This is a genomic window from Psychroflexus sediminis (genome assembly GCF_900099815.1).
In the GTDB taxonomy this organism is placed as follows: Bacteria; Bacteroidota; Bacteroidia; order Flavobacteriales; family Flavobacteriaceae; genus Psychroflexus; species Psychroflexus sediminis.
This window is the reverse complement of the sequence record NZ_FNCW01000007.1, coordinates 115,343-170,221: the sequence shown is the minus strand read 5'-3', so window position 1 is coordinate 170,221 and position 54,879 is coordinate 115,343. Positions and strand designations below refer to the sequence as shown.

Sequence of the window (54,879 nt, the reverse complement as noted above, 5' to 3'; positions counted from 1 at the left end):
ACCTCAAAGTTAAACCTAATAAAGCCTGACTATTATTAAGTTAGGCTTTTTTATTTCCAGTTTTTTGCCCACATGGGAAAACCTCTGTTTTCATAAGTTGATAGCGGTTCTGCCAAGGCTTTGAGATACCAGCTGCTTTTAAAACAATACCCATGGAGTCTTATTTCATTTGCTTCTTTTTTATTTCAGATGGATTATCCACAACATGATTTTTTTTCAAAATTTAATTTTACTTATATAACACCGACTGAATAAGATTTCTGTTAATCAATGGATATAAATGGAGTTCAGAAAAACGTATATTTTATGGAATATAAGCTGTATTGATCTATAAAACACGCAAAGGAGTACTTATAAAGTATGAATAATAATTAGAATTAAATAATGGAATTTTTTACGATTTGGACATTATTACAAGAAATAGAAAGCGCTTTCTGATTTTAAAAAAACATCTTTAACCGAGGGGTGGATTTTTAAGGCCTTAAAATGGCTTAACGACTTCCTCAACTACTTTTTTGGCCTTTGAATTCATGGCCGTATTTTCAAAATTATCTTCAATGTCGTTCATTTGTTCAGGCATAACTCCTCTCAAAATCAGTATGATTCCGAAGACAATCAATAAAAAACTAATCCCTTTTTTAAAGAGTGTAATTCGTTTTGGGGTTAGTTTTTTATTCAACCTTTTAGCTAGCAGTATTTTGAAGATATCGACGACTAAGTAAGTTACAATAATGCTTGTAAAAAACACAATAAGTCTGGAGCCTTCCATTTCTAAGGAAGGGCCAAAAATGATCAACAAACCCAGCCAAAATCCTAATACGCCAATATTGATAAAGTTGAGCAAAAAGCCTTTTATTACAATTCCGAAGAAATCTTTTCGTTTGAGCTTTTGAACTTCAAAATCAGCCTGGGTATAGGTTGCTCTTCTAGCTTTGATGTACGCAATGATCCCATAAATCGTAAGTATGCTTCCTCCAAAAATAAAAAGAGCGGGATCGTCCTTAATACTTCTCAGCAATTGATTAGTACTGAAATAAGCTATAAAAATGAAGACGACATCAGCCACAATAACACCTATATCAAAGGCTAGAGCTGCTCTAAACCCACGCATAGCAGCGGTTTCAAGTAACACAAAGAAGGCTGGTCCCACCATAAAGGCCAAGAAAAACCCCAAAGGAATTCCTGAAAGTATGTCTTGTAACATCAAGTCTTGTTCAGTTTATAGATCAAAGTTAAGGAATTGTAACTAAATTGATTTTCTGAGATCTTTTAGATTTAGCTGAAGACTTACCGTGCCGTTCCATTCGTTTTCTTCAAGGGTGAAAATAATATCAAAAGCTTCTTTGGAGTCCATGATTTCTTTTTTATCACCTAAGCCAAAACCGATGGCTGTAATAACCATTCCCTTTTGAACCAAATTAGCTTTCAGGTGAAGTCCATCTTCGCCTAAAGCTTTTACAAAACCAGTGGTTGACACGTTTTTGGAAACGAAGGTAGGTTTCATATTTCTCGGACCAAAAGGGGCGAACTGTTTCAGAATCCTGATGAACTTTGGAGTGATTTCCTCAAATTGGATTTCAGTATCGTAGGGAATTTCCGGAGTGAGTAAATCAGGGTTTATGCTTGATCTGACAACTTGCTCAAACTTAGACTTAAACTTTTCGAAGTTTTTTTCTTCAAGGGTTAAACCAGCAGCATATTTATGACCTCCAAACTGTTCAATAAATTCTGAAGAGCTTTCCAGCGCTTCATAAACATCAAAGCCTTTGACAGATCTTGCTGAAGCAGCCAATTTCTCTCCGCTCTTGGTAAACACCAAAGTAGGCCTATAGTAAGTTTCTGTAAGTCGAGAGGCCACGATGCCTATCACTCCTTTATGCCAGTGGGATTGATATACCACTGTGGTAAATCGTTCTTCTTCCTTGTGATCTTTAATGAGTTGTAGGGCTTCTTCAGTAATGCTGCGGTCTGCATCTTTTCTGCTGGCGTTATAGAGTTCGATGTCTTGCGCCAGAGTTTTAACCTTTTCAAGATCGGTTTCGCAAAGCAGTTCGGTGGCAAGCAGGCCATGTTTCATTCTTCCTGCAGCGTTAATTCTCGGTCCAATCATAAAGACCACATCGGTGATGGTGAGCTCTCTCTTTTTGGTTTGTTCCAAAATGGCTTTAAAGGCAGGCCGTCTTCTTGAGTTGATCAGCTTTAAACCAAAATGAGCAAGAATTCTATTTTCCCCTGTGATAGGAACGATATCCGAGCCGATAGCTGTGGCGACAAGGTCAAGGTATGTATAGATTTCTTTTTGTGGTTTACCCAATTTCATTTGTAAGGCTTGTACGAGTTTAAATCCAACACCACAGCCGCAAAGTTCATCAAAAGGATAACTGCAGTCTTCTTGTTTTGGATCCAAAACAGCTACCGCTTCCGGGACTTCTTCTCCGGGTCTGTGGTGATCGCAAATGATAAAGTCTATTCCTAAGTCTTTGGCATACCTTATTTTCTCAATCGCTTTAATGCCACAGTCAAGAGCAATTATAAGGTCTATTCCATTGACTTTCGCGTGATCTATTCCCTGGTAAGAAACGCCATAACCCTCCTGGTACCGATCGGGGATATAGCTTAATACATTGAAGCCTAAACTTTTTAAGTAGGTACTCATCAAAGCAACACTCGTTGTTCCATCTACATCATAATCTCCAAAAACCATGATGGGCTTCTTTTCATTGCGTTTTTGAAGTATAAAATCACTGGCTTCATCCATGCCTTTCATCAAAAAGGGATCGTGTAGCTTTTCTAAACTTGGCCTGAAAAAGTTTCTCGCATTTTCAAAGCTTTCAATGCCTCGTTTGACAAGAAGTTCTGCAGTGGTTTCATCCACACCTATAGACTCTTGGAGGTGATTTATTTTGGAAGCCTCGGCTCTTTCTATTAAGGTCCAGCGCATATTCTTGTCTTGCTTTAAACAGGTTTTTCTGTGAAGGGAATTTCTGAATTTAATATTTCCAAAATTAAAGCTTCTAATTCAATTTTAAATTCCCCTACTAATTCTTTTAAATTTTTATTCGATTTTGGTACAGCACATGACATCAATCCAGAATTAAGATTTTTGAAGGAAATAATGCCTGCTTCTGCATTTTCACCTAAATCTTTTTCTTTGAGCAGGGCATAAAACAAGACCTGGAAGGCTTTGGAATAGCTATAATCTTCACTAAATCCTTGCCATTCTTTTGGAATTTTCAGTTGTTTTGCCTCCACTTTTCCTGTTTTGTAATCTATTATTCTTAATTGGTCGTTGAGTAAATCCACCCGATCTACCGTTCCTCTCAACTTAACATTGAAGTCTAAACCTCCAACCTTAAAATACGATTCATGTTTAATTTCCAGCTCGATAATTTTTAAGGCATTCGCTTTTACCAATTTTTTCTCTTGAGTCAGAAAACGCTTGACCTGATGCTTAGCGATTTCAAAATCGATTAAATTTCTGCCGTGTCGCAAGCTTTCTTCCTGAAATCTTTCTTCAAAAAGCAAAGTCATGATTTTAGGATAAGAATTGAGCATTTGCTCAATGTCGGTCTCCTTTAAAATTTTCCCTACATACTTTCTGTATAAAAGATCCAGGCAATCATGAATGACAGTGCCAAGTGTTTTATGGGAGATATCTTCTTCTATATCCTCTACTTCATTTAAGCCTAAAACATACCGGTTGTAAAAATCTATGGGGTTCCTGATGTAAGCTGTCAAAGCAGAGGGGGAAATGCCGCTGGCAAATAACGTCCTGAGCTGAGTCATCATCTCCGGGGTTTTGGTGATAACTTCACGTGAGGTTTCGTTAAGATTAGTGTTTGCAGAAACTGCATAACTCTTAATGAAATGTTGAGGCAGTTTGAAGGTCTCCAATTGAGTTATAAATCTGCTTTTTTCGGCTTTTTCTATACCTGAAGTAGAATTGTTGAAAATGAAATGGCAGTTTTTAGCTCTTTGGACCAACCTAAAAAAATGATAGGCATACACAGCATCTTTTTCTTTATAAGTGGGAAGTTTATACGCCTTCTTTAAGTCGAAAGGAATAAAGCTGTTTTGCGATTTTCCTGAGGGTAAAACCCCTTCGTTGACCGAAGTGATGATGATGTTTTCAAAATCTAAAACCCTGGTCTCAAGCATTCCCATAATCTGTAAGCCTTCGTAAGGCGAGCCTTCGAAATCTAAAGTTTCTGAAGATAAGGTGTCCTGATAAATTTGGTGAAAAACCTTAAATTCCTTTATCAACTCTGTTTTAGTCAGTAGGTTTTTTAGCTTGATGAACAGTTTTTTAAATCCAAATAGGTATTCAAGAGAAAGTTTTTCATCCTGAAAATGAGGCTTTAGCAATTCTATAAGCTCCAAACAGGTATTTAGAAATTCATCAACTGTTGAATTGGTGTTGTTTAAACTTAGTTTTAAGATATTCAACAGGGAGTCATCCAATCGATTCCATTTTCGGAAAAAATCCTGTTTAGATTGAAAGACGATATTATTGGTATTCAAATCTTTTCGAATTAGCTGCAATTCTTTGTGATAAGCCTTCTTGAGGCTTGGATGTTCAATCAATTCAAAAAGGATTTTATAGTGCAATTCATTTTGATTTAAAGACCTTATTTTAAAAAGGCTTTCAAACAATGAAGCTAGATTGGTGCTGCTTAGCGGCAATCCCATGGTAACATTGACCTTACTTATATTTTTGGGCAGAGAGTTAAGAAGGGGTTGAAGCAGGCTTTCATCTCCAAGGATCAAGGCTGTTTTATCGAGTTCTTCATGGGTCATTTCAGAAAGAAGGTCGCCTACGAGTTTTGCTTGACCAATCTGTTTTGAAACGCCGTAGAGACCTATGGTTTTTTTATTGGAATAGCTGGTTGTTGATGCTTTTAAAGCCGTATCAGCATATATAGGCCAGGTTTTGGAATAGCTCCTCATAAAGATTCCTGCAGTATGCTCTGTCAAAAGATAGTTGTCTATATCCCAAAAAACATCTCCTCTTTGCTGTTCTAGAATATATTGAAAGATAGTTTCCTCACAGGTATTGAGCGCATTAAAACCGATAAAGTAAAATTTAGCCTCATTGGAATTGATAAAATCTTTAATGTTAGAAGCCGCTTCCTGGTAAGCCATCCCCTGATAAGCTTTTTTGTCTGCTTTTAATTTTGCCTTTAATTCATGATAATATTTAGGCAGGCTTTCCCAAAATTCAATATAGTTTTTGACCAAATCTGTTTTAACATCAGATTTCGACCAGTGCTCCAAATCCTTTATAGCTTTAAGGTTTCCAAAAAACTGATCGGCATCAATTTGATACCGGTCTATTTCATTAAAATCCTGAACAATAGATTGTCCCCAGTTATAAACTTGATCTAGAGGTTCCTGCTTATTAGGGTGTGTAAGATCTTGATATACTTCATAGAAGAGAAAGATAGTTTCCAAATTACTTATGAGTTTAACCTCAGCAACGGTCTCGATAAACTCCTCAATACTCTGTATAGGCGGAGCCAGAAAGCTTTCATGTTGACTTAGAAAAAGTTCTTTTGAAAAAGCCTGTGCTGCTCTTCTGCTGGGGAGGATAAAATGACTCTGATTTAGGTCTTTTGCCTTTAATTTTGAAACAACATCGGTTATAAAACTTTCCATAGGCAAAAATAAAAAAACACCCCTGCTTGGGGTGTTTTTAAACTTAAATTTTAAAATTAATTACTTTTTCAAATTAATTTCAACTCTTCTGTTTTCTGCTCTTCCAGCTCTAGTATCGTTGGTAGCAACTGGTCTTTCTTCGCCGTAACCAGCAGATGATAATCTAAACTCATCTACACCGTTTTCAACTAAATAAGCTTTTACAGACAGAGCTCTAGCTTCAGAAAGTCTCATGTTATTTTGAGCACTTCCAACGCTATCAGTATGTCCCTCAACTGTAAATTTAGCATTAGGATATTCGTCCAAAATTGCTATAATTGCTTCTAAAGCTTCTGCAGAATCTTCAGTAATAGTTGTTTCACCTGTGTTAAAGTTAATGGTTTTAGCATACTCGTTCAATTCTTTTTGAACCTCTTCAGTAACTTCTGGACAACCATTGTTTGATACTGTACCGGCAACATCTGGGCACATGTCATCTTTGTCTAATACACCATCGTTATCTGTATCTGGATAAGGGCATCCATTGTTTGCTTCTGGGCCGGCTTCATTAGGACATTCATCCTCCTTATCTGCTAAACCGTCATCATCAGCATCAGGACATCCGTTCAACATTTTTGAACCAGCTTCGTCAGGACACTCATCTTTTGGATCTGCAATACCGTCACCATCAGTATCTGGGCAACCGTTAAATTCTGCAAGACCTGCTGTGTTAGGGCATTCATCTTCTGAATCAGTGATACCATCACCATCAGAGTCTGGGCAACCATTAAATTCCACTAAACCTGGAGTATCAGGACAGTCATCATTTTTATCATATACGCCATCACCATCAGTATCGGTTCCTCCGAAAGCGATAGTTAGACCAGCTGTATGTTGGAAATAATCGAAATTATCATCTTCAAATGCAGTTTTATAAGATGATTTCACTGTGAACGCAACATAGTCTGAAAACCAAAAATTAATACCTAAGTCACTGTCAAAAGTAGAGGCTCCATTATCATCCAACCAAAAGTAACCTACACCTATTCCTAAGAAAGGATCAATCACATCAGAATTTAATAATTCTTTGAAATTGTAATCAATTCCAGCACCCAAGTTATAGAAACTCAAGTCATCGGCGCTTACATCCCCTAGTTTATCTATTTGATTAATAGAACCAAAAACTCTGGCAGAAAAACCATCTCCTACATATCTTTTTACTTCTAAAAATGATAAAGATGGAACAATATTATAATGATCTGTTACATTAAAATATTCGTCAAATATATCACCACTATTAATTTCTCCCGGAATATTATCATTGGCTGCCGGATAAAAATCTACAGCATTAGTACCTATGACTACAGCCCATGGGTTGTTTTGATCTTGTGCTTGCGTACTTACAACTCCCATAATGAGCGCAAGAAGCAAAAAAAGTGTGTTTAATTTCTTCATGTCTTTTAATTTTTTGATTACTATAAATTAGTTCAATAGTTAACAAATGTAAAATTAATATTGCTAAATAAGTTAACTTTCAATAATTTTTAAGTCTTTTCCCACCTTGATAAAGGCTTCAATAGCTTTATCCAGGTGAATTTTATCGTGTGCTGCAGATAATTGTACCCTTATTCTTGCCTTGCCTTTTGGAACCACTGGATAGAAAAAACCAATGACGTAAATCCCTTCTTTTAGTAGCATTGACGCCATTTCTTGAGATAGTTTGGCGTCATATAACATGACTGGAACTATAGCAGATTCACCATCTATAATATCAAAACCAGCTTCTTTGATATGTTTTTTGAAATAAGCTGTATTTTCTGTTAATTTTTTTCTCAAAGTATCGTCATTTTTGATAATTTCAAAAACTTTCAGAGTTGCACCAACTATAGAAGGCGCTAAAGAATTTGAAAATAAATAAGGTCTGGACCTCTGTCTTAACAGGTCGATGATTTCCTTCTTACCGGTAGTATAGCCTCCCATGGCTCCGCCAAGGGCCTTACCCAGGGTTCCTGTGATAATGTCTATTCTGTCCAAAACGCCTTTTTCTTCTAAAGTGCCAATCCCTTTATCGCCAATAAATCCTGTAGCATGACACTCATCTATCATAACTAAAGCTTCATAGGTATCGGCTAAGTCACAAATTTCATCAAGTGGCGCCACTAAGCCATCCATAGAAAAGACACCGTCTGTGACTATTAAAATATGTCTAGCCCCGTTTTCTTTTGCTTGTTTCAGTTGCGCTTCGAGATCATTCATATCTCCATTCTGATACCTGTATCGAGCCGCTTTACATAATCTCACCCCATCGATAACGGAGGCATGGTTGAGCGAGTCTGAAATGATAGCATCTTCTTTAGTCAGCAACGGCTCAAACACTCCGCCGTTTGCGTCAAAACAGGCGGCATAAAGTATGGTGTCTTCAGTACCGTAAAAACCTGCAATCTCCTCTTCTAATTTTTTGTGAATATCCTGAGTTCCACAGATAAATCTCACACTAGACATGCCAAATCCATGACTGTCTAACGTATCTTTAGCTGCTTTTACAACCTCCGGGTGAGATGATAAGCCCAGGTAATTATTGGAGCAAAAATTCAAAACACTTTCTCCAGAATCCAAAGTGATTTCAGCACCTTGTGGAGAGGTAATGATGCGCTCTTTTTTGTAAAGCCCATCCTCTTTTATGCTTTGAAGTTCTTCTGATAGCTGTTTTTGAAATTTATTTGAATACATATTATTTTGTTTTTTGCAAATTTAAACAATCTTTACTTCAATAGAATTGGTAATGTAAACCAAGAGTTTCTTCTTAACATTATATTGTAAACTACTCAAAGCTTCTGCATATTCATTGATCTGACTTATATGCTGATTTGATGGCTTCCCCGTTTTATAATCGATGATAAAAGCATCTTTTCCCTTCAAATTTACCCGATCTGGTCTTACAAGCTTATCCTGAAAGTAAATATCCCTTTCAGTCCAGACTTGATAAGCCTCCGTAAAAAAATCTGCCAGATCCTTATGTGTTATAATTGAAATTACTTTTTTTCGATAAAATTCCTGTTTTTCCTGTTCTATAAATCCTTTATCAATATGCCTGGATAAGGATGAATCTATAGCGTTGGCAGACTTGATTTGCGATAGCAAAGAGTGGATTAAATTACCCTCTTCCAAAGCTTTTTCAAGTTCTTCGTTCCAAAGCTTTCCCGCTGTTGTAACCAGAGATAAATCCAAATGTGGTGAAGGAGAATGAAACCTCAAATTTTTATGTTCGATTCTTTCATTTGTGTTGATATCCTGTTCCGGAGTAATACTTTCTCCCCAGTGATAATCAACATCCGGCTCTATGTTTATAGATTGAGATTTTTGCAGATAACCCATAAATAATCCGGAAAACGTGTTTGATTTTATGCCCCCGTTCTTATCTCTATCATCTTCAGAAAGGATAAATAGCTCGTCAGCTGCTCGTGTGAGCGCTACATAAAGAATATTTATATTTTCCATCTCCAGGTGATCAATCAAATTGAGATAATTTTCAGAATAAAGCGAATGTTCAATGTCCTTGCTTGGATAAGTGATTAAGGCAACGGGAAGTTTGAATTTTTCTGGGAGACCTACCCAAAGGTGGCTTCTTTTGGTGTCATCTATTTGTTGCTTGGCGTAAGGAAAAATGACAACAGGGAATTGTAAGCCCTTGCTTTTATGAACAGTCATAATTTGAACTGCATTTTCATTATCTGTGCTGATAATGCTTTTCTTTTCGTGTTGCAGGCTCCAGTGACTTAAAAACGCACTTAGATTTCCATCTTGCTTTAAAGTGAATTCGAAAACTTCATCAAGAAAAAATTGAAGATAGGCATTGGCTGTTTTGTCGAGTCCAAAATGACCGATTAGGTACTCCACAGCATCATAAAAAGGGAGGCTGTGAAAATGATTGGGGTCAAAAGAAAAGCCTAAATCGTTCAAAGTTTTCCAAAACAGGTCTTGGTCTTTGTTGAGGGTTTTCTTCAGGAGATTAAATCTTTCTTCTTCGGAATAGGATAATCTTATGCTTAAAGCTTCCAGAATTTTAGCTTTGGAGATTTCGTCTAGCTCATCGTTCAACACACTCATAAGCTCCAGGATAAACCGAACCTGTTCGTCAGAATTAATCAGTAAGGTTTCAGAAGAAATGATCGGAATCTCATGCTGGTTGAGAAATTCTGCGATGTTAATGCCCTCCTTTTTTTTACGAACTAAAATGCAGAGGTCGCCAAGCTTAAAACCCTGTTCTTGTTTTTTCTTTATGATGTCTAAGACCTCTATCGGGTAAATTTGATCCCGTTCTTCAGTGGATTTAGCCTTAATAAATTTTAAGTTCACAAAACCTTTTTCGGGTTTATGAGCAGATTGAATTAAGTTTTTGCCTTTTAAAAGAGTTTTCAGGCTTTCATCCTTGAGGTGTTCTCCTACATATTCAAAAAACTCATTATTGAATTTTATAATGGCCTGACTACTTCTGAAATTAGTACTCAAGGTCTCCAAACCAGGTTGTATAGGAAAAGGGGAGTCTCCCCTGGATAAATTCATAAATTGATGCGCATCGCCACCTCTCCAGGCGTAAATAGATTGCTTGGCATCACCAACAAGGGTTAAGGTTCCCGGGCTTTCTCCTTCAAAAAGCGAGGCCAGCGCATTGCCGGTGAGCGGAATTAAATTCTCCCATTGCATGCGTGAAGTATCTTGAAATTCATCGATAAAATAATGCTGAAATTTCTCACCCAGGCGTTCAAAAATAAAGGGAGCAGGCTGTTTTTTTATTTCATCGCTTATCTTTTTGTTGAAGTCAGAAATCAGCATGATATTCTGCTCTTTCTTAATCAGTTCCATTTCAGAATTCACGGCGCTAAGCAAGGAAAGCTGAGTGATATTTTTATGAATTTTTTCAAAGAATTTACGGTCTAAAAACAACTTTTTACTAAGCGCATATTGCTCAACTATGAAGTCTCGCATGGAAAAGATGAGTCGTTTTTTGTCTTCACTCTGCTTTTTGTTCACATAAGTATCTTCTTCATCAATAGTTTCTTGCCACTTGGCATCAAAACCAATTCCAGGATGATCCTCACTTAATTTTTCAAAAAACTTTGGCAACCAGCCCCCTTTAAAATCTTTAAATTCCAATCCGTTTTTATTCAGTCTCATCAAAAACTCATCTCCAATTGTCTTAAGTTTTTCAGTGATAGAATTCATGTCTTCAGCCAGTCTGGTTTTTAGCTGCTTAAAGTCTTCAAGTCCAAACGCATTCAAAGAGGAGACAAAAATTTCATCTTTCTCATTCAAAAGCAGTTTTGACGCCTCAAAAATGTCCAGGCTTATATTGCCGCTTTTGTCATCGTTTACTTTTTCTAAAGCAAAATCAATCAGAACTTCCGTCAGTTCTTCATCGCTTCCTGCTTTTTCTACCACTCGTTCTACAGCCAGTTCTAAAACCTGCAGGGTGTCCATTTCAATATCAAAATTCATGGATAAGCCCAGGTCTTTGGCGAAGGTTCTTATGATTCTATGGGTAAAAGCATCTATAGTTGAAATTTCAAAAGCTGCATAATTGTCCAGGATTTCTTTTAAAATAAAGTAGGATTTCTTCTGAATCTGGCCTGAGGATAGTTTCGTGTTTTCTCTTATCAGTTTAAACATCGCGTCGCCTTCCAGCTGAGGTTCACCTTTTGAGAAGAGCGTGAGATACTCTAAAATTCTAGATTTCATTTCTCCAACGGCTTTGTTGGTGAAGGTTATGGCCAGGATGTTCTGAAAACTCGTGTTTTTTGGAGATGAAAGCAGTAAAGTTAAATAACGTTCTGCAAGCTTAAAGGTTTTTCCGGAACCTGCTGAAGCATTAAATATGGTGAAATTGGACTGTAGAGGCATTCTTCAATTTTAAGGGTAAGGTAATAAATCTAAGGATAATAGTTTTCAAAAAATCAAAGCTATCCTGAGTATGTCAGATTTTGTTTTAAGTAAAATATAACATCAAATAATCCTAAGTCAAAGTCTTAATAGTTATTTTTGATATCAATAAATTAACAAAAAATACAAATTATGGCTTTTGAATTACCAAAATTAGACTATGCTCATGATGCACTTGAGCCACATATCGATAAAAAAACAATGGAAATTCATCATGGTAAGCACCATGCTGGATATACCTCTAAATTGAATAATGCCATTGAAGGTACAGATTTGGAAGGTAAAACCATTGAAAATATACTAATCAATCTGGATTTATCCAACACTGCTGTAAGAAATAACGGCGGAGGTTTTTATAATCACAGATTGTACTGGAAAATTATGTCGCCAAATGGTGGCGGAAAACCATCAGGTGAGTTAGCCAAAGCAATCGATGAATCTTTCGGTTCATTTGAAGCGTTTAAAGATGCATTTTCAAATGCAGCTGCAGGTCAGTTTGGATCTGGATGGGCCTGGTTAACTGTACATAACGACGGAAAACTAGAAGTTGCTTCTACTCCAAATCAGGACAATCCATTAATGCCCAATGTTGGTGCAGGAGGAACTCCTATTTTAGGAATTGATGTTTGGGAACATGCGTATTATCTCAACTATCAAAATAAAAGACCAGAGTATATTGAACATTTCTTTGAAGTGATCAATTGGGAAGAAGTAGCTAAACGTTATTCTGAAAACAAATAAGTTTAGCATATATAAGAATAGAAACTGCCCGATTTGGGCAGTTTTTTTTGCTCTAAACTAAATTGGATTTCACTTTTTGGAAAACATCTTCTGCAGCGATATCATGCATGACTTTTTTGTATCCTTTCACCTTTTTGTTTCCATAAATAGAAGTGGGTAATAAAGGGTACTTTTCAAGATTTGGGAAGACTTGCTGTTCTCGGGTTTGACCGAAAGGCGCAAAGCCTGCAAAAGGATGGGTTGCTCCCCAAATAGTAACCACTTTTACACCAAACATGGCTGCCAAATGACCGTTTCCGCTATCCATTGACAACATGACATCCAAGTTTGATATCAATTGTAATTCTTCAGAAAAACTAAACCTTCCTGCAACACTTTCGCAGTTGCTAAAATCATGGGCTAAGGCTTTTAGTTTCCTTACTTCCTTTTTACTGCCCCCAAATAACAGAATTTGACTGTTTTTGTCTTCACTTAATTTTGAAATGACTTTTTTCATCAGTTTCAAAGGATATTGCTTAGGGGAATGCGCTGCAAACGGAGCAATACCTATCCATTTTTTTGAGCTATCCCAATTCAAAGAAGATTCAACTTCAGAAGGCAGCGGAAGTTGTATTTTTTTTATTTGTATTTCTTTATCTACTGGTAATTTCAGTTTTTTGAACACCTCTGCATAACGCTGATGTGTGCTTTTTAAAGGCTTAAAAATCTTATCATTTGGCCGGGTTAATGCTTTTTTTTCTGTTCTTCCCTTATCTATTCTGAAGTATTCATGACCGAAGATTTTTAAGAACCCACATAGAATGCGTGATCTTAAGACGTTGTGTAAATCGGCTATAGCATCAATTTCCAACTTATGAAGCTGCTTAGCCATCAGCCACAAACCAGAAATTCCTTTATGCTTGGTTTTAACTTCAGCTTTCACGACATTTATTCGTTCAATATGTTCAAATAAATGAGCAAAAAAAGGCTTGGTGAGGACTGTGATTTTTAGTTTCGGATAGGTTTCCAGCAACTGAGAGAGAACAGGAACCGTCATAGCCACATCCCCCATAGCAGATAAGCGTATCACCAGAATGTGGCTAGGCTGCTTCATTCTATTGCTTACTTCTCAGGACAGGATTCATTTCATCATCGTTGTACATTTTCATTTGCTTGTAAACTTTCATGTACTTGTCACCAACCTTGATGTCTTCCAGAAGTTGATCTATAGCCAGGGATAAGTCTCTTTGTTGTTCCAGCAGTACATCAAGCTTTGCTTTACAGGCAATTTGATGTTTTTCAGAAGCATTGGTTCTGTTGGCTTCTTCGTTCATATGATAAATCTTCAAAGCCAAAATAGAGAGCCTGTCTATTCCCCAGGCAGGACTTTCCGTATTGATTTTAGCTTTAAGCTTTGGCTCTATGGTGTTGAAAAGATCCAAAAAATAACTGTCGATAAATTCCACCGTATCGGTCCTGTCTTGATTGGAAGCATCTATTTTTCTTTTGAGCTTTAGAGCATCTTCAGGAGAAATTTCAGGATCCCTTATGAGATCTTCATAATGCCATTGAACTGTATCTATCCAGCATTTTCTATATAATAAATGCTCAATAAGGGTCTCTTTTTTATCAAATGGATTTTTGAATTCTTGATCGACATCATCTTTTACGTGATAAGTTTCAATGACGCTTTGGAATATTCTATTAGCTTTTTCTGAAAACATAGTTTTGCATTTGTGTGTTTACAAATATACCAAGTGTTTTTAAAACAGACTTTGCAAATGGCAATGGTCTTTCTAATATAAAGCTGAAAATACAATTCCAGCCAGGAAAATCATGTAGAATACCTCTTTAATCCATTTTTTTGTAGACTTCAGCTGAAAATAGTTTCCAATCAATATAGATAATGGCCACACTAAATAAATGGCATCCATAGCTAAAGGAGAATTATTGAAAATCATAACAGCAATTGAAATCAACATAAAAAATAAAACAATACTTAAGCTTTCGCTTTGATGAAGTTTTGCTCTATTGAAGATAACAGGTAGCTGGAAAATAATCCAAACCAAAATCAGCAATAAAAGTCCGAGTAAACTTCCATACTTAAAGCTGTCAAAAAAGAAATCTATACCCGTGAATTCTGGTAAATAATCCTGAAAACCTATCCATTTATTTTCAAAAATTAAAAAATAACAAAGGCGAAGTACGAAACCTACAGCAAGTCCAACAACAGGGATGATGAAGTGTCTATAGTTTTGGGAAGCATACATAATGACGCCAAAATAAATGACTGCTATAAATAGCCAGTGAAAGGGTTCAAACCATATAGAAATAGAAAGTAAAAAACTGGAATCAAAAAGCTTTTGCTTAAAATTTGTATTGGTTTTTAAGCTAAGAATTCTTCTGAAGGATAGAAGCAAAAAGAAGTAACTAAATACGAACTCTGTAGATCTTAGTATTTCCGGAAAGGCGATAATCAGCAGAACAAAACTGGAAGCTGCAAAGGTGTGATGTTGGTGAATTTTATTGCGTTTCACCATAAAATTGAGAAGAAATACAATCAACAGGAAAACAGCTAAAACACCAAGTTTACTAAAAATTATGGATGCACTGAATCCCGTTGTAGTTGAGATAAAATTTTCAACAACAAAAGCTATAGCAAATAAAATACTCAGGATAGCAAAAGCGATAGGTTTAGAATGACTAAAAAGTCTTGTTAGCATGGTCTATTTTGTTACTTTTGCAAAGTAAATATAATATAACAGAGTCATGAAGGATTTTTTTCAGGGTATTGCAAGTTTATTTGAAGATTTTTTATTTATCCCTTTGGACGCTTTAAGAGCTTTGCAAGAGGATTCCTGGTGGGCTGCTAACGGCTTAAATTTTGTTTTTGTACTCATCGCCTTTGCAGCGTTTTTTTACTGGATGAAACAGTTAAAAAAATTCGATGATAGGGGTGAAGAAAATAAGAGCGTCATAGCTCACTCATATTTAGGAAAAAATTCAGACTTAGACTAAGTCTTTGCCTAAGTCTTTCCTGTAGTACATTCCCTTAAAATTTATGTGATCCACGTTTTCGTAAGCTTTTTCCAAGGCCTTTTGAAACGTCTCTCCAAAAGCGGTGACAGCGATTACTCGACCTCCGTTTGTACGAATTTCATCGTTTGCTTTTTGGGTGCCTGCGTGGCAAATAAATACGTCTTTATTTTCCTCAATTTTATCCAAACCTGAAATCACCTTCCCTTTTTCATAAGTTCCTGGGTAACCACCCGAAACCAGCATAACCGTTGCAGCATGCTGAGAACTGATTTCAAGCTGAACATCCTGAATTTGGGCTTCAGCGGTTTTGGACAAAACATCTAATAAGTCATTTTTTATTCTTGGAATGACAACTTCAGTTTCCGGATCGCCCATTCTGACGTTATATTCTACCACGAAGGGTTCATCGCCCACTTTCATCAAGCCGATAAATAAAAAGCCTGTAAAGTCAATACCTTCTTTATAAAGTCCATCAATACTGGGCTTGATGATTCTTTCATCTACTTTTTTCATGAAAGCCTCATCAGCAAAAGGAACCGGAGAGATAGCACCCATTCCGCCGGTGTTAAGCCCTGTATCTGCTTCTCCTATGCGTTTGTAATCTTTAGCATTGGGAAGTGTGAGGTAATTTTTGCCATCGGTAAGTACGAAAACACTAAGCTCAATTCCATTTAAAAACTCTTCTATAACTACTTTTTCTGAGGCTTTCCCAAATTTGCTGTTGGTCAGCATGTTTTCAAGTTCGTCCTGGGCTTCATGCAATTGCTTTAAAATCAAAACGCCTTTACCACCTGCAAGTCCGTCAGCTTTTAATACATAAGGGGGATGCATGGTTTTTAAAAATTCCTTTCCAGCTTCTAAACTATCTTTACTAAAACTTCGGTAGGCTGCGGTTGGGACCATGTGATCTCTCATAAATTGCTTAGCACGCTCCTTGCTTCCTTCCAGCAGGGCTCCACGCTTGGAGGGACCGATGATTTTTAGGTCTGAAAATTCTTCTCTTTCATCAAAATAATCTTTAATGCCTTCTACAAGGGGAGCTTCCGGGCCCACAATAAGCATCTGTATGTCATGGTTTCTGATGCTTTTGGCAACCTTTTCAAAATTGAGAATATCTAATTCCAGATTTGTAGCGCAGAGTGAAGTACCGGCATTACCGGGAGCTACAAACAGCTTGTTGCAGGTTGAACTTTTTGAAATTTGATGTGCTAATGTATGTTCGCGTCCGCCGCTTCCAAGGATCAATACGTTCATGAGATAATGTGCTTAGATTAGGCTTCAAAAGTAAATCTTTGTAAATTGCTTCGCTAATGAAACTGTTTAAAATTCTGTGAATCGATTTAAAAAAATTTTAAGTTTAAAGGGGTTTCCTATAAAAAAAGCTCAAAAGGAATTTGAATCTATTCTGGAAATTTCTGATGCGGATTTTCCAAATTACGATGAAAAACGGCGAGAGCGTATTCTTGATTTTCATCTGAAGAGCAATTCAAACTATTCTAAATTTATTCAGCAGACGCATTATAATTCATGGGATGAAATTCCTGTGATGACTAAAGCGGATTTACAGAAACCACTTGGCGAACGCCTGAGTAAGGGCTTTAAGAAATCGAAAGTATTTGTAAATAAAACATCGGGGTCTAGTGGTCACCCTTTTATTTTTGCGAAAGACAAATATGCCCATGCACTTACATGGGCTCACATCATTTGGCTGTACCAACAACATGGAATCGATGTAAATTCTTCTTTCGAGGCCCGCTTTTACGGTATTCCTAAGGATGTTGTTGGCTATAAAAAGGAACGCCTCAAAGATCTTTTAGCCAATCGGCATCGATTTGATATTTTCGATTTATCTGAAAATAACCTGCATAAGTTTTTGAAGTTATTTCAAGAAAAACCTTTTGACTACATCAATGGTTACACCAGCTCTATCGTTCTTTTTGCTAAGTTTCTGAGAGAACAACAGACCGTTCTAAGCTCGGTTTGCCCAAGCTTAAAAGTTTGTATTACGACGAGTGAAATGCTTTTTGATGAGGACAGGAAGCTTCTTGAAAATCAGCTGGGCATTCCAGTGGTCAATGAATACGGCGCCAGTGAATTGGATGTGATTGCCTTTGAAAACCCGCGAGGGGAATGGCAGATCAATACTAAAACAATTTATGTTGAAATAGTTGATGCCGATGGTTATGCTTTGCCTTATGGCGAAGAAGGGGATGTTGTCATTACGTCATTGTACAATAAAGCCCACCCTTTTATTCGGTATCAAATAGGAGACCGGGGAGTAATCGATGAAAAATCGACCCCTAAAACTCAAATTTTAAAATCTTTAACGGGCAGAACCAACGAGTTTGTTATTCTGCCAAGCGGGAAAAAAGTTCCCGCCCTGAGTTTTTATTATGTGACCAAATCTGTAATCGAAGATTCTGGACAGGTAAAAGAAATTAAAATTGTACAGGAAGACTTAACTAAATTTGTAATTCAATATAAAGCTACTGGTGAACTGGAAGAATCACAAAAGCAAAAAATGACCAAGGCTATTGAAACTTATCTGGAAAAGGGCCTGACGATTGTTTTTGAAAGAAAAGATGAGCTGGAGCGCTCAGAAAGCGGAAAGCTGAAGCAGTTCACTTCCAGACTGGACAGCTGAAGCAAAGGCCTATAAACTTCCTTTGTTTAGTAGTATTAATTTCAGAATTAAAAATTTAAACCATAAAGTTTGCAACTTAATTACGGACAAGAAGAATTCATAATGCACCCAAGCGGATGTCTGTACTGGCCATCCCAAAATACAGTTTTGATCGCCGATGTCCATTTTGGAAAAGTTGACCATTTCAGAAAAAATGGGAGTGCTTTGCCAAGTCGAGTGGGTTTGGAAAATTTCAAAAAACTAAATCAGATCCTGGAAGAATTTCAACCTGAAGAGATCCTGTTTTTAGGAGACTTATTTCATTCGACCCAAAATAAAGACTGGGACAGGTTTACAGCCTGGGTAAATATGCAACGGCTTAGAATGACGCTTGTCATAGGGAACCACGATATTATTCCCTCCTATCATTTTGAAGATCTCGGCATAAAAGTAGTTCCAGAAATCACCCGCGGGGCTTTGTATTTGACGCATCACCCGGAGGAAAAAGGGGGATTCTATAATATCTGCGGACATTTGCATCCCGGGTTTAGATTGAGAGGAGAGGGCCGTCAACAATTGAAATTATCTTGTTTTTACAAGAAAGAACATCAGCTTATCTTACCGGCTTTTGGAGCATTCACCGGTCATTTTTTGATTGAGCCTGAAGAAGATGAAGATGTGTTTGTAGTGTCCGAAGATTTAGTGCTTTCCATCAGATAAACTCAAAGCTGGCCATCCCATTCTTTGTAAAATTGATCTAAGTAATTCAGCATAAATTCATGGCGTTGGGCAGCTATTTCTCTGGCTGTTTTTGTATTCATTTTATCCTTTAGTAACAAAAGCTTTTCATAAAAGTGATTGATGGTTGGTGACCTGGACTTCTTGTACTCCTCTTTGCTTTGGTTAGGATTGGCCGGGATTTCTGGATCGTATAGAGGATTGTTTTTAAAGCCTCCAAAATTGAATGTCCTCGCGATTCCTATAGCGCCTATGGCATCTAACCTGTCGGCATCCTGAACAATATCCAATTCGATAGAATGGAAATCCGAGAGATTATGACCGCCTTTGTAGGACACATTTTTGATGATGTTTACGACATGTTCTATAACTTCAGGGTCTACAGATTGAGTTCTTAAAAAACTTTTTGCTGTGCGGGGTCCAATGTCTTCATCGCCTTTATGAAATTTAGAATCGGCAATGTCATGCAGTAAGCTGGCTAATTCTACAACATAAGCATCAGCATTTTCTTTAGATAAAATGTGTTTGGCATTGTTATAAACTCTTAAAATATGAAACCAATCATGTCCGCCTTCGGCGTTTACAAGCGTTTCCTGAACAAACGATTTTGTATTTGAGATAATCTGGTCTTGCGTCATAAGCTTAGTCTAAATCAATTTTTTCAGTAATATTCTTTTCGATGAGCTGAATCAGGGCCGGAGTTTCAAAGTTTTTTACCTCTAGGGGCTGTAAGACCTCAAGCTTTAAAAAGGTGCCGAGGCCTAACGGGAACATCCCGTGACGCTGAAGTTTCCATGAGTTATTGATACAGACAGGAACGACCACAGCCTCCGGACAGGCTTCAAATAAAGTTTTAAGACCGTTGAATGCAAAGGGTTTAGGGACACCTGTTTTGCTTCGCGTTCCTTCAGGGAAAATGACGGCGGCTCTTTTGGTTTCACAAATGTAGTGTCCTAATTTTTTAATTTGGTCTAGGGCCTGTTCTGAATTTTTCCTGTCGATCAGCACAGAACCGCCGTGTCTTAAATTATAAGAAATACCGGGAATACCTTTAGCGAGTTCTTTTTTACTGATGAATTTGGGGTGAAGCTGTCTCATATGCCAGATGATTGGTGGAATATCGAACATGCTTTGGTGGTTGGAAACTATGATGTGTGGACGCTTTTTGTCAAATTCGAAATCATTTTTATACTGAAATCGAGTTCCGACCAGATTTAAGCAGCGCAGTAAGAAAAAATTGAAAATATCCACACTTTTTTTATGGGCCTGATAGCCGAAAAGGTTGAATGATAACCATTGTAAAGCATGAAAAATCAGAAGAGTTAACCCAAAGAAGAGATAAAAAATTACAGAAAGCGGAAATGAAATAATCTTATTCATGTGATGGATTTATCAAGTGTGAATTTATAAATCAAAATTACAACTTAGTGCTCATTTTTAAGCTCCAACTTAAATTTTCAGTAAAAAAAAGCCGCTTTTTGAATAAAAAGCGGCTTTTTTTATGTTTTTAATTGACTTAGCAATGCTCGTTATAAGCATCCATAAGATTATCTGCAATCATTTCTGCAGGTCTTCCTTCGATGTGATGTCTTTCTAACATGTGGACCAGTTCTCCATCTTTGAAAAGTGCCATAGACGGCGAACTTGGAGGAAATGGTACCATTCTGGCTCTTGCTTCGTCTGTAGCTTCTTTATCTACTCCTGCAAAAACAGTGACTAGATGATCTGGGGTTTTTGCGTTCTGGAGTGATTTTATAGCGCCTGGTCTTGCATTTGCTGCGGCACAGCCACATACAGAATTGACGACTACCAATGTGGTTCCTTCCTTAGACAAAGCAACATCTACATCAGCTTTGCTTCTTAACTCATCAAAACCTACAGCGGTCAATTCTTGCTGCATGGGTTTTACTAATTCTGGTGGATACATATATCTTGATTTTTATTTAAACTGAATTTAAATACAAATGTATAAAATTGTCTTTTATCTCCTTTGTTCTTAACACAATGATTTCAATTCTATTGACGATTGTTCAATATCCTTAAAAAAGCAGCAGATTTCTGAATTATAACACGTATGCTTTTATATTTGCAATCAAAATTATTTGATTTGAAATGGATTGGTGCCATACTTGGCTTTTTTTATATGCGTTTTGGTGGCGCTATTATAGGATTCTTAATCGGTTCTATTCTCGATAGGATTTTTAGAAGCTCTTCCTCGGGGACTGGCGGAGGTTTTGGAAAAATTTTCCAGGAACAAGGCGGGCAGGTTTCTCCCGGTGATTTCGAACTCAACCTTCTTTCTCTGTCATCCTTGGTTATAAAAGCCGATGGTAAAGTAACCCAGCAGGAGATGGATTTCGTTAGAATGTATTTTGTACAAGCTTATGGCAAGGAAAGAGCCAATGCTACTTTCAGAACATTTAATGAGGTCATCAAAAACAGAGAGATTTCTGCGGATAAAATCTGTAATTATTTAAGACCAAGAGTTAGGTATGAAGTCAGACTTCAAATTCTTCATTTTCTCTTTAATATTTCCAATGCAGATGGTCATGTTTCTGAGGCAGAACTCCAAGTTTTATTGAATATCTCTCAGAATCTTCAGATAGCAAATTCAGATTTTGAAAGCATTAAAGCGATGTTTTTTAAATCTGCAGATAATGCATATAAGATTTTGGAAATCGAGAAATCAGCAAGTGATTCTGAAGTTAAGAAAGCCTATAGAGCCATGGCTAAGAAATTTCATCCGGACAAACTTCAGCACATGGATGAGGTTTATCGAAAAGGAGCCCAGGAGAAATTCAATAAGGTTCAAGAGGCCTACGAACAAATTCAGAAGGAGAGAGGCCTGTAGTTAAAAGATTTGCTGTAGAATTTCAAGCGATTTCGGTTTTCTGAAACCCTGTAAATGCAATTCATAATACAACATCATAAAATCCAGAAAGTGTTTTCTTCGGTCTTGGTTGAGTTTGATTTGATTTACTTCCCTGTAATCGGAGTGCCTCATCAACTCCTTAAGCAAATCTGAGTTTGAATTATTGAATGAATAGGAGTTATATTCTTTGGGCTGAAAGACTCCGTTCACCATATCAAAATAAGGGAAGTCCATACTTTGGCTATCCGGATAAAACCCCAGAAAACGGGTGAGCTTTACGATAAAATGCAGGTGAAAGTTTTTGAAGGATTCAGCCTGATCCAGATACACAAAGCTTTCTTCCAGGAATCGAAATAAGGCCTCATTTCGCTCTTCTTCTTGAACACAGCTTTTTAAAACTTCGGCCAGAAACATGACTATAGTGGACTTATACACATTGGATTGTAAACTTTGGTAAGGATGAAAAACCTTGACTTCTTTGAGATACTGCAGGTTTTTATTGTCTCTATGAAAAGCTTCTATTTCCAGCAGTGAGACTTGCTGAAACATAGACATTCTCAATTTTCCTCGTTTAGATTTGCGAATACCCTTCAGCATATAGGATACCAGGCCTTTTTCCTGAGTAAAACATTTGGCGATGAGGTCTGCTTCTCCGTATTTAATAGTGGAAATAACAATGGCTTTTGTTTTGATCTGCATTAGCGTATAATCATGATTTTGCCTACTTTGTTTTCAATTTGGTCTTCGCCGGTTACAATAATCAAGTAAACCCCCGAGGCTACACGGTGTTTTCCAAAAGCCCTGGTATCCCATTGTAAAGTACCGCCATCTGCAAAATCTTCAAATACTAAATTTCCTGTAACATCTGTGATTTTCACATTGGCACCATCAGTGAGACCGTCTATGGTGACCAGCCCCTTATAGCTTGGTCTAACAGGATTAGGATAGGCTCTTAAATTTTCAAGAGATTCATTTCCAGCGGTGATTTTGCTGGAATAGGAGAGTAAACCACTAGTGGTCCCAAAAAACACTTCCCCTGAAATTTGATTTATGGCTACAGTTTTTACACTATTGGTAGGGAGTGGGGAGTTTTCTATATTGAAAATATTGAGTATTTCCCTTCCATTTGGAGACACTTGAAATACTCCGGAGTCTGCTGTAGCAATCCATTTATTATTGGCTCCATCGGTCGCTATATCTGTAATAAACTGTTCAAATAGGAGTTCCTGCGGCAAACCATCAACATCTTCAATGATGATAGGTGATACGTTTATTCTGGTAACATCATCAAAAATAGAATTTGGATTTGGCAACACTCTTAGGCCTGCTTGTGTTCCGATCCATAGCCTGGAGTTTTGATCTATTTCTAAAGCTGTAATGTTCGGATTAACATTGAACACATCTGGAAAGTCCACGCCCAGGACATTGCTTGTTATAAGACTTGATTGGTTGGTGGTTGTGTCGAAAACAACAATTCCATCTTTTAAAGTGGCAATAAAAAGAATGCCGCTTTGGGTAATAACCAGTTTGCCCGTATTGGTTTCAGTAGGAGTGAGAAATCCATCTTCAGCTTCAAATTTCTGTATGTTTCCATTAGGGGTGAGTCTTGTTACTGGCGTGGGAGCATTTGAATCTGTGAAATATAGATTGTTTTGATTGTCAAAAACGCTGGCTGCAATTCTGTTGTTGTCCGGAAATCCAGCTACACCTTCTAGATTGCTATTGGAGTTATCGTAAATTTGAACGAGTTGATTATCGAAAATTTCAAGGAGTCCATCAAAATAACTACTCACAAATACATGCTTAGGATCTTCAGGATCTATGGTCACCTGAGATAATTCTGCTGCATTTCCAAGATCCTCTACTTGAATATTGATCCAGCCATTGGGGGTGAGATGGCTTAAGCCTCTATAGTTAAGCGGATAAGGATTCAGGAACTGGCTATATTCTCCAAAGCTTATCCAGAGGTCTGTTGGCGTAGCATTCAGGCTAAAGATTCTGTTCAATAAAGGCCCTTCAGGACTTATTTCTGAATAGGTTTGATGGTCACTTGAATCAAAATTCAATAAACCTAAGCGAGTATGTCCCAAAAAATACTGCCCGTTGCCTGCTACAGAGGTGTTAATATTAAATTCAGCATCTTGAATTTGATTGATAAACGCTTTAAGATTCAAATCAGAATCATAGGCTAAGACACGATCTGCTGCAGTTATCATCAATTGCCCACCGCTTACATTGAAGCCTGTCACATCGGAGCCAATAGCATTGAAAACCAAAGGCGAGCCGTTTTCTAGCCTGTAAATGCTGTTGTTATTTCTTAAGCCAAATACTTGATTGGAAAAAGAAAGAACGCCTCTCCAATTTCCAGGGTATTCAGGCAGCCAATTCTGAGAATCAATAAGATTTGGATCATCGATATTTGCCGTTTTTATTCCTTCTATAGTCGTAGCAGCATATATTTTTCCCTCAGAAATAGTAATCTGATTGACTTGTATTTGTCCTCCATTTTTTCCGATAAAGAAAGATTCCTCAAATTCTAAGCTTTCTAAATTATATTCAGCAATACCAAAATCTGTAGCGATATATAGAATGCCCTCAAATTCAAAAAAATTATTGATTCGTTTATTCGCTGGAGAAATAGAAATTTTATCCCTTATATCAACAATTGTAAATATGTTTTGATTGTTATCCATCACAATCTGAAGGAGTCCATTTTCATAACCAATACAGGTAAGCCTGTAAGTTTCTGAGTGATATATTTTTGAAATTTGTTGACCGGATAATCCCTGAATTGAGGTCAGAGTTTCTAAGGTTTGGGAAGAAATATCATAAACAAAATAAACGTTTTCTGCCGCAGCATATATTTTGTTTTCGCTTTCGTCCAGATCCGTAATATTATAGTAAGAAAAGTAACTTTTCCATTGCCCAGAAAAGTCCTGAGCTAAAAGAACACAAGGAAAAAACAAAAGTAAAACCGAAAATGCTTTCATGTAAATCAACTATGTTCTTAAAACTAAAATTTTGCCGAATTTATTGTAAAAATAAATTTAAAACGCAAAAGCCAGTTGAAATTATATTCAACCGGCTTTTGACAATTTTTTTTGAGGATCACTTTTATATGGCGCCCTGCGCAATCATAGCATCTGCTACTTTAACAAAGCCTGCGATATTGGCCCCTTTCACATAATCTACGTAACCGTTTTCATCTCTTCCGTAAATGACGCAGGCTTCATGAATATCGTTCATAATCTGCTTTAATTTTTCATCAACTTCTGCAGCAGTCCAGTTGTATCTCATTGAGTTTTGAGACATTTCAAGTCCAGATGTCGCAACACCTCCAGCGTTGGATGCTTTTCCAGGAGAGAACAACACTTTGTTGTTATGAAAAACTTCAATAGCTTCCGGAGTACATGGCATATTTGCACCTTCACCTACCAAAATACACCCATTATCTACAAGAGCCTGGGCATCTTCTTTAAGCAGTTCATTTTGAGTGGCGCATGGCATAGCAATATCTCCTTTTTCATGCCATGGTGTTTTACCTTCTTCATACCTTGCACTAGGATAAGTATCAAGATATTCCTTAATCCTTCCGCGTTTCACATTTTTCAATTCCATGATAAAGTTGAGTTTCTCTCTATCAATTCCGTCTTTATCAAAAATGTAACCACTAGAATCAGACATGGTTAATATAATCGCACCAAGTTCGATTGCTTTTTCAGCTGCAAATTGAGCAACATTACCTGAACCAGAAATTAAAATAGTTTTACTTTTTAAGCTGTCTCCTTGAGTTTCAAGCATGCTTTTGGTAAAGTAAACATTGCCATAACCGGTAGCTTCTGGGCGAATAAGCGAACCGCCATAAGACTGTCCTTTTCCTGTCAAAATACCTGTAAATTCATTCTGAATACGCTTGTATTGTCCAAAGAGGTATCCGATCTCTCGTCCACCAACTCCGATATCGCCAGCGGGAACATCCTTGTCATTACCTATATGTCTGTACAATTCTGTCATAAAGCTTTGGCAAAAACGCATGACTTCATTATCAGATTTTCCTTTAGGGTCAAAATCCGAGCCTCCTTTACCTCCACCCAAAGGCAGTGTAGTCAGGCTATTTTTGAAAACTTGCTCAAAAGCTAAAAATTTTAAAATACTTAAATTTACAGAAGGATGGAATCTTAAGCCGCCTTTATAAGGGCCGATAGCTGAGTTCATTTGTACCCTGTACCCTCTATTGACTTGTATTTCGCCTTTGTCATCTACCCATGTTACCCTGAACATTACAACACGCTCCGGCTCTACCATACGCTCTAATAACTTGTGGTTTCTATACTTTGGGTTTTCTTCCATAAATGGAATGATAGCCTCAGCTACTTCATGTACTGCTTGTAAAAATTCTGGTTGGTTAGGATTTCTATCTGAAACTGAATCCAAAAATCCTTTTAGCTCTTTATTCATTTGGTTATTCTTATTTATTGGTTGTTTTTTTATTAGTATCACAAAGATATAATTTCGATTTTAGAGATAACTTAAAAATTGATTAATATTTAATTGAGTGTTAATCGATTACAAAACCGTATTTTTAAATTAAATGTCGATTTGTTTTTTTGTTTTTCTATATTTGTTTGTAATTAACTTCTTTTATGAAACTCAAGCTTTACCCTGTATTTGTTTTTTTGGTTTTTTCAACCATTGGTTACAATACAGAGGCTACTGCACAAATTTACCATGAAGTAAGTTTAATGGCCGGTCCTGTTTCGTTTCGAGGGGATTATGGCTTGAGAGGTGACAGTGAAACAATCGCTAACAATATAGGATTTGGCGTAGGAATTAACCACTTTTTGAATTTTGCCTACACAGATTTTATATCCTATTATCCAAGACAGCATTTCAAAGTGAGATCTAGTTTGATCTATCATTCTACCAGCTTAAATCATTATGGGTCATTAGCGGATAAGAACAATCAGGCTGGTTTGCAATTAAGGTCTATGTTTGGTGAAGCCAATGTTTTAGAAGTCGGTTCTGGTTTAGAATACTATTTGATGAGAATTCGTGACTACGAAAGAAATACTAATACATTTACTCCTTATGCTGGCTTAGGTTTGAATATTGTTTATTATTCTCCCGTAGCTGCAACCACCCTGGAAGATGGACTCGGTTTGCCTGACACCACATTCCCTACTTTTCTTGCCGATCCAGGCGAAGAACCCGCTTTTACCAATGAGTCTAATATTACCTTTTCTGCAAATTTTCAAGGCGGTGTAAAATATAAGGTCGGAAGAAGATCTGATATTTATGCTGAACTAAGATGGCATTATTATTTTTCAGATTATGTGGATGGCTTAAAGCCTATTGGCGATCAGAATATTTACGATGATTGGATGTTCTGGTTTACTTTTGGTTACGCCTATACCTTTGATTAAAAATAAAAATTACTTTTGGAAAAGAGCGTTTAAACATTTATCCTAAAGCTTGTTTTAAATCATTGATTAGATCTTCTTCGTCTTCAACGCCTACACTTAATCTTATCAACGAATCTACAATTCCTGTTTTCTCGCGTTCAGCTTTAGGAATACTCGCATGGGTCATACTCGCCGGATGTCCGGCTAAAGACTCGACCCCTCCAAGAGATTCTGCCAGCGTGAAAATTTTTAAATTTTCTATAAATTTGATAGCCTCTTCATAAGAATTCCCTTTGGTTGTAAAGGAAACCATACCTCCAAAATCTTTCATTTGCTTTCTGGCGATGTCATGGTTTGGGTGTTCTTTTAAACCTGGCCAGTATACGTTTTCAATTTTTGGATGCGTCTTTAAATACTCAGCAACAGCCTTTGCATTTTCCGAATGACGCTGCATTCTTAAATGCAGGGTCTTAATGCCTCTCAATACCAAAAAACAATCCATAGGTCCAGGAATTGCTCCACCAGCATTCTGGATAAAATATAACTGCTCAGCAAGTTTGTCATTATTTACGACTATAGATCCTAAAACTACGTCGCTGTGACCGCCAAGGTATTTGGTTGCGCTTTGCATCACCATATCGGCACCCAAATCTAAGGGTTTTTGAAGGTAAGCCGTTGCAAAGGTATTATCGACTGCAAGTAGAAGTTTATGCTCCTTGCTAATTTTAGCCACTGCTTCAATATCGATAATATTCAACATTGGATTGGTTGGCGTTTCAATCCAAATTAATTTCGTATTTGGATTGATGTAAGATTCAACAGTTTGAGGATTTTGCATTCCTATAAAGTGAAATTTAATCCCAAGATCTTTATAAATTCTATTGAATAATCTATAGGTGCCGCCATAGAGATCACTGGTCGAAATCACCTCATCTCCAGGCGTTAATGTTTTTAGTATGGCATCAATTGCTGCAACTCCAGAACCAAAAGCAAGTCCATGTTTTCCGTTTTCTATGGAGGCTAAGGATTTTTCTAAAGCAGATCGTGTAGGATTACCGCTTCTGGAATATTCAAAACCTTGGTGACTTCCGGGTGTATTTTGCCTGTAAGAAGTAGTTTGATAGATAGGAGCCATCACAGATCCGTAAGCAGGATCGATATTATGCTGACCTCCATGAATAGCTTTAGTGTTGAATTTCATATGCAAAGATTTAGATCTAAAGTACGATGTTGTTGCATCTCTTCCTCACTAGAATTTTTAGTTTATCCTATTCTTAACAAAATCAAATACGGAAGCTTTTAAAAAGCTTTATTTTTACATCAATTTTGATATGATTATTATGAGAGATAAATTCTATAAATATATAGAGCAACTTCAAGATCGCATTACTGAAAGACTTAAATCTTTAGACGGTACCGCTTCGTTTTCTCAGGATATCTGGGAAAGAAAAGAAGGAGGGGGAGGGAGAACCAGAGTTATAGAAAATGGCTCTGTGTTTGAAAAAGGAGGGGTTAATATTTCTGCAGTTTACGGTGATTTACCTGAGGCTATGCAGAATTATTTCAATGTGCAGGATTGTGATTTTTTTGCCTGCGGTATAAGCCTGGTACTTCATCCTAAAAATCCTATGGTGCCCACAGTGCACGCCAATTTCAGGTATTTTGAGATGTATAACAGGCAAGGAAAGGTCATAGACCAGTGGTTCGGGGGTGGACAAGACCTTACGCCGTATTATCTCTTTGAAGAAGATGTGAAGCATTTCCACGCTGTTTCTAAACAGGCCTGTGATCCTTTTGGAGAGAATCTATATGCTGATTACAAGGCTAATTGTGATAGATATTTCTGGAATTCACACAGAGAAGAAGCCAGAGGTGTAGGCGGATTGTTTTTTGATTACTTAAAACCTACCTCAATGCGGAGTTTAGATAAAATCTATGACTTTGTGACTCATGTTGGCGATAGTTTTCTGGAGGCCTATGTTCCTATTGTTGAAAGGCGAAAAGATATCGAGTATTCGAAAAAGCAAAGAAACTGGCAAGAGATCAGGCGCGGTCGCTATGTTGAATTCAACCTCGTTCACGATAAAGGCACTTTATTTGGGTTAAAAACCAATGGCAGAATTGAAAGTATACTCATGAGCCTTCCACCTCATGTTCAGTGGCAATATAACTACCATCCCGAGCCAGATTCTGAAGAAGAAAAGTTGGTACAGGTTTTAGGGGAGCCTAAAGAATGGGCATAAAAAAAGGCTGTTTCTAAAACAGCCTTTTTTCATTGATTTAAATCAATTTTATCTATTCATGATCTTCGTCTTCTACTTCTTTCAGGACGAAGTCTTCCATGAATTTTGTCGTATAATTACCTTCCACATAATCTGGATGTTCCATCAATTGTATGTGAAATGGTATAGTGGTTTTGATGCCTTCTATAACAAATTCACTCAAAGCTCTTTTCATTTTGCTTATGGCTTCAGGTCTGGTTTGAGCAGTTGCTATAAGTTTAGCAATCATAGAATCGTAGTTTGGGGGTATGGTATAACCGCTATAAACATGAGTATCTACCCGCACTCCGTGACCACCAGGTAAGTGTAAAGTTTCTATTTTTCCCGGAGAAGGTCTAAAGTTATGGAAAGGATCTTCAGCATTAATCCTGCATTCTATAGAGTGTAATTTGGGATAGTAGTTTTTTCCGGAAATCGGTACACCAGCAGCGACCAAGATTTGCTCTCTTATCAGGTCATGGTCCACTACTTCATCGGTAATGGGATGCTCAACCTGGATTCGCGTATTCATCTCCATGAAATAGAAATCCCTATGCTTATCCACCAGGAACTCTATAGTTCCCGCGCCTTCATATTTGATGTATTCTGCAGCTTTCACAGCAGCATTTCCCATTTTTTCACGAAGTTCATCGGTCATAAAAGGAGAAGGGGTTTCTTCGGTAAGTTTTTGATGTCTCCTTTGTACAGAGCAATCCCTTTCAGATAAATGACAGGCTTTGCCTGTTTGGTCTCCGACGATTTGTATTTCGATATGGCGTGGCTCTTCGATAAGCTTTTCCATATACATATCATCATTTCCAAATCCTGCTTTGGCTTCTTGCCTGGCAGATTCCCAGGCAGCTTCGAGTTTATCTTCGCTCTTCACGGCGCGCATGCCTTTTCCACCACCGCCGGCTGTGGCTTTCAGCATAACCGGGTAACCGATTTTGTTTGCTACTTTTTTGCAGTCCTGGAAGTCTTTCAGAATACCTTCAGACCCTGGAACACAAGGAACACCAGCAGCTTTCATCGTAGCTTTGGCACTCGCCTTATCGCCCATTTTGCTTATCATATCGGGACTGGCTCCAATAAACTTGATGTCGTGCTCCTGGCAAATTTTAGAAAAAGCAGCATTTTCAGATAAAAACCCATATCCCGGGTGAATAGCATCGGCATTGGTTATTTCTGCAGCTGAAATGATATTAGGAATTTTTAAATAGGACTCACTACTTTGCGCAGGTCCTATACAAACAGCTTCATCTGCAAACCTTACATGTAAGCTTTCTTTGTCTGCTGTTGAATAAACGGCAACGGTTTTAATACCCATTTCTTTACAAGTACGAATGATTCGTAGGGCAATTTCTCCACGGTTGGCGATGAGAATTTTTTTAAACATAAATGTTTGTTTTGGTTAAAGAAAAAAATCTAAAACATCTGGCTTTCTTAAGAAGGATCTACCAAGAACAAAGGTTGATCATATTCTACAGGAGAGGAATCGTCCACTAAAACCTTAACTATTTTTCCGGAAACTTCACTTTCAATTTCATTGAAAAGTTTCATGGCTTCAATAGTACACAGCACATCACCTTCTTTGATTTCACTTCCAACTTCTACGTAGGTTTCTTTGTCTGGGGAAGGTTTTCTATAAAAGGTTCCAATAATGGGTGATTTTATAGTGACGTATTTGTCATCATCATTTGCCATTGGGGCGGGACTTTCTTGTGCAGCTACTGTTTGAGGCTGTTGTTGTTGACTTTGAACAGGAGCTTGTTGCTGTTGTTGCTGAGGCATGTTCATCGGAACTTGTTGTACATACATTCTGCCATCGTCTTCACTCCCTGTTTTGATAGTGATTTTCACATCGTCCATTTCAAGCTTTACTTCGCTTGCACCAGATTTGGCAACAAATTTAATTAAGTTTTGAATTTCCTTTAAATCCATAGTTTTTAGTTTTTAAGGGGTTAAGAGTTATATGCCCATTTCAAATATATGGAGCCCCATGAGAAGCCGCCACCAAATGCCGCAAATATAAGATTATCACCCTTTTTTAATTGTTTTTGGTAATCGCTTAATAATAATGGTAAAGTCGCGGAAGTTGTATTTCCGTAACGCTGTATATTCATCAATACTTTTTCAGAATCTAGATTCATCCGTTTATAAGTTGCATCGATTATCCGCTTATTGGCCTGGTGAGGAACTAACCAGTCTACATCGCTGCTAGTAAGATTATTTCTTTGCATAATTTCTTCACTTATACCTGCCATATTGGACACTGCAAACTTAAACACTGTTTTACCATCCTGAAACACAAAATGTTGTTTATTTTTCAGGGTTTCTTCAGAAGCCGGTAATAGTGAGCCTCCTGCACCAATTTTCAAAAATTCTCGACCTGTTCCATCGGTTCTTAAGATCTCATCCTGCAAACCTAAACCTTCCGTATTTGGGGAAAATAAGACGGCACCACCACCGTCTCCAAAAATAATGCAGGTGCTCCTGTCTGTATAATCTATTATAGAGGACATTTTATCAGCTCCGACAAGTAAAATATGCCTGTATTTTCCAGATTCAATATAAGAAGAGGCTGTGGACATTCCGTAAAGAAAACTAGAACAAGCCGATTGTAAATCGAATGAAAAAGCATTGACAGCACCAATTTCAGAAGCCAGATAAGCTGCAGAAGAAGCTACAGGCATGTCTGGTGTGGCAGTCGCAAAAATGACTAAATCAATCTCTTCCGGCTTAGTTGAGGTTTTACTGAACAAATCTTCACAAGCCTTAATCCCTAAAAAGGATGAACCTTGAAGGGGTGCTTTCAAAATACGTCGTTCTTTAATACCTGTTCTTGCGGTGATCCACTCATCATTGGTTTCTACCATGGTTTCCAGTATTTCATTGCTTAGAACATACTCCGGGACATATCCGCCTACTGCAGTAATGGCCGCTTTTATATCGCCCATATAAAATTATATTTCTTTTCCATCACTATTACAAACCCTATATAAGTTTGCAAATTAAGTGGTTTTTTCGTTGTTACCAAAAAGCCTGATAAGTTTTAATTAACAGATATCTAATTCAGTCTGCTTTTTATAAGCCTTTATTGATTAATCTTCAGTATACGATTAGAAAACCTTAGAAGGCCGAAAATAAATCGGCCTTCCAGGGTTTTTATAAGTTATAAATCGAATTTTATTCCTTGAGCAAGTGGAAGATCTTTGGTGTAGTTAATGGTATTGGTTTGTCGCCTCATATAGACTTTCCAGGCATCGGAACCAGATTCTCTTCCTCCGCCAGTGTCTTTTTCGCCTCCAAAAGCTCCTCCAATCTCTGCGCCAGAGGTGCCAATATTGACGTTGGCTATTCCACAATCCGATCCTTCAACAGATAAAAACAGCTCTGCCTCTCGGAGATTATTGGTCATGATGGCAGAAGATAATCCCTGGACAACTCCATTTTGGAGTTCGAGAGCCTGATCTACCTCACCAGAATATTTCATGATATAAAGGACGGGAGCAAAAGTTTCATGCTGTACAATTTCAAACTCATTTTTTGCCTCTGCAATGGCGGGTTTCACATAACATCCGCTTTCATATCCTTTTCCTTCCAAAACGCCACCCTCTACTAAAATTTTTCCGCCTTCTTTTTTCACTTCTTCTAAAGCGTGAAGATAATTTTTGACAGCATCTTTATCGATGAGAGGTCCTACATGATTGTTTTCATCCAAAGGATTTCCAATGCGAATTTGCTGATAAGCGTCTACAATAGCGTTTTTGACTTTATCGTAGATAGACTCGTGTATGATGAGTCTCCTTGTCGAAGTACAACGTTGTCCGCAGGTACCTACAGCTCCAAAAACAGCACCGATAACCGTGTTTTTGATATCCGCATCCGGAGTAACGATGATGGCATTATTTCCGCCGAGTTCCAATAAGGATTTTCCTAGTCGTTTGGCTACTGCCTGAGCAACAATCCTGCCCATTCTTATTGAGCCTGTCGCTGATACTAAAGGAATACGTTTGTCTTCAGTCATATATTCTCCTACCTTATAATCTCCTGTGATCAATGATGAAATTCCTTCAGGTACATTGTTTTCTTTAAAGACTCTAGCCGCTATTTTTTGGCAGGCGACAGAGGTTAATGGAGTCTTTTCAGAACCTTTCCAGATACAGGCATCACCGCAAACCCAAGCTAAAGCCGTATTCCAGGACCATACAGCTACAGGGAAATTGAATGCAGAAATAATACCAACGACTCCCAGGGGATGCCATTGTTCGTACATGCGGTGACCTGGTCGTTCAGAATGCATGGTTAATCCGTGAAGTTGTCTGGACAGACCTACTGCAAAATCGCAGATATCTATCATTTCCTGAACTTCTCCAAGTCCTTCCTGGTATGATTTACCCATTTCGTAGGACACCAATTTACCAAGCGGAGCTTTCAGTCTTCGCAATTCATCGTTGAATTGACGAACCACTTCTCCTCTTGCCGGAGCTGGCCAGGTTCTCCATTCTTTAAAACCTTTGTGAGCCGTGCTGGCCACTTTCTCATAATCTTCTTTTGTAGTGGCTTGTACTTTGCCAATTAAAGCACCATCTACAGGTGAGTAGGATTCTATAAATTCTCCACTGGAAAAAAAATCCTCCCCCACTGAAGTTCCTTTATTTTCGGCTTGGACATCGAGTTGCTTTAAAGCCTCGTCAATTCCAAATTCTTTTGAAATAGTACTCATTGTTTTGTTTTTTAATTTGAAACGAATTTATGAAAATTATATCAGCTCTTGGTTTAAGCTGTAAATCGTTCATCCACAGGCATGACCTCACCACAATTATCACAGGTCCTCAAGTCTTCACTGGAGTAGAATTCTTCGAAATGTTTTAAAAAATCCTTTTCGATATTATTGAGCGGGAAATAAACTTCATGTAATTTATGATTGCAATGATCACAATACCAGATCAAACCGTCCTTTACATCCAGATGACTTCGTTTTCGTTCGATAACCAGCCCGATAGACCCTTCTTTTCTTACTGGTGAATGCGGAGTTTTGGCCGGATGCAAATACATGTCCCCGGGCCCTAAAGTCATGGTTTTCTTTTTGCCATATTCCTGAATATGCACCTCGATCTCACCCTCCAGCTGATAAAATAATTCTTCGGTTTCATTATAATGGTAATCCTTACGGGCGTTGGGTCCGCCGACAATCATGACAATATAATCTCCAGAATCTTTATAGAGATTTTTATTGCCAACAGGGGGCTTTAGTAAATCTCGATTTTCTTTTATCCACTGATTTAGATTGAAGGGTTGTGAAACACTCATTTTTTTTAATTTGTTTTAAAAATAAGAAAAGACTCAGGATAAATTTCTCAGCTTAAGTTTAGATTAGCATTATTTGCTCCAGGATAGTTTTCCTCCTTTTTCAGAATCTACTTCAATCTTATAGTTTTTACCACCAGAAACAATCCATCTTACTTTTACAGTTCCCATTCCGGGAATATTCGAAACTCTCATAGTTTCCGGATTTTGAACTTGTTCTGTCGCTTTATTGAAATCATCATCTTCCACAATCATCCCCGCTACAACATCTGCATTGGAAATGCTTACCAGGTCCGGGCGTTCAATCTTATATTTTAAATCCTGGCTGCTGTGCGTCGGCATTAAGCGTTCATTATAAATGGTAGCTGTTATTTCCTTGAGACCATTGCCTATGGATTTCTCTTCTACGTTCAAAATGCTAAGCTTCGGCGTCTGGTAAGCATGATAAATGGTAAAAGCCATATTCCTGTGCGCGTCCTGTTCCAGAAGAAAGCCCGGATGTGCTCTTCCGAAATTCTTTTTGAAGCCTCCAATTTCAATCTTCCCAAATTGAGGGTGTTTATACTCTTTCCAGTCTACAAAAGCATCGCCAAAAGTCAAATATTTATCGACTTTCAGTTCTTCTTCCTGGTTGCCTCTTCCTTTATTTTCGTGAAAATACAGATAGGAAACCATGAGTTCATTGGTATAGGTATAAATTCCTCTGCCACCGTAAAACCAATCTAACTCACCGCCAAATACCGAATATAGATCTTTATAAACGGTGAGGTAACGATAGCCGGGAATCATCTCTTCACCTTTTTCTGCAATAGCATCGTAAATCTGAATATCTTCCTGGTTGTAAGTGTCGATATCTTCTTTTGCGCCAGGACCTCTTAGGATCATACCGCCGTAGTTATGATAACTTTGCGCACCGGCAATATTGGGATGTTTCATGACAAAGTCTGCAACAGCCCTGCTTTCAGGTAAACTGAACGGATATTTGTAAGCGCCACGCTGCACATAGTCCGGCTGCCACTTCCAGCCCCAGTCCCTGTTGGGGTCATAATAGCCAATGCCATCTTCATTTAGTTCCCCATCATTGTCATTGTCGATCCCTTCATACCCGAGCATTTCGTAGTCTCCCTGTTCCTCCATAGGAACTCTTATCAGGCGTCTGTTGTCCTGAGGATCTTTGATGTATTGCCCCGAGGGGGATTTACGAATCATGTAGGTAATGTGATTATCGTTGTTGAGGTCGTCAAAACCGTCTTCACCAGCTTTACCATCTCCGTCGTTGTCCAGAACTATCATCCCAGACCTTGGAGAATGCGGTGTGTTGGGCTCTTTCATATAATTATCTCTGGCATCCGGATTGATAGTTGGGACGATATAAAAGGTTTTATCTTTCAGCAGCTGGTTTATAAACTCCAATTCACCAAACATTTCCGTGAGGTACCAGGCGGTGTATAGTGAGAATTCAGCCCCTTGTATTTCATTGGAATGGATGTTACCATCGATGTACATCGCCGGTTTCTCATCCGGATCTCCAGTGTTGAAATCGGAAACAGCCAGCATATAAATATCTCGACCTTCGTAGGATTTCCCTATGCTTTCCATTCGCGTTAATTCTGGATAGGCATCGGCAATTTTCTCCATCAGATCCACAATTCCAGCATAGGTGTTGTAGCGATTCCAGCTGGCTTCTACTTTGGGTTGATGAGGGGTTCCTATAGCTCTAAAAAATTTTTCCTGAGCATGGGATACAGAGCCAAACATCACTAATATAGCTAAGGAAAAAAGAGAGGTATAATTGATAATTTTCATGACTTATAAGTTTATGTTTAATTCTGTGAAGCCGGTATGCGGCGCACCAGCTTTCAAGTTTACTTTTCCGTTTCCTTTTATAACCCAGGATAAAGTTTTAGTTTCCAAGGCTTCCATCCTGTCGATTAATTCTATGTTATTGCCTACAATAATATCGTCTTCTGATAGGTTAAGGTCAACTCTTATTTTTTTTAGCCAGCGCGAACGCTGACCTAATTCTGAATGTGAAGGCAAATTACCATTGTTGAGCAAGTCTACCGTAATTCGCTTCAGCCCGCCATTTAAGTCTTCCACCTTAAGGTTGTGAAACTCCAGCTTTTGTTGTTGCTGCGCCAGTTTCAGAATAAAATTAGTATGTTCTAAAGCAATACTATCCACTTTAGAAAATGGTGGGTTTTCCATCACAAAAGGTTTTACACCGCCAACTTCAACAGTTTGATTTTTAAAGCTGGGATGGTTGATTTTTTCCCATTCAATAAATACATTGTCCAGGTTTTCTTGCTCTGCCCATTTCAGGAAGTTTGAAACTTCCGTTTCCTTTATCTTTTTATCTGACGCAGAGGTCGTATCCTTTTTGGCTTCCGGAACCCACCAGCCTGGCGTGCTAAAACTCAGTCTTCCAAAATGGAAATAAGCCCACTGGAAAAAATCTCCATCGGTTCCATGATTATCCTGTTTGTAAGGCTTTTGAGAGATGCTTTCGTTGTAGATTTCTGAGATCATTTTATTGATAGCTACATCACCTTTCAAAGGAGAAGAAACGATTCTTTTTTTGGCTTCTTGTGCGTCATATTTCAGAGGAGATGACAGGTTATTTGCAGGTCCAAAAGTCACAAACGCATAAATGTTAAATTGCTTATAAAGATAATCCAGCAAGGCTCTGGTTTCTATTTGCGAAACCGCATAGTCTCCGGCTAGAGGTTCAAAGACCGGAAATTTGAAACTAAAAATTTTGTTGAAGGCATAAGCTTCTTTCAAGCCTTCATTGAATTTATCATCCTTGTCATTGTCAAAACCTTCAGAATATACTTGATATCGAGTGGCATCGGAGGAGGAAGTATCTACTTCCACCATCGCTCTAGCATCGTCTGGATGTGAAATGTATTTCCCAACAGGGCTTTCGATACGGATTTGGGTGATAAAACCATCATTGTTTAAGTCTTCATAAGGATCTTCGTTCATTCTGCCATCTCGATCGTGGTCCAAACTGGAGGCATTTCCCCGGCGCTCATATTTCAGCTGGTCATGGTATTGAGCGTAAGCTTCTGGAGACATATTAGGGAAGACATAAAAGGTGGTTCCATCCAGAACGTCAGCTTCCTCTGTTACAAGACGCTCGGCAAATTGCAAAGCGAGTTCTACACTCAAAACATGATAGCCTTCTACTCCCCCTACAACAGCAATAGCAGGTTTATTATCGAGATCACCCGTACCTATTTTAAGGGCATAAATGTCATTTCCTCCAAGGGTTTTGGTTAAAGTGGTCAGCTTAACCTTAGGGTGGTCATCCAGGGCTTTAAGGCGTTTGGATATCTGATTAAGATCCGGATAGTCTCCCTGGGAAAAAGCTAAGCTTTGAGCCAATATCAATACAATAATTGCTGTGATTTGCTTCATATTTAAAATTTTTCATAAAAATAACTTTATTTATCACAAAAAAAAATGAAAATTTGAGCAAGAGATATGTAACAATTTCATGGGGATAAAGACTTATTACAGAAACTTTACTAAATGACTACAAAGCAATTTTTAAGCCTTGAGTGGAAGCAGTTTAGGCGCTCTTCTTTTTTCGAAAAAGGGCTGGCTATTAAAATCTTGATGTTTCTAGGAGCGCTTTATTTTGCAAGTCTGGCTATTTTAGCGGGCGCCGGTATTTTTTTTCTTTTCAAAAAAGCAGTTCCAAATCAGGATCCTTTTATCCTTATCAATAATTATTTGATCTACTGGGTGCTTGGAGATCTGGCGCTTAGATATTTTATGCAGCAGTTACCTGTAATGAATATTAAACCCATGTTACTGCTTCCCGTAAAAAGACAGTCAGTTATTCAATTCTTACTTCTGAAAACTTCTTTTTCTTTTTTCAACATTTTACCCTTGTTGTTTTTTATTCCACTGGTTATTGTGTTGATGGTTCAAGGCTATAATCCAGTTATGGTTTTGCTTTGGTTTGCAGGGATTCTATCCATCAGCTTTTCAATTAATTTTTTGAATTTTATACTTAATAAAAACACTGCAGTATTTGTTGTTGTTATCGCTTTGCTAGCTTCTTTCATCGGCCTGAAATATTTTGGGGTCTTTGATATTTCTCCTTACACAGGAGTTTTCTTTCTTTCATTTTATAATCTGGGGTTTACCGTTCTTGTCCCATTAGCCCTGGTCTTGTTCCTGTTCAAAGCCAACTATAGATTACTCAGGAGTAATTTCTATGTGGACGGGGCGGTTCAGGCTAAAAAGGAAAAATTTAAAAATTACAATCTGGAGTTTTTAAACCGCTTTGGAACCCTGGCTACGTTTTTAAAAAACGATGTCAAAATGATTACCAGAAATGCCAGACCAAAACAGGTCTTGCTCATTTCTTTTTTCTTTCTCTTTTATGGCTTATTCTTTTTTACACAAGATATATATAAAGAGATGCCAGTAGTTATTGCTTTTGCCGGAGTCTTTGTGACAGGCGGATTCCTCATGACTTTTGGGCAACTGGTGCCTTCCTGGGATAGTGAGTATTACAAACTGATGATGAGCCAAAACGTGTCCTATAGACAATATTTAGAGTCCAAATGGTTGTTGATGGCTATTGGCTGTGCAGTGTCTTTTATATTGAGTACGCCCTATATCTATTTTGGCTGGGAGATTTATGTCATGATTGCCGCTGGAGCCTCCTTTAATATCGGGCTAAATTCATTTATTACTTTATATGGAGGTGCGCTTAATAGGGTCCCTATAGAGCTCAACCAAAAAGCGAAAGCCTTCAGCAATACTCAAGGTTTCAATCCAACCCAGTTACTCATCAGTTTGCCAAAAATCTTAGGTCCGATGATTATCTTTTATATACCTTATAAACTTATCAATTTCAATGCAGGTATTATTGCCTTGGCATTAAGCGGACTTTTAGGCTTGGTTTTCAAATCTTACTTTTTAAAACTGATAGAGAACCTGTATCAGAAGAATAAATACAAGACCATTTCAGCTTTTTCAGAAAAAAAATAAGGATATCTTATGGAAACAATTATTCAAGTTCAAAACTTATCTAAGAGCTACAAGGCCGATAAAGTGTTAGATATCGAAGCTTTAGACATTCCAAAAGGCCAGAGTTTTGGCTTAGTAGGGAACAACGGGGCTGGAAAAACAACGTTTTTCAGCCTGCTTTTGGATTTGATTAAACCTACAACTGGACAGATAGAAAATAAGGGGGTAGAGGTGAGTCAGAGCGAAGACTGGAAGCCTTTTACTTCCTCTTTTATCGATGAAAGTTTTTTGATAGGCTATCTTACTGCTGAAGAATATTTTTACTTTATAGGAGACTTACGCAATACCTCTAAATCTGAGGTGGATGAGCTTTTGGCGGAATTTGAAGACTTTTTTCATGGAGAAATTCTCAATCAGAAGAAATATTTGAGAGATCTTTCCAAAGGAAACCAAAAGAAAGCTGGAATTGTTGCGGCTCTTATCGGTAATCCTGAAGTGGTGATTCTCGATGAACCTTTTGCCAATCTTGATCCTACTACTCAAATTCGGCTTAAGAAAATCATTAAGGAACTGTCTTCTCAAAAACATGTGACTGTGCTGGTGTCCAGTCATGACTTGATGCACGTGACAGAAGTTTGTGAACGTGTAGTTGTTTTGGATAAGGGTCGAATTGTAAAAGATATTTACACCAGCGAAGCTACGCTTAAAGAATTGGAGCTCTATTTTGAGAGGTGATTTTCATTTCCAGAGTCTAAAAAGCCAGGGTTTATAAAATCTGCCTATTTTTACAGTTTTATACTATCACTCAAATTTTACAGTTATAAAGTCTAGCTTTATTTAGATGCGCATAAAATTTATTTTCTTAGTTCTCCTTGGTGTTACTGTGATAACTTCCTGTTCAAGAAAAAAAGATAAATTCTTGAACAAGAATTTTCATGCCATGACAACCTACTACAATATAGTCTATAATGGTAATCTAGAGCTTGAGCAGGGCAAAACAGAGGTTGAAAATGCCTATAAAGAAGATTACTGGGCGATTTTGCCAATTGAAAGAATGGCAATAAAGGCGAATCCATCACCAAATACAAGACAAAATTCTGATGATTCTGAAAACACCCCTTTTCAAAAGGCAGAGGAAAAAGCCACGAAGGCTATCCAAAAACACTCAATGTTTATGGGGGGAAAAGAATACAATCCACAGATAGATGAGGCTTTTTTGCTTTTGGGAAAAGCGCGCTATTTCGACCAGCGGTTTATCCCTGCCAAAGATGCTTTCAGTTTTATCTTGAATCATTATCCGGAAAGCTCTACCATCAATGAAGCTAAAATCTGGTTAGAAAAAACCAACTTAAGGCTCGAGTATTACGATATGGCTATTGAGAATTTGATTTCATTGATCCAAACCTCAGAATTATCGCCCTTAGAACAATACGAAGCTTCTGCAACGCTTGCTCAGGCATACATTTTTGAAGATGAAAAACGATTAGCTATTCCACCCTTAAGAATGGCTATTGAAGCGACACCTTCGGATGAAAAAAAAGGGAGGTTGCTTTTTATTAAAGGTCAGCTGTATTCTTTATTAGGTGAGAAAGACAGTGCCAGGGTAAGTTTTGATGAGGTTATTGCCTTAAACAGAAAGTCGCCACGGCGTTATAAAATTCATTCCGAACTGGAGAAACTGAGGCTTGGCGATCTTGAAAATACAGCTTGGGCTGAGACCGAAATGGCTTTTCAGGAGATGGCAGACCAAAGGGAAAATCGTCCTTTTTTAGATTATATATATTACGACAATGCTATTTTTAGGTTAGCGAAAGATTCGGTTGGACTTGCTATAGAAAAATTCAATGAATCTTTAAGACAAGACGCTGAGGATAAGTATTTGAAAAGCAGAAGTTATTTCAATCTTGGTGAAATTTATTTTGATAAAGCTTCTTACGAGACCGCTGGCAAGTATTATGACAGTACTTTAACCAATCTAGCGCAGGGAACTTTAGAATATATTCAGATTAAAAGAAAAAGAGATAACCTAGAGGACGTCATCAAGTTTGAAATAATCGCCGAAGAAAATGACAGTATTTTAAATTTAGTCGAGGCATCGGAAAAAGAGCGAATTAAGGTTTTTACCGCTTATATAGATGAACTTAAAGAAGAAGAAAAAAGTGTCTTTGCTGAAGAAACAGGGACCAAGTTAGTCAATTCTAGATTCGGTGCTCAAAAGAGCCGAATTGGTGGTAAAGCACCGAACACCACCAATTTTTACTTTTACAATATTGTTGAAGCAGAAAAGGGAGAAATAGTCTTCAGGAAGATTTGGGGAGATATTGAGTTGAGGGATAGCTGGAGGACCAAGCCTGTAAAAAGAGCTGGTCTGGAAAATGATAATGAAGAGATTTTCAGGGAAGAAACGGAATCAAAACCAGAATATGATCCGCAAACCTATATCGCAAAAATTCCAACCGATGAAAACATTATAGATAGCATCTCTGATGAGAGAAACTTTGCAAATTATCAACTCGGTATCCTTTATAAGGAGAAATTTGGAAGATATGATCTGGCTATTTCAAAATTAAACTCTCTGCTGGAGAACGGTCCTGAGGAACGCCTCATCTTACCATCAAAATACTATCTCTACAAGATTTATGAAGAAATGGGTGATGATGCTATGGCCAGCCGGTGGAAAGCTGAAATACTGAATCAGCATCCGGATTCCAGGTACGCTAGTATTTTGAGAAACCCCGAAGCTTACAGAAATGCGGCCGATAATCCGCAAAATATTTATAATGCATTATACAAGGATTACAAATCTGGAAATTATCAGCACGTCTTAAATGAAATTGATACTTATGTCAAAGTCTTTGTGGGAAACTCAATCTTGCCAAAACTAGAACTTCTCAAAGCTCGGGTGCTGGCTAAACTAGAAGGGGTAAAAGCATATACAGAAGCGCTTAATTACGTAGCCTTAACCTATCCGCAATCTAAAGAAGGCAAGTACGCACAAGAACAGTATAATGAATTAAAAAGAACCTCTTTTGCTTCAGAATTTGACATGCAAACCGGTCCGGATACGGAATACATGTTGGTATTTGATTTTGATAAAAGCAGCATTAAAGATTCTAAACGTGAAGAAGTTAAGAGCAATTTGTCCGTCGCTATTCAAAATGAAAAAGGTCTTGATTTGAGTCTTAGTGAAGAGATCTATAATCAAAATCAAACCCTGGTCACGATAAATGGTCTAAAAAGTAAACTTGGAGCGCAGGGATTGGTCAATAAGTTAATAAAAAATGCTATTATTGATGAAAATTTCACTTATTTTGTGATATCCAAAAAAAATTATAAGATTGCTCAGATTAATAAAACCCTAGATGAATATTTAGCAAAAAACAAATAATATGTTTTCAGAAAAAAAAAATAATCCCATGAACTCAGATTTAACAAAAGAACAAAATAAGATTGCTCAAGGTACTGTTTTTAAAGGCGGAATAGAATCTCAGGGGAGCTTCCGCATTGAAGGAAAAGTCATAGGGAATATTAAAACTCCCGGCAAGATCGTTGTAGGTAAAACTGGCTACATAGAAGGACAAATAGAATGTGAGAATGCAGACTTCGAAGGTGAATTTAAAGGCGAGCTCAAAGTGAGTAAACTATTGACCTTAAGAGCTACTGCAAAAATTGAAGGGGAAGTTTTCACAGATAAGCTTTCTATTGAGCCGGGAGCCGTGTTTAATGCGACTTGTAGTATGAAAGGGGCAATAAAATCGATATCTGAAAATGTCAAAAAAGAACAATCAGCCTAACCCCTGGCTTTATTTTACCGGAATTGGTTTGCAGATGGCTATAGTTATCACCGGTTCTGTTTTTCTTGGGATCTGGCTAGATACAACCTATACAGATTCTTCTAAAGTGTTCACTATAACCTTATCTCTTCTGGGTATTTTCATTGCCTTGATTCAAGTAATTACCGCATTAAAAAATTTTAAGGAGTAAACAAATATGAATAAGAAGTTTCGTAACACCTACCTTTCAATACTGCTTTTTTCTCTTGTTCTTTTCCTTGTCCACTGGGGAATAGACAGCCAGTTTTCAATAATTACTTATTATTCTATTGGAGGCATTTATTTATTTCATGTCATTTCTGCATTTGCAGTTGCCGGGATTACTCAGCTGGTTTATACCAATTTCAAAGATTATGCAGGATTTGCTTTTATGGGAACAAGTCTGCTGAAAATGTTGGCCGCTATCCTTTTTTTAATTCCTGGGTTTCTTTCTGAAGACAAACCAACGTTTACCAACATTTTGAATTTTTTTATACCTTATTTTCTGTTTCTAATTTTTGAAGCAGTTCAGTCGATTAAACTCATCAATCCCAAAGATCAAAATTGAATGGTTTTCAAAAAAATGTCAGAAAACTAATTTTATGCTTTTAGAAAAAAGATTTTTTTAAGCTTTCATTTAAAATTAGAAAGTAAAAACTTACATTTGCACGAAATTTTCGAATTGATACTAAGTCAACTTTTTATGGCAACACACAAATCTTCCAAGATTACAGTGGCTTTTATGCTCTTGCTTGTTTTAAACACCTTTTCTTCTTTCGCTCAGTTGGATACGGATGAAGTTGTAGATGAAAGTTTCAATCCTACCGAAATGATCATGCACCATATTAGTGATTCTCATGGCTGGCATTTTTTTGGAGAAGGAGAGGATTCTTTCACAATTCCATTACCCGTTATTTTATGGACAGATGAAGGTGTAGTATCATTTATGTCAAGTGCATTTCATCACGATGTGGAAGGTGAGCATGTCGTAGAAGCCGGGGGGCAGAAATTTGTAAATTATCATGAAAAGATTTTTGTCTTAAATGAAGGCGAAACGGAGTTGGAATATAATGAAGAAGAGCATGTTGCTTTAAATGCCAATAGCCCTTTTGATATTTCCATTACCAAGAATGTAGCGTCAATGCTGCTGACCTCAATTTTGATGATTATTCTTTTTATGGGTCTGGCGAAACATTACAGGAAATCAAAGAAAGCGCCTAAAGGATTTACAAACATATTGGAAACCCTGGTTGTTTTTGTAAGAGACGAAATTGCAAAACCGCAAATAGGGGAAAAGAAATATATGAAATTCATGCCGTTTTTGCTAACGGTCTTTTTCTTTATCTGGATTGCCAACCTGATGGGTTTACTGCCAGGAGCAGCGAATGTGACCGGTAATATTTCAATTACGGTAGCTTTGGGATTATTTACCTTAGCTCTTATTCTGGTTAACGCTAATAAGGATTACTGGCAACACGTATTCTGGATGCCAGGCATTCCGACATTTGTAAAACCAATTCTGGCAATAGTAGAGATACTGGGGGTATTCATAAAGCCTATTGCACTTATGATTCGTTTGTTTGCGAACATAACAGCGGGTCACATTATTATTTTGAGTTTAATCGGACTGATTTTTATATTAGAGACTGCAGGTGTAGCCGCTATATCGGTTCCTTTTGCTTTATTTATTACAGTTTTAGAATTATTAGTTGCATTTTTGCAGGCCTTTATATTTACCATGCTGTCAGCCTTGTTTATTGGGATGGCGGTACAAGAACATGAACATCATTAACTTTAATTTTTAATATTTATTTACTATGGAATTATTACACGTAGGTATCGCAGCTTTAGGAGCTGGTTTAGCAGTTTTAGGAGCAGGAATTGGCGTTGGTAAAATCGGTGGCTCTGCCATGGAAGCTATCGCTCGTCAGCCAGAAGCTTCTGGAAAAATTCAGACCGCAATGATTATTGCTGCTGCACTTGTAGAGGGTGTTGCTCTTTTTGGAGTAGTGGCCGCTTTATTAGGTGTCCTAACCACTTAAAATGATGAAAACCCTCACGATCAACGGTTGGTTGGGTGAGGGTTTTATTTTTTAGAATCAAATTAAATAGTTATCATATATGGATTTAATTACTCCTGAATACGGATTATTTGTATGGCAAGTTGTTGTCATGATTATTCTTATATTCTTGTTGACAAAGTTTGCCTGGAAACCTGTCATGAAAGCTGTTGGTGAAAGAGAAGCTTCGATTAATGAGGCTTTAGCTTCTGCTGAAAAAGCCAAAGAAGAAATGGCCAACTTGAAAGCGGATAATGAAAAAATGCTTCAACAGGCCAGAGCCGAAAGAGATGAAATGCTCAAAGAAGCTCAACAGATGAAGAAAAAAATCATGGCTGAAGCGACTGAAGAAGCCAATGAAAAAGCTGAACAGATTCTCGAAAAGGCACAAGCTGCTATTCAAAATGAAAAGAAAACCGCTTTAGCGGAAATCAAATCTCAGGTTGCCGAATTATCTGTTCAAATCGCCGAAACTGTAGTCAAGAAACAGCTGGATGATAAAGATGAGCAAATGACTTTGGTCAACAAAATGCTTGATGACGTTAAACTTAACTAACAAGATACATGGGAAGTAGAGCAGGAAAAAGGTACGCGAAAGCCATTATAGAGTTGGCTCAAGATGAGAAGTTGGAAGATAAGGTTTTGGAAAACTTTAATTCTATTCTTTCTACCATTTCCAATAATAAAGATCTTAAACTGATGCTTACTAGCCCATTGATAGAAGTAAGCAAAAAAGAGACTGTGCTTTTAGAGGTTTTTGATGAGGTTGAGACTCTGGTCAAAAAACTGATCAAAACACTTGCTGCAAACAACCGCGTTGAACTGTTGATGCATGTCTCAGAACAGTATATTGAACTCTATAACACAAAGCATCATATCCAATCCGCTACTGTAGTTACTGCAGTGAAAATGACAAAAGACTTGGAGGAAAAAGTTCAAACAAAAATTAAAGAAATTACTGGATACAAAGCAAATCTGACAAACCAAGTAGATGAATCTATACTTGGCGGATTTATACTCAGATTGAAAGACCTTCAATTCGATGCAAGTGTATCCAACAGTCTTAATCGATTCAAAAGACAATTATCATAATACTAAACGGTATGTATTTACCATTTAATGCAAAATAAATTATGGCTGAAGTAAACTCTGCTGAAGTTTCAGCAATCTTAAAAAAGCAAATCTCCGGTTTCGAATCCGAAACCACTTTGGATGAAGTAGGAACGGTTCTTAGAGTTGGTGATGGTATTGCCAATGTATATGGCTTAACCAATGCAGAACTTGGAGAACTTGTAGAATTTGAAGGAGGACTTAACGGAATGGTACTTAACTTGGAAGAAGACACTGTAGGTGTTGTGCTTTTAGGTAAATCCAATGATATTAACGAAGGCGATTCTGTAAAAAGAACCAAGAAAATCTCTTCTATCCAGGTTGGAGAAGGAATAGTTGGTCGTGTTGTCAATACTCTGGGAGAAACTATCGATGGAAAAGGTGACATAGAAGGGGAGACTTTTTTGATGCCTATCGAGAGAAAAGCGCCTGGTGTTATTTATAGACAACCGGTTACAGAACCAATGCAAACAGGAATCAAATCTATTGATGCGATGGTTCCTGTAGGAAGAGGTCAAAGAGAATTGGTGATTGGTGACAGGCAGACAGGTAAGACTTCTGTTTGTATTGATACAATTCTTAATCAGAAAGAATTCTATGATAATGGAGAGCCAGTTTACTGTATCTACGTTGCCATAGGACAAAAAGCTTCTACAGTTGCAGGAATTGCCAATCTTTTGGAAGAGCGAGGGGCTCTGGCCTATACTACTATTGTAGCAGCAAACGCCTCAGATCCGGCAGCAATGCAGGTATATGCCCCAATGGCAGGTGCTGCAATTGGTGAGTACTTCAGGGATACGGGAAGACCGGCACTTATAATATACGATGATTTATCCAAGCAGGCAGTGGCTTACCGTGAGATTTCCTTGTTATTAAGAAGACCTCCAGGTCGGGAAGCTTATCCGGGGGATGTATTTTATCTTCACTCCAGATTACTTGAGCGTTCAGCAAAAATTATCAACGATGATGGTATTGCACAACAAATGAACGATTTGCCTGAAGCATTGCAGGGAAAAGTAAAAGGGGGCGGATCCTTAACCGCTCTGCCTATTATCGAAACTCAGGCTGGTGACGTTTCCGCTTATATTCCAACCAACGTGATTTCGATTACTGATGGACAGATTTTCCTAACCTCAGATTTATTTAACTCTGGTGTAAGACCGGCTATTGACGTAGGTATTTCCGTATCTCGTGTTGGGGGTTCTGCTCAGATAAAATCAATGAAGAAAGTAGCAGGGACATTAAAACTTGACCAGGCACAATATAGAGAGCTTGAAGCTTTCGCTAAATTTGGTTCTGATTTGGATGCTTCCACAAGAAGTACGATTGAAAAAGGTAAGCGTAATGTTGAAATTCTAAAACAAGCAGAAGCTAATCCTTTTGCCGTTGAAGATCAAATCGCTATCGTGTATGCAGGTACAAAAAACCTGTTGAAAAATGTTCCTGTAGAGAAAGTCAAGGAATTTGAAAAAGATTATCTCTCCTACCTGAACTCTAAGCATCGCGATGTGTTAGATCAATTAAAGGCAGGCAAGTATAACGACGAACTTACAGATGCGCTTGAAAGTGCAGCGAAAGAAATATCCGCAAAATACGAAGCATAAGGTTTAATTTATGGCTAATTTAAAGGAATTAAGAAGTAGAATTTCATCGGTCTCCTCTACCATGCAGATCACCAGTGCCATGAAAATGGTTTCTGCTGCAAAACTCAATCGCGCTCAAAATGCGATTGAAGATATGCGACCATATGCTGAGAAACTGACTGAACTTTTACAAAGCTTAAGTGCGTCTCTAGATGACAACACCAACAGCCCTTATTCTGAACAAAACGACGTTGACAAAGTTTTAGTTATTGCAATCTCTTCCAATAGGGGTCTGGCTGGAGCATTTAATACGAATATTGTGAAGCGCGTTAGAAGTTTGATGCAGGAAACTCACTCAAATAAAACCGTGGATATTATATGTATCGGTAAGAAAGCTGGGGATGTACTGAGAAAGTCCAATGATATTAAAGAATCTTATAATAAAATATATGATGATTTAACTTATGATGATGTTGCTGAAATAGCAGAGCATCTCATGGACTTATTCAAATCTGGAAAGTACAATAAGATTGAATTGGTCTATAACAGCTTTAAAAATGCGGCAACGCAAATCGTAACAACAGAGCAGTTTTTACCAATCAAATCTCCAGAAAAAATCGAAGGAGAGGCTATATCTTCAGATTATATTTTTGAACCTAACAAGGCTGGTATTGTTAAAGATTTAATTCCGAAGGCCTTAAAAATCCAGTTGTTTAAAGCGATTAGAGATTCTGTGGCCTCAGAACATGGAGCCAGGATGACTGCGATGCATAAAGCTACAGATAACGCTACCGAACTTAGGGATGATCTTAAATTATCCTATAACAAAGCCAGACAAGCTTCCATTACCAATGAGATCCTGGAAATCGTTGCCGGTGCTGAAGCTTTGGCAGATAGTTAGTCAAAGAGAATATTCTAAATAAAAAATTCAAAAAAAGTCTCTCTATGGAGACTTTTTTTGAATTAGGGCTATCAACCATATATAGACTTGCCTTCAGTATAATAAAATTTATTTTTGGCGTTTTAAATTAAAAGATTTATGCTCACATTTTTCAACTTTCGTTTCCTGCCATTATTTATAGGGATACTCTTTTTATCCTGTAATGCTGATGTCGAAAATAGTCCAGAAAAAGAAATCGCGACTATTGAGGTTGAAAAAATTCCAGAACCTAAAAGATTTGGTTTTAAGTTAAGTGATTACGAAGTCGTTTTTGATACTGTGAAACGCGGGGACACCTTTGGGACTATCATGGATAGTCATGGCGTTTTACCAGGCAAAGTGTATCAGATTACCCAGCGTATTCCGGATTCTGTGATGAATTTCAGAAGAATAAACACCGGGAAACCTTATGTGATTCTTAAAAGTAAAGATTCTACTCAACGTGTTGAGCATTTTGTGTATCAAAAGTCGGTTATCGATTATGCGGTAATCAGTCTCGACAGTTTAACAGGTGTTGCCAGGTCAAAGCCTATTACCATAAAGCAAAAATCCACTTCTGGAGTTATATCCTCAAATCTTTCTGATGCTATAGATGAAGCAGGCCTGGATTATTTGCTGGCCAACAGGTTCGCAGATATCTATCAATGGAGTGTGGATTTCTTTAAGCTTCAGGAAGGTGATCAGTTTAAGCTGATTTACAAAGAAAAATATATCGATGACACCATTTATGCTGGTCTGGAAAGTATAGATGCAGCCCTTCTGAAACACAGAGGACGTGAGTTTTATGCTTTCGAATTTGAGGTCGATTCTGTAACAGGTCGTACAGATTACTTTGATGAGGATGCAAAAACCTTAAGGAAGTTTTTCTTAAAAGCACCTTTACAATTCAGCAGGATATCTTCACGCTACACCAGAAGACGTTTTCATCCAGTGCAAAGACGCTGGAAAGCCCACAAAGGAACAGATTATGCAGCAGCCACGAATACACCTATCTGGTCCACGGCCGATGGGGTCGTGACCAAAGCCAGCTACAGCAGAGGAAATGGAAATTATGTAAAAGTGAAGCATACCGGTAAATACTCTACGCAATATTTACACATGTCCAGACGTGCCGTAAAGGTTGGGCAGTATGTCAAGCAGGGAGAAATTATTGGTTACGTAGGGCAAACAGGTCTGGCAACGGGTCCTCATGTGTGTTATCGCTTCTGGGTGAACGGACGTCAGGTAGATCCGTATAAAGAAGATTTACCCGAAGCTGAACCCATGCAAGAAGAACTCAAACCTGCTTATTTCAAATTTATCGCTCCTTTGAAAGCTAAAATTGATCAGGTGGAGTACATGGAGATTATGTAATTTTTCTGGAGTTCTATTTTTCAGCAATTATTAAAAACAATTAGCACTACGTCTTAAAAAATTAACGAATTAGAACCGCATGGCTGGTATCTAAGCCACTTTCCTTATTTTTAAATTTTATTGATTAACAGGTTTTCTTAACTTTAGCTTAATATTAGAACTTTTAAACTGAGGTTACTTTGCATAAAAAATATAAACAAAAACATTTTCAAATGAAAAAATTGCTACTTGGCTTATTCTTAATTATGGGAGTAGGTATTTACGCGCAAGGGGTGACGACCTCTTCTATGAGCGGTAAGATTACAGACAGTGCGGGTGAACCTTTACCTGGTGCAAATGTAATTGCTGTACATACACCAACTGGTACGCAGTATGGTGTTGTAACAGATTTTGATGGATACTACCGTATTGCAAACATGAGAGTTGGTGGTCCATATACTTTGAACATTACCTATATTGGTTTTGAAGACATCATTCTAGAAGGGATTTATCTTAATTTAGGGGATACCGAAAGAATTAGCAGACAAATGGATGAGGCTGCCAATGCTTTGGATGAAGTCATTATCTCAGCTTCAAGAAATAACATTTTCGACTCAGGACAACAAGGTTCTAATACAAATATCTCTAATAGAGAAATTTTAAACCTGCCATCTGCGACGCGTTCGTTAGGAGATTTTATAAGAAAAACTCCAGAAGCTCAGGTTGGTGAAAATGGAAGTATTTCATTAGGCGGACAAAATAACAGATACAACACTATTTATATTGATGGTGCGGTAAATAATGATGTTTTTGGCTTAGCTGCATCAGGAACAAATGGTGGACAAACAGGCGTAAATCCTATCTCTGTCGATGCGATAGAATCTTTCCAGGTTAACTTATCTCCTTTTGATGTCAGACAGTCTGGTTTCGCAGGTGGATCTATTAACGCGATAACCCGTTCTGGTACAAATAATACAGAAGGTTCTGCTTATTATTACTTGAGAAACGAAGACTTGGCCGGTAAAACTCCAACGGCTATAAGTGAAGATAATAGAGAAAAACTTTCTGAATTTACAGCTGAAATATATGGTGCCAGAGTTGGTGGAGCACTTATAAAGGATAAATTGTTCTATTTTGTAAACTACGAAAGAGAAGAGCAGTTAACTCCGCAGCCTTTTATTTTTGATAATTATCAAGGGGAATCTTCGCTTCAAGATTTAGCTAACTTAAGACAAGGTTTAATAGATACTTATGGTTATGATCCAGGAATTTTCGACAATAACCCGGAAAAATTGGAAAGCCATAAACTGACGACACGTCTGGACTGGAACATCAATGATCAAAACACACTTACATTCAGAAATAGTTATGTAGATGCTGAAAACACTAGCCCAAGACAAAGTAATGATAGAAATATCAACTTTATTAATAGAGGTGTGTTTTTTCCTTCCAGAACAAATTCCTCAACTTTAGAATGGAAAACGACTAATGGTTCGGATATGTCTAACAACTTAATCATTGGATACACAGATGTATTAGATGACAGAGACCCTTTAGGAGAACCTTTTCCTTCTGTTAGAATTTTTGATGGTAGATCAGGTAGTATTTGGTTTGGTTCAGAGCCGTTTTCAACAGCGAATTTACTTGAGCAAAAATTACTGAACATCACCAATAATTTTGAGCTTTACAGAGGACGTCATAAGTTAACTTTTGGTGTTAACTTTGAACATTTTGATGTTAAAAACGTATTCTTTAGACAAAACTTCGGGGATTACACATTTAGCTCACTAGACGATTTCAATACGTATCTTGACGGAACACAAGGAAATGAAGTTCCTGCCAGATTCTTTTCCAGAGGATATTCTTTACTAGGAGGAATCGGAGATAACTCTGAGGGTGCAGCTGAATTTACGTATTCCCAAATAGGCTTTTATGCTCAGGATGATGTTGATATTTCAGATGATTTCAAAGTAAGTTTAGGCGTTCGTATTGACATTCCTTATTTTGAAGACGGGCTGGCAAACGAAGATTTTAATACAAGAACTGTTCAGCTTTTAGAAGCTTACGGAAAAGATTTACAAGGTGCCAGAGTTGGTAAGCCAATTGAAAGTCAGATTCATTTTTCTCCAAGACTTGGATTTAACTGGGATGTAAGTGGAGATAATACTACGCAAGTACGCGGTGGTGTTGGTGTGTTTACTTCAAGAATACCATTGGTATGGCCAGGTGGTACTTATAATAACAATGGTGTTACTGCAGGAACAGTTAGAGATTTTCAACTGCCAGGTGATGTGTTTTTTAGTGGTGATCCTTTCGACCAGCCAGTACAACCAGGAGCAGAACCTGGAACAGGTGCAACAGGTGGACAAATCGACTTATTTACACCGGATTTCAAATTACCACAGGTGGCTAAATACAATATTGCTGTAGATCAAAAATTACCAGTCTGGGGATTAATCGCTTCAGGAGAATTTTTATACAACGATGTGATCAATGCTGTGTTTTATGAAAATTTAAACTTACAAGGTCCTGTTGGAAGATTAAATGGAGCTGATAACAGACCATTTTATGATAGAAGAGCTGTAATTGATGATAATTATGACAGGGTTATTTTAGGTTCAAATACCAGCGAAGGCTATTCTTATAATGCAACATTTAAGTTGACTAAACCATTCCAAAATGGTTTTGCGGGACAGATCGCCTATACCTACGGAGATTCTTATAATATCTTTGAAGGAACTTCTTCTCAGAATTCATCTCAATGGAGAGGTATAGAAACCGTAAATGGTAAGAACGCAAATCCAGGTGTTCAGCGTTCAGCTTTTGCATCAGGATCCAGAATTCAATCTAACGTGAGTTACGAATATGAGTGGAATGATAACGTGAAAAGTACGGTGTCTCTCTTTTATTCTGGTCAGCAGGGTAACCCATTCAGCTATGTTTACAATAGTAGAAACGATAACATCCTAAATGATGACTCAAGGGATAATGCTTTAATCTATATTCCTAGAGACGCCTCTGAAATTACGTTTGCTGGAACTCCGGCAGAGCAGCAGGAACAGTGGGAAGCATTTAACGGCTATATTGAAAGCAGCAGTTATTTAAGCGAGAGAAGAGGTCAATACGCAGAGCGTAATGCAGAGTTTGGACCGTGGAGCCATATTGTTGATCTAAAATTCTTACAGGACTTTAGCTTGGATTTTAATAATAAAAAGCACACTTTCCAGTTATCTTTTGATATTTTCAACTTTACGAATCTAATTAATGAAGACTGGGGAAGACGACCATTCATTCCTGGAAACATTGGTATTTTATCAGTTGAAGAAGGGGGTCCAAATCCAGTATTTAGCTATAATGTGGATGATTTCCAGTCAGTTGAAGATCTTGAAGTCTTCGATGATTCAGGTATCTTATCTTCAAGATGGCAAATGCAAGTTGGTGTAAGATATCTCTTTAACTAACAAAAGCGTTTTTAAAACTTATATTTTAAGCGAGACCCCATTAGGGGTCTCGTTTTTTTATGGAAATTCATTCAATTTTTTTTTTGCAAATTTAACCCGTCCTCCAAAAATGAGATTAGTCATCAAGAGCTACATCAGATTTAACTTCGCCAGGTCCAGTAAATAGTGACTTTTCCCGCAAGTTATCAAGATTTCAATTGAAAATACGGCTCTAGTTTTCTTTCACAACAAAATTTAAATCAGATCTTTTTCATTATTTATCCTTTCTTAATCTTAAGTTAATATTAGAACTTCTTATTTGCTTTTCTTTGCGCCCTCATACAAACAAAAACACTTTCAAATGAAAAAAATGCTTTTTGGCTTATTCTTACTTATAGGAATAGGGACTTATGCACAAAACACTGTAACCGGAACAGTTTTAGATGGATCAATGAATGCCCCATTACCAGGAGCCAATGTCATACTTGAAGGCTCAGGTACTGGTACAACCACAAACTTTGACGGTGAGTTTACTTTAAACGTCAAAGTAAATTCAGGAACACTTAAAATTTCCTATGTTGGTTTTAAACCAACTACTGTTGATTTTACAGTAGCTGGCAACCAGGTAAATGTTGGTGAAATAACACTGGCAGAAGACGATAACGCCCTTGAGGAAATTGTCATTACCACGTATTCCTTAGCCATTGATCGTCAAACGCCTGTCGCAGTATCTACGTTAAAGTCTAAAGAAATTGAGACTCAGTTGGGTAGTCAGGAATTTCCAGAAATTTTAAAATCGACTCCAGGGATCTATGTGACCAAGCAAGGTGGAGGTTACGGAGATGCTAACCTGAGATTGAGAGGGTTTAATTCTGAAAATATTGCGGTGATGATAAACGGTGTTCCTGTCAATGATATGGAGAATGGCCGTGTATACTGGTCTAACTGGGCCGGTTTATCGGATGTAACCCGTTTTATGCAGGTCCAAAGAGGTCTTGGGGCTTCTAAAGTTGCCGTACCTTCTATTGGTGGAACCATCAACATTGTTACAAAAACAACGGATGCTGAAGAAGG

46 protein-coding genes (1 of these 46 running past the window's edge) are annotated in these 54,879 nt (G+C 37.6%); 22 read left to right on the top strand and 24 right to left on the bottom strand.

Annotated features, from left to right (window positions below; all coding sequences use genetic code 11):
• Positions 1 to 481: 481 nt before the first annotated feature.
• From BLP81_RS08725 to BLP81_RS08700, 6 genes are all read right to left on the bottom strand, one after another.
• Positions 482 to 1,204, bottom strand: coding sequence for a LysE family translocator (locus BLP81_RS08725; RefSeq protein WP_093368070.1), 723 nt, complete (start codon positions 1,202 to 1,204; stop codon positions 482 to 484).
• A 42-nt stretch (positions 1,205 to 1,246) separates the two neighbouring features.
• Positions 1,247 to 2,941, bottom strand: a complete 1,695-nt coding sequence (recJ, locus tag BLP81_RS08720) for a single-stranded-DNA-specific exonuclease RecJ (protein WP_093368069.1) — start codon at positions 2,939 to 2,941, stop codon at positions 1,247 to 1,249.
• 14 nt (positions 2,942 to 2,955) lie between these two features.
• Positions 2,956 to 5,655: a PD-(D/E)XK nuclease family protein gene (locus tag BLP81_RS08715; RefSeq protein WP_093368068.1), complete on the bottom strand. Its 2,700-nt coding sequence runs from the start codon at positions 5,653 to 5,655 to the stop codon at positions 2,956 to 2,958.
• 60 nt (positions 5,656 to 5,715) lie between these two features.
• On the bottom strand, positions 5,716 to 7,089 hold the full coding sequence (locus BLP81_RS08710; RefSeq protein ID WP_093368067.1) for an OmpA family protein: 1,374 nt from the start codon (positions 7,087 to 7,089) through the stop codon (positions 5,716 to 5,718).
• A gap of 72 nt (positions 7,090 to 7,161) precedes the next feature.
• On the bottom strand, positions 7,162 to 8,364 hold the full coding sequence (gene kbl, locus BLP81_RS08705) for a glycine C-acetyltransferase (RefSeq protein WP_093368066.1): 1,203 nt from the start codon (positions 8,362 to 8,364) through the stop codon (positions 7,162 to 7,164).
• 21 nt (positions 8,365 to 8,385) lie between these two features.
• Positions 8,386 to 11,532 (bottom strand): UvrD-helicase domain-containing protein, encoded by a 3,147-nt coding sequence (locus tag BLP81_RS08700; protein WP_093368065.1) that lies wholly within the window; start codon positions 11,530 to 11,532, stop codon positions 8,386 to 8,388.
• Positions 11,533 to 11,703: 171 nt separating this feature from the next.
• Between BLP81_RS08700 and BLP81_RS08695 the strand changes: the two genes are divergently transcribed.
• Positions 11,704 to 12,312 (top strand): superoxide dismutase, encoded by a 609-nt coding sequence (locus tag BLP81_RS08695; RefSeq protein ID WP_093368064.1) that lies wholly within the window; start codon positions 11,704 to 11,706, stop codon positions 12,310 to 12,312.
• A 52-nt stretch (positions 12,313 to 12,364) separates the two neighbouring features.
• Here BLP81_RS08695 and BLP81_RS08690 read toward each other — a convergent pair whose 3' ends face one another.
• The 3 genes from BLP81_RS08690 to BLP81_RS08680 all read right to left on the bottom strand — a co-directional run bounded on the left by BLP81_RS08690 (position 12,365) and on the right by BLP81_RS08680 (position 15,014).
• A complete protein-coding gene (locus tag BLP81_RS08690; protein ID WP_093368063.1) occupies positions 12,365 to 13,405 on the bottom strand; it encodes a glycosyltransferase family 9 protein in 1,041 nt (346 codons plus the stop codon).
• Position 13,406: 1 nt separating this feature from the next.
• On the bottom strand, positions 13,407 to 14,015 hold the full coding sequence (locus tag BLP81_RS08685; RefSeq protein WP_093368062.1) for a DUF4254 domain-containing protein: 609 nt from the start codon (positions 14,013 to 14,015) through the stop codon (positions 13,407 to 13,409).
• A 72-nt stretch (positions 14,016 to 14,087) separates the two neighbouring features.
• A complete protein-coding gene (locus tag BLP81_RS08680) occupies positions 14,088 to 15,014 on the bottom strand; it encodes a DUF6427 family protein (protein ID WP_093368061.1) in 927 nt (308 codons plus the stop codon).
• 46 nt (positions 15,015 to 15,060) lie between these two features.
• Between BLP81_RS08680 and BLP81_RS08675 the strand changes: the two genes are divergently transcribed.
• Positions 15,061 to 15,309, top strand: a complete 249-nt coding sequence (locus tag BLP81_RS08675; protein WP_093368060.1) for a DUF6341 family protein — start codon at positions 15,061 to 15,063, stop codon at positions 15,307 to 15,309.
• On the opposite strand, the gene purD is transcribed toward BLP81_RS08675, so the two are convergent.
• Positions 15,301 to 16,584, bottom strand: coding sequence for a phosphoribosylamine--glycine ligase (gene purD / locus BLP81_RS08670; protein ID WP_093368059.1), 1,284 nt, complete (start codon positions 16,582 to 16,584; stop codon positions 15,301 to 15,303). The two genes, BLP81_RS08675 and purD, sit on opposite strands and share 9 nt — an antisense overlap.
• A gap of 76 nt (positions 16,585 to 16,660) precedes the next feature.
• Between purD and BLP81_RS08665 the strand changes: the two genes are divergently transcribed.
• Both BLP81_RS08665 and pdeM read left to right on the top strand, forming a co-directional pair.
• Positions 16,661 to 17,974, top strand: a complete 1,314-nt coding sequence (locus BLP81_RS08665; protein WP_093368058.1) for a phenylacetate--CoA ligase family protein — start codon at positions 16,661 to 16,663, stop codon at positions 17,972 to 17,974.
• A gap of 69 nt (positions 17,975 to 18,043) precedes the next feature.
• On the top strand, positions 18,044 to 18,673 hold the full coding sequence (gene pdeM, locus BLP81_RS08660; RefSeq protein WP_093368057.1) for a ligase-associated DNA damage response endonuclease PdeM: 630 nt from the start codon (positions 18,044 to 18,046) through the stop codon (positions 18,671 to 18,673).
• A gap of 2 nt (positions 18,674 to 18,675) precedes the next feature.
• Here the strand turns inward: pdeM and BLP81_RS08655 are convergent, their stop codons facing one another.
• The 3 genes from BLP81_RS08655 to BLP81_RS08645 form a co-directional block, all read right to left on the bottom strand.
• Positions 18,676 to 19,329, bottom strand: coding sequence for an HD domain-containing protein (locus BLP81_RS08655; RefSeq protein WP_093368056.1), 654 nt, complete (start codon positions 19,327 to 19,329; stop codon positions 18,676 to 18,678).
• Between the two features lie 4 nt (positions 19,330 to 19,333).
• On the bottom strand, positions 19,334 to 20,071 hold the full coding sequence (locus tag BLP81_RS08650) for a lysophospholipid acyltransferase family protein (protein WP_093368055.1): 738 nt from the start codon (positions 20,069 to 20,071) through the stop codon (positions 19,334 to 19,336).
• A 136-nt stretch (positions 20,072 to 20,207) separates the two neighbouring features.
• The gene (locus BLP81_RS08645; RefSeq protein WP_093368054.1) at positions 20,208 to 20,618 is read right to left on the bottom strand and encodes a BrxA/BrxB family bacilliredoxin; all 411 of its coding nucleotides are present in this window, start codon (positions 20,616 to 20,618) and stop codon (positions 20,208 to 20,210) included.
• A gap of 147 nt (positions 20,619 to 20,765) precedes the next feature.
• On the opposite strand from BLP81_RS08645, the gene BLP81_RS08640 reads away from it, so the two are divergent.
• Positions 20,766 to 21,542, top strand: coding sequence for a TerB family tellurite resistance protein (locus BLP81_RS08640; RefSeq protein ID WP_093368053.1), 777 nt, complete (start codon positions 20,766 to 20,768; stop codon positions 21,540 to 21,542).
• On the opposite strand, the gene recO is transcribed toward BLP81_RS08640, so the two are convergent.
• The 3 genes from recO to gdhA all read right to left on the bottom strand — a co-directional run bounded on the left by recO (position 21,543) and on the right by gdhA (position 26,021).
• Entirely contained in the window at positions 21,543 to 22,262 is a 720-nt protein-coding gene (gene recO / locus BLP81_RS08635) for a DNA repair protein RecO (protein ID WP_093368052.1), read from the bottom strand. It abuts the gene before it with no gap.
• A complete protein-coding gene (gene porZ, locus BLP81_RS08630) occupies positions 22,262 to 24,553 on the bottom strand; it encodes a type IX secretion system anionic LPS delivery protein PorZ (protein ID WP_093368051.1) in 2,292 nt (763 codons plus the stop codon). Before porZ ends, recO begins: the two co-directional genes overlap by 1 nt.
• Positions 24,554 to 24,677: 124 nt before the next feature.
• The gene (gene gdhA / locus BLP81_RS08625; protein ID WP_093368081.1) at positions 24,678 to 26,021 is read right to left on the bottom strand and encodes an NADP-specific glutamate dehydrogenase; all 1,344 of its coding nucleotides are present in this window, start codon (positions 26,019 to 26,021) and stop codon (positions 24,678 to 24,680) included.
• A gap of 185 nt (positions 26,022 to 26,206) precedes the next feature.
• On the opposite strand from gdhA, the gene BLP81_RS08620 reads away from it, so the two are divergent.
• The gene (locus BLP81_RS08620) at positions 26,207 to 26,986 is read left to right on the top strand and encodes a THC0290_0291 family protein (protein WP_093368050.1); all 780 of its coding nucleotides are present in this window, start codon (positions 26,207 to 26,209) and stop codon (positions 26,984 to 26,986) included.
• A gap of 37 nt (positions 26,987 to 27,023) precedes the next feature.
• Here the strand turns inward: BLP81_RS08620 and BLP81_RS08615 are convergent, their stop codons facing one another.
• Positions 27,024 to 28,166 (bottom strand): cystathionine gamma-synthase, encoded by a 1,143-nt coding sequence (locus BLP81_RS08615; protein WP_093368049.1) that lies wholly within the window; start codon positions 28,164 to 28,166, stop codon positions 27,024 to 27,026.
• 139 nt (positions 28,167 to 28,305) lie between these two features.
• Here BLP81_RS08615 and hemF point away from each other — a divergent pair, with 139 nt between their 5' ends.
• A complete protein-coding gene (gene hemF / locus BLP81_RS08610) occupies positions 28,306 to 29,208 on the top strand; it encodes an oxygen-dependent coproporphyrinogen oxidase (protein WP_093368048.1) in 903 nt (300 codons plus the stop codon).
• 52 nt (positions 29,209 to 29,260) lie between these two features.
• Here the strand turns inward: hemF and accC are convergent, their stop codons facing one another.
• From accC to BLP81_RS08575, 7 genes are all read right to left on the bottom strand, one after another.
• On the bottom strand, positions 29,261 to 30,622 hold the full coding sequence (gene accC, locus BLP81_RS08605) for an acetyl-CoA carboxylase biotin carboxylase subunit (RefSeq protein WP_093368047.1): 1,362 nt from the start codon (positions 30,620 to 30,622) through the stop codon (positions 29,261 to 29,263).
• 47 nt (positions 30,623 to 30,669) lie between these two features.
• Entirely contained in the window at positions 30,670 to 31,167 is a 498-nt protein-coding gene (gene accB / locus BLP81_RS08600) for an acetyl-CoA carboxylase biotin carboxyl carrier protein (protein ID WP_093368046.1), read from the bottom strand.
• Between the two features lie 20 nt (positions 31,168 to 31,187).
• Positions 31,188 to 32,183 carry a beta-ketoacyl-ACP synthase III gene (locus BLP81_RS08595; RefSeq protein ID WP_093368045.1) on the bottom strand — a complete coding sequence of 332 codons (996 nt, stop codon included), beginning with the start codon at positions 32,181 to 32,183 and terminating at the stop codon, positions 31,188 to 31,190.
• 215 nt (positions 32,184 to 32,398) lie between these two features.
• Positions 32,399 to 33,952 (bottom strand): L-piperidine-6-carboxylate dehydrogenase, encoded by a 1,554-nt coding sequence (gene amaB, locus BLP81_RS08590; RefSeq protein WP_093368044.1) that lies wholly within the window; start codon positions 33,950 to 33,952, stop codon positions 32,399 to 32,401.
• A gap of 53 nt (positions 33,953 to 34,005) precedes the next feature.
• Positions 34,006 to 34,539: a 3-hydroxyanthranilate 3,4-dioxygenase gene (locus BLP81_RS08585; RefSeq protein WP_093368043.1), complete on the bottom strand. Its 534-nt coding sequence runs from the start codon at positions 34,537 to 34,539 to the stop codon at positions 34,006 to 34,008.
• 69 nt (positions 34,540 to 34,608) lie between these two features.
• A complete protein-coding gene (locus BLP81_RS08580) occupies positions 34,609 to 36,342 on the bottom strand; it encodes a M14 family metallopeptidase (protein ID WP_093368042.1) in 1,734 nt (577 codons plus the stop codon).
• Positions 36,343 to 36,345: 3 nt separating this feature from the next.
• The gene (locus tag BLP81_RS08575; protein WP_093368041.1) at positions 36,346 to 37,959 is read right to left on the bottom strand and encodes a M14 family metallopeptidase; all 1,614 of its coding nucleotides are present in this window, start codon (positions 37,957 to 37,959) and stop codon (positions 36,346 to 36,348) included.
• 114 nt (positions 37,960 to 38,073) lie between these two features.
• Here BLP81_RS08575 and BLP81_RS08570 point away from each other — a divergent pair, with 114 nt between their 5' ends.
• From BLP81_RS08570 to BLP81_RS08500, 15 genes are all read left to right on the top strand, one after another.
• Entirely contained in the window at positions 38,074 to 39,549 is a 1,476-nt protein-coding gene (locus BLP81_RS08570) for a DUF5687 family protein (RefSeq protein WP_093368040.1), read from the top strand.
• A gap of 9 nt (positions 39,550 to 39,558) precedes the next feature.
• Positions 39,559 to 40,263, top strand: coding sequence for an ABC transporter ATP-binding protein (locus BLP81_RS08565; RefSeq protein WP_093368039.1), 705 nt, complete (start codon positions 39,559 to 39,561; stop codon positions 40,261 to 40,263).
• A gap of 106 nt (positions 40,264 to 40,369) precedes the next feature.
• The gene (gene porW, locus BLP81_RS08560) at positions 40,370 to 42,916 is read left to right on the top strand and encodes a type IX secretion system periplasmic lipoprotein PorW/SprE (protein WP_143002821.1); all 2,547 of its coding nucleotides are present in this window, start codon (positions 40,370 to 40,372) and stop codon (positions 42,914 to 42,916) included.
• A gap of 1 nt (position 42,917) precedes the next feature.
• On the top strand, positions 42,918 to 43,322 hold the full coding sequence (locus BLP81_RS08555; protein WP_093368038.1) for a bactofilin family protein: 405 nt from the start codon (positions 42,918 to 42,920) through the stop codon (positions 43,320 to 43,322).
• On the top strand, positions 43,297 to 43,512 hold the full coding sequence (locus tag BLP81_RS08550) for an AtpZ/AtpI family protein (protein ID WP_093368037.1): 216 nt from the start codon (positions 43,297 to 43,299) through the stop codon (positions 43,510 to 43,512). Before BLP81_RS08555 ends, BLP81_RS08550 begins: the two co-directional genes overlap by 26 nt.
• Positions 43,513 to 43,518: 6 nt before the next feature.
• Positions 43,519 to 43,908, top strand: a complete 390-nt coding sequence (locus BLP81_RS08545) for a DUF6168 family protein (protein ID WP_093368036.1) — start codon at positions 43,519 to 43,521, stop codon at positions 43,906 to 43,908.
• Between the two features lie 135 nt (positions 43,909 to 44,043).
• The gene (gene atpB / locus BLP81_RS08540) at positions 44,044 to 45,132 is read left to right on the top strand and encodes a F0F1 ATP synthase subunit A (protein WP_093368035.1); all 1,089 of its coding nucleotides are present in this window, start codon (positions 44,044 to 44,046) and stop codon (positions 45,130 to 45,132) included.
• A gap of 25 nt (positions 45,133 to 45,157) precedes the next feature.
• Complete coding sequence (gene atpE, locus BLP81_RS08535) at positions 45,158 to 45,382, top strand: ATP synthase F0 subunit C (RefSeq protein ID WP_003434627.1); 225 nt, start codon at positions 45,158 to 45,160, stop codon at positions 45,380 to 45,382.
• Positions 45,383 to 45,461: 79 nt separating this feature from the next.
• On the top strand, positions 45,462 to 45,956 hold the full coding sequence (locus BLP81_RS08530) for a F0F1 ATP synthase subunit B (RefSeq protein ID WP_093368034.1): 495 nt from the start codon (positions 45,462 to 45,464) through the stop codon (positions 45,954 to 45,956).
• Between the two features lie 8 nt (positions 45,957 to 45,964).
• Positions 45,965 to 46,492, top strand: coding sequence for an ATP synthase F1 subunit delta (gene atpH, locus BLP81_RS08525; RefSeq protein WP_093368033.1), 528 nt, complete (start codon positions 45,965 to 45,967; stop codon positions 46,490 to 46,492).
• A 41-nt stretch (positions 46,493 to 46,533) separates the two neighbouring features.
• Positions 46,534 to 48,114 (top strand): F0F1 ATP synthase subunit alpha, encoded by a 1,581-nt coding sequence (gene atpA, locus BLP81_RS08520; RefSeq protein WP_093368032.1) that lies wholly within the window; start codon positions 46,534 to 46,536, stop codon positions 48,112 to 48,114.
• 10 nt (positions 48,115 to 48,124) lie between these two features.
• On the top strand, positions 48,125 to 48,994 hold the full coding sequence (gene atpG, locus BLP81_RS08515) for an ATP synthase F1 subunit gamma (protein ID WP_093368031.1): 870 nt from the start codon (positions 48,125 to 48,127) through the stop codon (positions 48,992 to 48,994).
• Positions 48,995 to 49,132: 138 nt separating this feature from the next.
• Complete coding sequence (locus tag BLP81_RS08510) at positions 49,133 to 50,386, top strand: peptidoglycan DD-metalloendopeptidase family protein (RefSeq protein WP_093368030.1); 1,254 nt, start codon at positions 49,133 to 49,135, stop codon at positions 50,384 to 50,386.
• A 212-nt stretch (positions 50,387 to 50,598) separates the two neighbouring features.
• Entirely contained in the window at positions 50,599 to 53,826 is a 3,228-nt protein-coding gene (locus BLP81_RS08505; protein WP_093368029.1) for a TonB-dependent receptor, read from the top strand.
• Between the two features lie 340 nt (positions 53,827 to 54,166).
• Positions 54,167 to 54,879, top strand: the start of a protein-coding gene (locus tag BLP81_RS08500) for a TonB-dependent receptor (protein ID WP_093368028.1). The gene runs 1,822 nt beyond the window's last position; the window shows 713 of its 2,535 coding nt (coding positions 1-713); the start codon lies at positions 54,167 to 54,169; the stop codon falls past the right edge of the window.

Excerpts from the sequence above, each read along its gene's own strand:
- BLP81_RS08675 (WP_093368060.1), top strand. The coding sequence starts at position 15,061 with ATGAAGGATTTTTTTCAGGGTATTGCAAGTTTATTTGAAGATTTTTTA.
- BLP81_RS08615 (WP_093368049.1), bottom strand. The coding sequence starts at position 28,166 with ATGAAATTCAACACTAAAGCTATTCATGGAGGTCAGCATAATATCGAT.
- BLP81_RS08585 (WP_093368043.1), bottom strand. The coding sequence starts at position 34,539 with ATGAGTGTTTCACAACCCTTCAATCTAAATCAGTGGATAAAAGAAAAT.
- BLP81_RS08655 (WP_093368056.1), bottom strand. The coding sequence starts at position 19,329 with ATGACGCAAGACCAGATTATCTCAAATACAAAATCGTTTGTTCAGGAA.
- BLP81_RS08695 (WP_093368064.1), top strand. The coding sequence starts at position 11,704 with ATGGCTTTTGAATTACCAAAATTAGACTATGCTCATGATGCACTTGAG.
- BLP81_RS08680 (WP_093368061.1), bottom strand. The coding sequence starts at position 15,014 with ATGCTAACAAGACTTTTTAGTCATTCTAAACCTATCGCTTTTGCTATC.
- BLP81_RS08725 (WP_093368070.1), bottom strand. The coding sequence starts at position 1,204 with ATGTTACAAGACATACTTTCAGGAATTCCTTTGGGGTTTTTCTTGGCC.
- atpB (WP_093368035.1), top strand. The coding sequence starts at position 44,044 with ATGGCAACACACAAATCTTCCAAGATTACAGTGGCTTTTATGCTCTTG.
- BLP81_RS08570 (WP_093368040.1), top strand. The coding sequence starts at position 38,074 with ATGACTACAAAGCAATTTTTAAGCCTTGAGTGGAAGCAGTTTAGGCGC.
- BLP81_RS08565 (WP_093368039.1), top strand. The coding sequence starts at position 39,559 with ATGGAAACAATTATTCAAGTTCAAAACTTATCTAAGAGCTACAAGGCC.
- BLP81_RS08595 (WP_093368045.1), bottom strand. The coding sequence starts at position 32,183 with ATGGGCGATATAAAAGCGGCCATTACTGCAGTAGGCGGATATGTCCCG.
- purD (WP_093368059.1), bottom strand. The coding sequence starts at position 16,584 with ATGAACGTATTGATCCTTGGAAGCGGCGGACGCGAACATACATTAGCA.
- accC (WP_093368047.1), bottom strand. The coding sequence starts at position 30,622 with ATGTTTAAAAAAATTCTCATCGCCAACCGTGGAGAAATTGCCCTACGA.
- BLP81_RS08505 (WP_093368029.1), top strand. The coding sequence starts at position 50,599 with ATGAAAAAATTGCTACTTGGCTTATTCTTAATTATGGGAGTAGGTATT.
- BLP81_RS08550 (WP_093368037.1), top strand. The coding sequence starts at position 43,297 with ATGTCAAAAAAGAACAATCAGCCTAACCCCTGGCTTTATTTTACCGGA.
- BLP81_RS08710 (WP_093368067.1), bottom strand. The coding sequence starts at position 7,089 with ATGAAGAAATTAAACACACTTTTTTTGCTTCTTGCGCTCATTATGGGA.
- BLP81_RS08580 (WP_093368042.1), bottom strand. The coding sequence starts at position 36,342 with ATGAAAATTATCAATTATACCTCTCTTTTTTCCTTAGCTATATTAGTG.
- BLP81_RS08530 (WP_093368034.1), top strand. The coding sequence starts at position 45,462 with ATGGATTTAATTACTCCTGAATACGGATTATTTGTATGGCAAGTTGTT.
- recJ (WP_093368069.1), bottom strand. The coding sequence starts at position 2,941 with ATGCGCTGGACCTTAATAGAAAGAGCCGAGGCTTCCAAAATAAATCAC.
- BLP81_RS08715 (WP_093368068.1), bottom strand. The coding sequence starts at position 5,655 with ATGGAAAGTTTTATAACCGATGTTGTTTCAAAATTAAAGGCAAAAGAC.
- BLP81_RS08645 (WP_093368054.1), bottom strand. The coding sequence starts at position 20,618 with ATGTATCCACCAGAATTAGTAAAACCCATGCAGCAAGAATTGACCGCT.
- kbl (WP_093368066.1), bottom strand. The coding sequence starts at position 8,364 with ATGTATTCAAATAAATTTCAAAAACAGCTATCAGAAGAACTTCAAAGC.
- recO (WP_093368052.1), bottom strand. The coding sequence starts at position 22,262 with ATGCAGATCAAAACAAAAGCCATTGTTATTTCCACTATTAAATACGGA.
- BLP81_RS08690 (WP_093368063.1), bottom strand. The coding sequence starts at position 13,405 with ATGAAGCAGCCTAGCCACATTCTGGTGATACGCTTATCTGCTATGGGG.
- atpE (WP_003434627.1), top strand. The coding sequence starts at position 45,158 with ATGGAATTATTACACGTAGGTATCGCAGCTTTAGGAGCTGGTTTAGCA.
- BLP81_RS08545 (WP_093368036.1), top strand. The coding sequence starts at position 43,519 with ATGAATAAGAAGTTTCGTAACACCTACCTTTCAATACTGCTTTTTTCT.
- BLP81_RS08650 (WP_093368055.1), bottom strand. The coding sequence starts at position 20,071 with ATGAATAAGATTATTTCATTTCCGCTTTCTGTAATTTTTTATCTCTTC.
- amaB (WP_093368044.1), bottom strand. The coding sequence starts at position 33,952 with ATGAGTACTATTTCAAAAGAATTTGGAATTGACGAGGCTTTAAAGCAA.
- accB (WP_093368046.1), bottom strand. The coding sequence starts at position 31,167 with ATGGATTTAAAGGAAATTCAAAACTTAATTAAATTTGTTGCCAAATCT.
- BLP81_RS08575 (WP_093368041.1), bottom strand. The coding sequence starts at position 37,959 with ATGAAGCAAATCACAGCAATTATTGTATTGATATTGGCTCAAAGCTTA.
- hemF (WP_093368048.1), top strand. The coding sequence starts at position 28,306 with ATGAGAGATAAATTCTATAAATATATAGAGCAACTTCAAGATCGCATT.
- BLP81_RS08555 (WP_093368038.1), top strand. The coding sequence starts at position 42,918 with ATGTTTTCAGAAAAAAAAAATAATCCCATGAACTCAGATTTAACAAAA.
- BLP81_RS08510 (WP_093368030.1), top strand. The coding sequence starts at position 49,133 with ATGCTCACATTTTTCAACTTTCGTTTCCTGCCATTATTTATAGGGATA.
- porZ (WP_093368051.1), bottom strand. The coding sequence starts at position 24,553 with ATGAAAGCATTTTCGGTTTTACTTTTGTTTTTTCCTTGTGTTCTTTTA.
- atpH (WP_093368033.1), top strand. The coding sequence starts at position 45,965 with ATGGGAAGTAGAGCAGGAAAAAGGTACGCGAAAGCCATTATAGAGTTG.
- porW (WP_143002821.1), top strand. The coding sequence starts at position 40,370 with ATGCGCATAAAATTTATTTTCTTAGTTCTCCTTGGTGTTACTGTGATA.
- BLP81_RS08620 (WP_093368050.1), top strand. The coding sequence starts at position 26,207 with ATGAAACTCAAGCTTTACCCTGTATTTGTTTTTTTGGTTTTTTCAACC.
- atpG (WP_093368031.1), top strand. The coding sequence starts at position 48,125 with ATGGCTAATTTAAAGGAATTAAGAAGTAGAATTTCATCGGTCTCCTCT.
- gdhA (WP_093368081.1), bottom strand. The coding sequence starts at position 26,021 with ATGAATAAAGAGCTAAAAGGATTTTTGGATTCAGTTTCAGATAGAAAT.
- atpA (WP_093368032.1), top strand. The coding sequence starts at position 46,534 with ATGGCTGAAGTAAACTCTGCTGAAGTTTCAGCAATCTTAAAAAAGCAA.
- BLP81_RS08700 (WP_093368065.1), bottom strand. The coding sequence starts at position 11,532 with ATGCCTCTACAGTCCAATTTCACCATATTTAATGCTTCAGCAGGTTCC.
- BLP81_RS08685 (WP_093368062.1), bottom strand. The coding sequence starts at position 14,015 with ATGTTTTCAGAAAAAGCTAATAGAATATTCCAAAGCGTCATTGAAACT.
- BLP81_RS08640 (WP_093368053.1), top strand. The coding sequence starts at position 20,766 with ATGCTTTTATATTTGCAATCAAAATTATTTGATTTGAAATGGATTGGT.